The sequence below is a fragment of the Streptomyces diastatochromogenes genome (assembly GCF_002242805.1).
GTDB lineage: Bacteria > Actinomycetota > Actinomycetes > Streptomycetales > Streptomycetaceae > Streptomyces > Streptomyces diastatochromogenes.
In genome coordinates this window covers 1-57,671 of the sequence record NZ_MCGQ01000051.1, presented here as the reverse complement: position 1 = coordinate 57,671, position 57,671 = coordinate 1, and the positions used below count along the sequence as shown (strand labels likewise).

General features: G+C 72.8%; 45 protein-coding genes (1 of these 45 running past the window's edge). 29 read left to right on the top strand and 16 right to left on the bottom strand.

The window, feature by feature from the left end; all coding sequences use genetic code 11:
- Positions 1 to 433 carry the beginning of a glucose-1-phosphate thymidylyltransferase gene (locus BEK98_RS41585; protein WP_094222000.1) on the bottom strand. Its footprint begins 635 nt before the window's first position, so 433 of the gene's 1,068 nt are visible here — the first part of the coding sequence; the start codon lies at positions 431 to 433; the stop codon falls past the left edge of the window.
- A 141-nt stretch (positions 434 to 574) separates the two neighbouring features.
- Between BEK98_RS41585 and ctaD the strand changes: the two genes are divergently transcribed.
- Together ctaD and ctaF are read left to right on the top strand one after the other, a co-directional pair.
- Positions 575 to 2,239 carry an aa3-type cytochrome oxidase subunit I gene (gene ctaD / locus BEK98_RS41580; RefSeq protein ID WP_167444388.1) on the top strand — a complete coding sequence of 555 codons (1,665 nt, stop codon included), beginning with the start codon at positions 575 to 577 and terminating at the stop codon, positions 2,237 to 2,239.
- Positions 2,236 to 2,619 (top strand): aa3-type cytochrome oxidase subunit IV, encoded by a 384-nt coding sequence (ctaF, locus tag BEK98_RS41575; RefSeq protein WP_094221998.1) that lies wholly within the window; start codon positions 2,236 to 2,238, stop codon positions 2,617 to 2,619. Before ctaD ends, ctaF begins: the two co-directional genes overlap by 4 nt.
- On the opposite strand, the gene qcrB is transcribed toward ctaF, so the two are convergent.
- The 3 genes from qcrB to BEK98_RS41560 form a co-directional block, all read right to left on the bottom strand.
- Positions 2,555 to 4,048, bottom strand: coding sequence for a cytochrome bc1 complex cytochrome b subunit (qcrB, locus tag BEK98_RS41570; protein WP_094221997.1), 1,494 nt, complete (start codon positions 4,046 to 4,048; stop codon positions 2,555 to 2,557). The two genes, ctaF and qcrB, sit on opposite strands and share 65 nt — an antisense overlap.
- Positions 4,045 to 4,317, bottom strand: coding sequence for a hypothetical protein (locus BEK98_RS41565; RefSeq protein ID WP_094221996.1), 273 nt, complete (start codon positions 4,315 to 4,317; stop codon positions 4,045 to 4,047). The genes qcrB and BEK98_RS41565 overlap by 4 nt, the downstream gene beginning before the upstream one ends.
- An 80-nt stretch (positions 4,318 to 4,397) precedes the next feature.
- Entirely contained in the window at positions 4,398 to 6,845 is a 2,448-nt protein-coding gene (locus BEK98_RS41560; protein WP_244202206.1) for a SpoIIE family protein phosphatase, read from the bottom strand.
- Positions 6,846 to 7,049: 204 nt separating this feature from the next.
- On the opposite strand from BEK98_RS41560, the gene lanKC reads away from it, so the two are divergent.
- From lanKC to BEK98_RS51045, 4 genes are all read left to right on the top strand, one after another.
- A complete protein-coding gene (gene lanKC, locus BEK98_RS41555; protein ID WP_094221994.1) occupies positions 7,050 to 9,680 on the top strand; it encodes a class III lanthionine synthetase LanKC in 2,631 nt (876 codons plus the stop codon).
- A gap of 37 nt (positions 9,681 to 9,717) precedes the next feature.
- Positions 9,718 to 9,831: a SapB/AmfS family lanthipeptide gene (locus BEK98_RS41550; protein WP_094222020.1), complete on the top strand. Its 114-nt coding sequence runs from the start codon at positions 9,718 to 9,720 to the stop codon at positions 9,829 to 9,831.
- Positions 9,832 to 9,929: 98 nt separating this feature from the next.
- A complete protein-coding gene (locus tag BEK98_RS41545) occupies positions 9,930 to 11,618 on the top strand; it encodes an ABC transporter ATP-binding protein (RefSeq protein ID WP_094221993.1) in 1,689 nt (562 codons plus the stop codon).
- Positions 11,615 to 13,330, top strand: a complete 1,716-nt coding sequence (locus BEK98_RS51045) for an ATP-binding cassette domain-containing protein (RefSeq protein WP_167444386.1) — start codon at positions 11,615 to 11,617, stop codon at positions 13,328 to 13,330. Before BEK98_RS41545 ends, BEK98_RS51045 begins: the two co-directional genes overlap by 4 nt.
- Here the strand turns inward: BEK98_RS51045 and BEK98_RS49280 are convergent, their stop codons facing one another.
- Positions 13,331 to 13,939 carry a response regulator transcription factor gene (locus tag BEK98_RS49280; RefSeq protein ID WP_107428326.1) on the bottom strand — a complete coding sequence of 203 codons (609 nt, stop codon included), beginning with the start codon at positions 13,937 to 13,939 and terminating at the stop codon, positions 13,331 to 13,333.
- Positions 13,940 to 14,282: 343 nt separating this feature from the next.
- Between BEK98_RS49280 and BEK98_RS41535 the strand changes: the two genes are divergently transcribed.
- A complete protein-coding gene (locus tag BEK98_RS41535) occupies positions 14,283 to 16,433 on the top strand; it encodes a SpoIIE family protein phosphatase (RefSeq protein WP_208643379.1) in 2,151 nt (716 codons plus the stop codon).
- A gap of 409 nt (positions 16,434 to 16,842) precedes the next feature.
- On the opposite strand, the gene BEK98_RS41530 is transcribed toward BEK98_RS41535, so the two are convergent.
- On the bottom strand, positions 16,843 to 18,267 hold the full coding sequence (locus BEK98_RS41530) for a S1 family peptidase (protein ID WP_244202205.1): 1,425 nt from the start codon (positions 18,265 to 18,267) through the stop codon (positions 16,843 to 16,845).
- A 183-nt stretch (positions 18,268 to 18,450) separates the two neighbouring features.
- Between BEK98_RS41530 and BEK98_RS41525 the strand changes: the two genes are divergently transcribed.
- From BEK98_RS41525 to BEK98_RS41500, 6 genes are all read left to right on the top strand, one after another.
- On the top strand, positions 18,451 to 18,864 hold the full coding sequence (locus BEK98_RS41525; protein ID WP_094221991.1) for a PaaI family thioesterase: 414 nt from the start codon (positions 18,451 to 18,453) through the stop codon (positions 18,862 to 18,864).
- Positions 18,865 to 19,315: 451 nt separating this feature from the next.
- Positions 19,316 to 19,531, top strand: coding sequence for a type A2 lantipeptide (locus BEK98_RS41520; RefSeq protein ID WP_094221990.1), 216 nt, complete (start codon positions 19,316 to 19,318; stop codon positions 19,529 to 19,531).
- Positions 19,532 to 19,665: 134 nt separating this feature from the next.
- Entirely contained in the window at positions 19,666 to 20,472 is an 807-nt protein-coding gene (locus tag BEK98_RS41515) for an HlyD family efflux transporter periplasmic adaptor subunit (RefSeq protein WP_094221989.1), read from the top strand.
- The gene (locus BEK98_RS41510) at positions 20,469 to 22,691 is read left to right on the top strand and encodes an NHLP family bacteriocin export ABC transporter peptidase/permease/ATPase subunit (protein ID WP_094221988.1); all 2,223 of its coding nucleotides are present in this window, start codon (positions 20,469 to 20,471) and stop codon (positions 22,689 to 22,691) included. Before BEK98_RS41515 ends, BEK98_RS41510 begins: the two co-directional genes overlap by 4 nt.
- A 1-nt stretch (position 22,692) precedes the next feature.
- Positions 22,693 to 25,509 (top strand): NHLP bacteriocin export ABC transporter permease/ATPase subunit, encoded by a 2,817-nt coding sequence (locus BEK98_RS41505; RefSeq protein WP_094221987.1) that lies wholly within the window; start codon positions 22,693 to 22,695, stop codon positions 25,507 to 25,509.
- 82 nt (positions 25,510 to 25,591) lie between these two features.
- The gene (locus tag BEK98_RS41500) at positions 25,592 to 27,214 is read left to right on the top strand and encodes an FAD-dependent monooxygenase (RefSeq protein ID WP_094221986.1); all 1,623 of its coding nucleotides are present in this window, start codon (positions 25,592 to 25,594) and stop codon (positions 27,212 to 27,214) included.
- A 3-nt stretch (positions 27,215 to 27,217) separates the two neighbouring features.
- On the opposite strand, the gene BEK98_RS41495 is transcribed toward BEK98_RS41500, so the two are convergent.
- Both BEK98_RS41495 and BEK98_RS41490 read right to left on the bottom strand, forming a co-directional pair.
- Positions 27,218 to 27,745 carry an SRPBCC family protein gene (locus BEK98_RS41495; RefSeq protein ID WP_094221985.1) on the bottom strand — a complete coding sequence of 176 codons (528 nt, stop codon included), beginning with the start codon at positions 27,743 to 27,745 and terminating at the stop codon, positions 27,218 to 27,220.
- 27 nt (positions 27,746 to 27,772) lie between these two features.
- Complete coding sequence (locus BEK98_RS41490) at positions 27,773 to 28,102, bottom strand: ArsR/SmtB family transcription factor (protein ID WP_094221984.1); 330 nt, start codon at positions 28,100 to 28,102, stop codon at positions 27,773 to 27,775.
- A gap of 206 nt (positions 28,103 to 28,308) precedes the next feature.
- On the opposite strand from BEK98_RS41490, the gene BEK98_RS41485 reads away from it, so the two are divergent.
- Entirely contained in the window at positions 28,309 to 29,814 is a 1,506-nt protein-coding gene (locus BEK98_RS41485; protein ID WP_094221983.1) for an MFS transporter, read from the top strand.
- Between the two features lie 74 nt (positions 29,815 to 29,888).
- Complete coding sequence (locus tag BEK98_RS41480; protein ID WP_094221982.1) at positions 29,889 to 30,386, top strand: methyltransferase family protein; 498 nt, start codon at positions 29,889 to 29,891, stop codon at positions 30,384 to 30,386.
- Positions 30,387 to 30,691: 305 nt separating this feature from the next.
- On the opposite strand, the gene BEK98_RS41475 is transcribed toward BEK98_RS41480, so the two are convergent.
- Positions 30,692 to 31,126: a protease inhibitor gene (locus tag BEK98_RS41475; RefSeq protein WP_094221981.1), complete on the bottom strand. Its 435-nt coding sequence runs from the start codon at positions 31,124 to 31,126 to the stop codon at positions 30,692 to 30,694.
- 325 nt (positions 31,127 to 31,451) lie between these two features.
- On the opposite strand from BEK98_RS41475, the gene BEK98_RS41470 reads away from it, so the two are divergent.
- The 5 genes from BEK98_RS41470 to BEK98_RS41450 all read left to right on the top strand — a co-directional run bounded on the left by BEK98_RS41470 (position 31,452) and on the right by BEK98_RS41450 (position 36,455).
- On the top strand, positions 31,452 to 32,015 hold the full coding sequence (locus BEK98_RS41470) for a hypothetical protein (protein ID WP_094221980.1): 564 nt from the start codon (positions 31,452 to 31,454) through the stop codon (positions 32,013 to 32,015).
- Between the two features lie 156 nt (positions 32,016 to 32,171).
- On the top strand, positions 32,172 to 33,767 hold the full coding sequence (locus BEK98_RS41465) for a purine-cytosine permease family protein (protein ID WP_094221979.1): 1,596 nt from the start codon (positions 32,172 to 32,174) through the stop codon (positions 33,765 to 33,767).
- Positions 33,764 to 34,435, top strand: coding sequence for a cyclase family protein (locus BEK98_RS41460; protein WP_094221978.1), 672 nt, complete (start codon positions 33,764 to 33,766; stop codon positions 34,433 to 34,435). Before BEK98_RS41465 ends, BEK98_RS41460 begins: the two co-directional genes overlap by 4 nt.
- A gap of 74 nt (positions 34,436 to 34,509) precedes the next feature.
- Positions 34,510 to 35,205, top strand: a complete 696-nt coding sequence (locus tag BEK98_RS41455) for an alpha/beta fold hydrolase (RefSeq protein ID WP_094221977.1) — start codon at positions 34,510 to 34,512, stop codon at positions 35,203 to 35,205.
- An 80-nt stretch (positions 35,206 to 35,285) separates the two neighbouring features.
- On the top strand, positions 35,286 to 36,455 hold the full coding sequence (locus BEK98_RS41450) for a lactate 2-monooxygenase (RefSeq protein ID WP_094221976.1): 1,170 nt from the start codon (positions 35,286 to 35,288) through the stop codon (positions 36,453 to 36,455).
- A gap of 398 nt (positions 36,456 to 36,853) precedes the next feature.
- On the opposite strand, the gene BEK98_RS41445 is transcribed toward BEK98_RS41450, so the two are convergent.
- The 3 genes from BEK98_RS41445 to BEK98_RS41435 form a co-directional block, all read right to left on the bottom strand.
- Positions 36,854 to 38,542: an RICIN domain-containing protein gene (locus tag BEK98_RS41445; protein WP_094221975.1), complete on the bottom strand. Its 1,689-nt coding sequence runs from the start codon at positions 38,540 to 38,542 to the stop codon at positions 36,854 to 36,856.
- A gap of 481 nt (positions 38,543 to 39,023) precedes the next feature.
- Positions 39,024 to 39,401, bottom strand: coding sequence for a toxin Doc (locus tag BEK98_RS41440; protein WP_094222018.1), 378 nt, complete (start codon positions 39,399 to 39,401; stop codon positions 39,024 to 39,026).
- Between the two features lie 3 nt (positions 39,402 to 39,404).
- Positions 39,405 to 39,644: a hypothetical protein gene (locus BEK98_RS41435; RefSeq protein WP_094221974.1), complete on the bottom strand. Its 240-nt coding sequence runs from the start codon at positions 39,642 to 39,644 to the stop codon at positions 39,405 to 39,407.
- A gap of 161 nt (positions 39,645 to 39,805) precedes the next feature.
- Between BEK98_RS41435 and BEK98_RS41430 the strand changes: the two genes are divergently transcribed.
- From BEK98_RS41430 to BEK98_RS41420, 3 genes are all read left to right on the top strand, one after another.
- Entirely contained in the window at positions 39,806 to 40,315 is a 510-nt protein-coding gene (locus tag BEK98_RS41430; protein ID WP_094221973.1) for a methylated-DNA--[protein]-cysteine S-methyltransferase, read from the top strand.
- A 14-nt stretch (positions 40,316 to 40,329) separates the two neighbouring features.
- Positions 40,330 to 41,052: a 2OG-Fe(II) oxygenase gene (locus BEK98_RS41425; protein ID WP_094221972.1), complete on the top strand. Its 723-nt coding sequence runs from the start codon at positions 40,330 to 40,332 to the stop codon at positions 41,050 to 41,052.
- A 96-nt stretch (positions 41,053 to 41,148) separates the two neighbouring features.
- On the top strand, positions 41,149 to 42,786 hold the full coding sequence (locus BEK98_RS41420) for a multicopper oxidase family protein (RefSeq protein ID WP_094221971.1): 1,638 nt from the start codon (positions 41,149 to 41,151) through the stop codon (positions 42,784 to 42,786).
- 25 nt (positions 42,787 to 42,811) lie between these two features.
- Here BEK98_RS41420 and BEK98_RS41415 read toward each other — a convergent pair whose 3' ends face one another.
- On the bottom strand, positions 42,812 to 44,707 hold the full coding sequence (locus tag BEK98_RS41415) for a glycoside hydrolase family 9 protein (protein WP_107428325.1): 1,896 nt from the start codon (positions 44,705 to 44,707) through the stop codon (positions 42,812 to 42,814).
- Positions 44,708 to 44,790: 83 nt separating this feature from the next.
- Entirely contained in the window at positions 44,791 to 47,889 is a 3,099-nt protein-coding gene (locus BEK98_RS41410; protein ID WP_094221970.1) for a glycoside hydrolase family 2 TIM barrel-domain containing protein, read from the bottom strand.
- A 287-nt stretch (positions 47,890 to 48,176) separates the two neighbouring features.
- On the opposite strand from BEK98_RS41410, the gene BEK98_RS41405 reads away from it, so the two are divergent.
- Positions 48,177 to 50,558, top strand: coding sequence for a SpoIIE family protein phosphatase (locus tag BEK98_RS41405; protein WP_094221969.1), 2,382 nt, complete (start codon positions 48,177 to 48,179; stop codon positions 50,556 to 50,558).
- Between the two features lie 4 nt (positions 50,559 to 50,562).
- Here the strand turns inward: BEK98_RS41405 and BEK98_RS41400 are convergent, their stop codons facing one another.
- On the bottom strand, positions 50,563 to 51,099 hold the full coding sequence (locus BEK98_RS41400; RefSeq protein WP_244202204.1) for an RNA polymerase sigma factor: 537 nt from the start codon (positions 51,097 to 51,099) through the stop codon (positions 50,563 to 50,565).
- A gap of 59 nt (positions 51,100 to 51,158) precedes the next feature.
- On the opposite strand from BEK98_RS41400, the gene BEK98_RS41395 reads away from it, so the two are divergent.
- The 5 genes from BEK98_RS41395 (at position 51,159) to BEK98_RS41375 (ending at position 56,660) form a co-directional block, all read left to right on the top strand.
- Positions 51,159 to 52,547, top strand: coding sequence for a serine/threonine-protein kinase (locus BEK98_RS41395; protein WP_094221967.1), 1,389 nt, complete (start codon positions 51,159 to 51,161; stop codon positions 52,545 to 52,547).
- 158 nt (positions 52,548 to 52,705) lie between these two features.
- Entirely contained in the window at positions 52,706 to 53,386 is a 681-nt protein-coding gene (locus BEK98_RS41390; RefSeq protein ID WP_094221966.1) for a DUF4232 domain-containing protein, read from the top strand.
- A 191-nt stretch (positions 53,387 to 53,577) separates the two neighbouring features.
- A complete protein-coding gene (locus BEK98_RS41385) occupies positions 53,578 to 54,819 on the top strand; it encodes a polysaccharide deacetylase family protein (RefSeq protein ID WP_208643378.1) in 1,242 nt (413 codons plus the stop codon).
- 23 nt (positions 54,820 to 54,842) lie between these two features.
- The gene (locus BEK98_RS41380; protein ID WP_094221964.1) at positions 54,843 to 56,135 is read left to right on the top strand and encodes an SLC13 family permease; all 1,293 of its coding nucleotides are present in this window, start codon (positions 54,843 to 54,845) and stop codon (positions 56,133 to 56,135) included.
- Between the two features lie 30 nt (positions 56,136 to 56,165).
- Positions 56,166 to 56,660, top strand: a complete 495-nt coding sequence (locus tag BEK98_RS41375) for a universal stress protein (protein WP_094221963.1) — start codon at positions 56,166 to 56,168, stop codon at positions 56,658 to 56,660.
- A gap of 27 nt (positions 56,661 to 56,687) precedes the next feature.
- On the opposite strand, the gene BEK98_RS41370 is transcribed toward BEK98_RS41375, so the two are convergent.
- The coding region (locus tag BEK98_RS41370) for an RICIN domain-containing protein (protein ID WP_143684229.1) at positions 56,688 to 57,671 on the bottom strand (984 nt) is incomplete at its 5' end.

The following is a 57,671-nucleotide window of genomic DNA, read 5'->3' as shown; positions in this document are numbered from 1 at the left end:
CGGCGACGCCGAAGGAGCGCGGGTCGGGGACGTAGGTGAGGAGGATCTGGGCGTCGGGTCGGCCGGCCCGGAACGCGTCGACGAGGTCGCGGATGCCGCCGACGACGAAGTTGTCCCCGAGGTACATCACGAAGTCGTCGTCGCCGAGGAAGTCCCGGGCGATCAGCACCGCGTGGGCGAGTCCGAGGGGGCGCTCCTGGGGGATGTAGGTGACGTCGAGGCCGAACTTCGACCCGTCGCCGACCGCCTCCTCGATCTCCGCCGCGGTGTCCCCGACGATCATCCCGACCTCGGTGATCCCCGCTTCGGCGAGGGATTCGAGGCCGTAGAAGAGCACGGGCTTGTTGGCCACCGGCACCAGCTGTTTCGCCGAGGTGTGGGTGATCGGGCGCAGTCGGGTACCGGCTCCGCCGGAGAGCACCAGAGCCTTCATTGGCCATACCCTAACGGTGATCGTCCGCATCGGACCTTCGTTTGTCCTACTGGTTTGTCACGACGGTGTGGCTCTGGTGCCGTCGGCGATTCACGTGCTGTCCATGCGGTACCGTCACCGGCGATGACGGAACTACCCGACATGTCGGACACCAGAGGGATCGTCGCGCGGTACACGGCCCCCGCCCCGCGGCCCGGCCGGACCCTGCTGCGCTGGGCCGTCACGACCGATCACAAGGTGATCGGCCGGCTCTACATGGTCACGGCGTTCTGCTTCTTCCTCTTCGCCGGACTGCTGGCCCTCGCGATGCGCGCCGAACTGGCCCGGCCGGGACTGCAGTTCCTGAGCGAGGAGGGCTACAACGAGTTCTTCACCATCCACGGCACGATCATGATGCTGCTGTTCGCGACGCCGATGTTCGCCGGGTTCACGAACGCCGTGATGCCGCTGCAGATCGGCGCGCCGGACGTGGCGTTCCCGCGGCTGAACGCGCTGTCGTACTGGATGTACCTGTTCGGCGGGCTGATGGTGGTGTCCGGGTTCCTGGTGCCGGGCGGTGCCGCCGCGTTCGGCTGGTTCGCGTACGCGCCGCTGAACAGCGCCTACTTCGCCCCCGGCGCGGGCGGCGACCTGTGGGCGATGGGGCTGGTGGTGGCCGGTGTGTCGACGACGCTGGGCGCGGTCAACTTCATCGCGACGATCCTGTGCCTGCGCGCGCCGGGCATGACCATGTTCCGGATGCCGATGTTCACCTGGAACGTGCTGTTCACCTCGATCCTGATCCTGCCCGCGTTCCCGGTGCTGGCGGCGGACCTGCTGGCGCTGGAGTCGGACCGGAAGTTCGGCTCGCACGTCTTCGACGCGGCGAACGGGGGCGCGCTGCTGTGGCAGCACCTGTTCTGGTTCTTCGGGCATCCCGAGGTGTACATCGTGGCGCTGCCGTTCTTCGGGATCATCTCGGAGATCATCCCGGTCTTCTCCCGCAAGCCGCTGTTCGGCTATCTGCCGATGATCGGGGCGACGATCGCGATCACCATGCTGTCGGCGGTGGTGTGGGCGCACCACATGTTCGCGACCGGTGCGGTGCTGCTGCCGTTCTTCTCCATCATGTCGTTCCTGATCGCGGTGCCCACGGGCATCAAGTTCTTCGCCTGGATCGGGACGATGGTCCGCGGGTCGGTCTCGTTCGAGACGCCGATGCTGTGGTCGCTGGGGTTCCTGGTGTCCTTCCTGCTGGGCGGGTTGAGCGGGGTGCTGATCGCCTCGCCGCCGCTGGACTTCCATCTGACCGACTCGTACTTCATCGTCGCGCACCTGCACTACGTGCTGTTCGGGACGGTGGTGTTCGCGATGTTCGCCGGCTTCTACTTCTGGTGGCCGAAGTTCACCGGGAAGATGCTGGACGAGCGGCTCGGGAAACTGCACTTCTGGCTGCTGTTCCCGGCGTTCCAGCTGACCTTCTTCGTGCAGCACTGGCTCGGCGAGGAGGGGATGCCCCGCCGGTACGCGGACTATCTGCCCTCGGACGGCTTCACGCTGCTCAACACCATCTCGTCGGCGGGTGCGTTCCTGCTCGGCGTCTCCACGCTGCCGTTCCTCTACAACGTCTGGCGCACCTCCACGAAGGCCGAGAAGGTCACCGAGGACGACCCGTGGGGGTGGGGACGTGGCCTGGAGTGGGCGACGTCCTGCCCGCCGCCGCGCCACAACTTCCGGGCGCTGCCCCGGGTGCGGTCGGAGTCGCCGGCCTTCGACCTGCACCATCCGGAGGTCGTGCGGCAGGCGGAGGAGGAGGGCCTGCGATGAGGACCGAGGCGATGCTGTTCGGCGGGGTGGCGGTGTTCTTCGGCGGGTCCGCCGCCCTGTACGGGGTGTGGTCGCAGGACGACACGGGCACGACCGTGCTGGTCGTCGCGTGCGGGATGGCGGCACTGGTCGCCTTCTTCTGTCTGATCCAGTACCGGCGCCGGGGGAAGCGGGCGCAGGACCGTCCGGACGCGGAGGTGGCGGACGGGGCCGGGCCGGTGGCGTTCTTCCCGCACGAGAGCCTGTGGCCGATCGTCACCGCGCTCGGGTTCGCGGTGGCGGCGACCGGCGTGGTCTTCGGGCTGTGGCTGTTCCTCATCGGTCTGGGCGTGCTGGCCCGCGGGGTGTTCGGGATGGTGTTCCAGTACGTCCACCGGTGAGCGGCCTGCGCGGTGCGCCGGGCCGGAACCGCTCGACGGGCTCGTGGTCGCTGTCGTAGCCGCCGGTCACGCTCTGCCGGATCTCGCCCGTGGACACGCCCTCGGCGAGGCGCCGGCACTCGGCCTCCGTCAGCGCCCGGCACAGCCAGCGGGTCACCAGGAAGGCGAGGACCGGGGCCACCACGAGGGCGACGCGCAGCACCCAGGTCAGGGCGTTGACGGAGATGCGGAAGGTCAGGGCGATGATGTCGTTTCCGCCGGCCAGCAGCAGCACGGCGTAGAAGACGGTGCCCGCCACGCCGAGGCCGGTGCGCACGGGGCGCTCGCGCGGCCGGTCGCACAGGTGCTGCTCGTGCTGCCACTCCCCGGTCAGGCGCTGCTCCACGAACGGGTAGGCGTACAGCACGGTGAAGAGCAGCCCGGGCAGGACGACGGCCGGAAGCAGCACGTTCCACATGAGGGTGTGTCCGGCCAGGTTGGTCTCCCACGCCGGCACCAGCCGCAGGGCGCCCTCCAGGAAGCCGACGTACCAGTCGGGCTGGGAGCCGGTGGAGACCACGTCGGGGCGGTAGGGGCCGTAGTTCCAGATCGGGTTGACCTGGGCGAGGCCGGACAGCAGCACGAGCACGCCGGAGACGGTGAGGGCCAGCCCCGAGGTGAGGGCGGTGAAGTGCGGGAGGAGCGGCTTTCCGAGGGCGTTGCGGTTGGTGCGGCGGGGGCCGCGCCACTGGGTGTGCTTCAGATGGAACACCAGGGTCAGATGCACCGTCACCAGGGCGATGAGGGCGCCCGGGAGGAGCAGGATGTGCACCGGGTAGAGCCGGGTGATGATGTCGTGGCCCGGGAACTGGCCGCCGAAGACGAAGAAGGCCACGTACGTCCCCACCACCGGGAGGGACAGCATGATGCCCTGGGCGATGCGCAGGCCGGTGCCGGAGAGCAGGTCGTCGGGGAGCGAGTAGCCGGCGAAGCCCTCGGCGAGCGCGAGGACGAACAGGGTGAGCCCGATCGCCCAGTTCAGCTCGCGGGGCCGGCGGAAGGCGCCGGTGAAGAAGATCCGCAGCATGTGCAGGCCGATCGCGGCGACGAACACCAGCGCGGCCCAGTGGTGGGCCTGCCGGATCAGCAGTCCGCCGCGCACGTCGAAGCTGATGCGCAGGGTGGAGTCGAAGGCCGCCGACATGAGCACGCCGCGCAGCGGCGCGTAGGAGCCGGCGTAGACGACCTCGCGCATCTCCGGCTGGAAGAAGAACGTCAGCCACACCCCGGTCACGATCAGCACGAGGAGGCTGTAGAGGGCGAGTTCACCGAGCAGGAAGGACCAGTGCTCGGGGAAGGCCTTGCGCAGCAGCGCCCCGCCCTCCAGGACCGGCAGCCGGGCGTCGGCAGCGTCCGCGAGCCGCTCGGCGCGGCGGCCGGCTCGGCTCATGTGTCCTCCGCTGCCGCCGCCCGCTCCACCTCGGCCTCCACCTCGGCGCGCGGCCGGCCCGTCTCCCGCGCGTACTCGCTCACCGCGGTCTGCAGGTCCCGGGCCAGCTCCCGCCAGGCGCGCAGGGCCGTCTCGTAGGTGTCCGACTGGGCGCCCGTCATCCCCCGCTCGGCGGGCGGTCCGTAGGTGTCGCGCAGCTCGTCGACCATGCGGTGCGCCGCGTCGGCCGCGCGCTCCTTCTCCACCAGTTCCTCGAAGGTGTGTGCCACGACAGGAGACCCTAGGCACGGCGGGCCCGCGGGCCCCTCCGACCTGCCGGGAGCGGCCCCGACCGCTACCCGAGTGGCCGTCAGGCGTCGGGTACGACGTCGGCCCACACCTGTTTGCCGCCGCTGACCGGCACCGTCCCCCAGGCCTCCGACACCGCCTCCACCAGCAGGATGCCGCGGCCGCCGGTGGCCTCCCAGCCGATGTTGGTGGGCTTGACGGGGCTGCGCGGCGAGGCGTCGGCGACGGCGAGCCGCAGCCGGTGGTTGACCAGGCTGAGGTCGAGGCGGACCTGGCCGTCGGTGTGCACGAGGGCGTTGGTGACCAGCTCGGAGACGACGAGGAGGGCCGTGTCCATGGTGTCGGGCGAGACGCCCCAGGTGCGCAGGGTGCGCCGGGTGAAGCGGCGGGCGTGCCGGACGGCCTCGGGGACCCGCCACACGGTCCAGGTCTCGCGCAGCGGGCGTACGGCCATGCCGTCGTAGCGCATCAGCAGCAGGGCGACGTCGTCGCCGCGGTGGGCGCCGGTGAGCAGGGCGTCGGCGACGAGGCCCAGATGGCCGGGGTCGGCGGCGGCGAGTTCGCCGGTGAACCGGTCGAGGCCTTCGTCGATGTCGGACTCGGCGGACTCCACCAGGCCGTCGGTCGTGAGCGCGAGGACCGTGCCGGGCTGGAACCGGAGCGGTGCCATCGGGAAGTCGGCCTGGATGGACACACCGAGCGGCGGGCCGCCCTCGGCCTCGACGATCTCGGTGGAGCCGTCCGGGTGGCGCAGCACCGGCGGCAGATGACCGGCGCGCACGTACCAGGCGGTGCCCTGCTCCATGTCGACGTCGACGTAGCAGCAGGTGGCGAAGAGGTCGGTCTCCATGTCCAGCAGCAGCCGGTTGGCGTGCGCGACGACGACGTCCGGGGCGTGGCCCTCGACGGCGTAGGCCCGCAGGGCGGTGCGCATCTGGCCCATCAGGGTGGCGGCGCCCGCGTTGTGGCCCTGGACGTCGCCGATGACGAGGGCCACGTGGTTGTCGGCGAGCGGGATCACGTCGTACCAGTCGCCGCCGACCTCGAGCCCGGCGGTGGTGGGCAGGTACCGGGCGACGGCGACCGCGCCGGGCAGCCGGGGCAGGCGGCGCGGCAGCAGGGTGCGCTGGAGCATGCCGACGAGTTCGTGCTCGGCGTCGAAGGCGTGGGCGCGCAGCAGGGCCTGGCCGGTGAGGCCCGCGCTGGCGGTGAGCAGGGCGCGCTCGTCGGGGCCGAACTCGTGCGGGCGGTCCCAGCCGATCAGGCAGGCGCCCGCCATGCGGCCGGCCGCGGGCAGCGGCAGCACGGCGAGGCCGCCGGGGCCCACGTCGGCGAGGGCGGGCTCCAGCGGTGAGCCGGCGGGCCAGATCCGGGCGCGGCCCTTGCGCAGGGCGGCGGCCAGGGTCGGCATGGCGCGCACCGGTGCGTCGGGCCATTCGCTGCGCCACTCGCTGCGCCACAGCTCGGGCCAGGCCTCGGGTTCGGGCGGGTCGAGGACGGTGACGACGAGGCGGTCGTTCTCCAGCTCGGCGAGGGCGATGCGGTCGGCCTTGAGGGGTTTGCGCAGGGCGGCGACGACGGCCTGGCCGACGTCCTTGACGGTGCCGGCCATGGCGAGGGCGGCCGCCAGGCGCTGCACGCGGGCCACGTCGGTGACGTCGGAGCGCAGGGTGGAGGCGTCCGCGACGGTGCCGACGAGCCGGGACGGGCGCCCCTCGCCGCCGGGCAGCAGCCGGCCGCTCAGCCGGAGCCACCTGGGCGGGCCGGAGGGCTGCAGGATGCGGAACTCCAGCTCGCGGTCGCCGACGGACATGTGGTCGGCCTCGACCACCGACATCAGGGCGGGCAGGTCCTCGGGCACGGTGAGGGCGAGCAGGGTCTCCACCTTGCCGTCGAACGCGTCCCGGCCGATCCCGAACAGGCTGAGGATCTCGTCGCCGACCTCGACCCGGCCGGTGTCCATGGCCAGGCTGAACGCGTCGCCGGGCAGCTCGCCGGTGTCGGCGGCCGGGCCGGTCCGGAGGGGCACGGCGACCGCCCGGGCGATCAGCTCCAGGCAGGCCCGGTCGTCGGTGCCGAAGCCGCCCGGGTGCTCGCTGACGGCGAGCAGACAGCCGCTGCCGGCCGCACCGAGCGGCAGCGCGCCGACGGAGAACTCTGCCGACGGTGTGCGGCGGGCCTCGGGGCAGTCGGCCAGCTCGTCCGGGCCGAGCCACCCGGGCCGCCCGGTGCGGTGGACCTCGGCGACCGGGGAGCCGCCGGCGGCCGGATAGCCGTCGCGCAGGCCGTACAGCGTGCGGGGCAGGCCCGCCGACTCGGTCAGGTACAGCACGGAGGGGTCGTCGCCGGGCACGTAGACGCCCACGAACGCCGCCCCGGCGAACACGAGTGCCTGTTCGAGGACCCGGCGCAGTCGGTCGGGAGAGGCGGGTGCGGCGAAGAGTGTTTCCAGGGCGATCTCGGCACGCTCGGCTCTCGTTCTGCGCACCGCAGCACCCTCACTGGCCACTTCGCCATTACAGCGCGTATGGGCCGCCTGCGCAGCCCCTGTGAAGGCTCCGCGTGCCGTCCGTGCGGACGTCGCTCGAAAGCCGCCGAACACATCTTTACCCATGCGTTCCGCACGGTGATCTCGTGACAGTCGTGACTGTCCGCGACCGTCCGCCTGCTGCGAGTGTCTACCGGGTCGACCGGAGGAGGGGGCGGGAGCCGCATGGACAAGCGGTACGAGGTGTACGCGCTGACCGACGGGCACTTCTACGACACGCCCGACCGGCTGTCGGCGGACGGGAGCGAGCCCGCGCCGCTGTTCGCGACGGCGCGTCGCGCGGTCCCGGACGGCTGGCACGCGGCGCGCTCGGGCGACTGGCTGACGCTGACCCCGCTCGGCGAGGACGGCGCGCCGCTCCCGTCGCCGGCCCAGGGCTGGAAGATCCACTCCTCGGCGACGACGGCGAACGCGGAGCGGATCGCCCGGATCGTGTGGGACTACTGCGTGCCGCGCCGCATCCCGTTCAAGTTCGTGCCGTCCCCGCATCTGCTGCACCTGCGCAACGCCAAGTACGCGGGCCGCGACACCAGCGGCAAGTTCGTCACCGTGTACCCCGCGGGCGAGGAACAGCTGCACGAGGTGCTGCGTGAGCTGGGCGCGCTGCTGGAGGGCTGCGAGGGGCCGTACATCCTGACCGACCTGCGCTGGCACGACGGTCCGCTCTATGTCCGCTACGGCGCCTTCGCGCGCCGGTACGTCGTCGACGAGCGCGGTTCGCTGGTCCTCGCCGTGGCCGACGGCGAGGGGCGCCTGGTCCCGGACCGGCGGACACCGTCCTTCCAGGTGCCCGAGTGGGTGACGCTGCCGGCGTTCCTGCGGCCGCATCTGGAGGCCCGCAACACCACGACGGTGGGCGAGCTGCCGTACCGCATCGAGAAGGCGCTGCACTTCTCCAACGGCGGCGGGGTGTACGTCGGCACGGACACCCGGGACGGGCGCCGGGTGGTGCTGAAGGAAGGGCGTCCGCACGCGGGGCTCGCCGCCGACGGGGCGGACGCGGTGGCGCGGCTGGCGCGGGAGAAGGCCGCGCTGGAGCGGGTCGCCGGGACGGGCGTGGTGCCGGAGGTGCGGGACTGGTTCACGCTGGGCGACCACCGGTTCCTGGTGATGGACCACCTGGAGGGCCGCCCCCTCAACTCGTTCTTCGCCGAACGGCATCCGCTGCTCACCCCCGACCCGGATCCGGCGAAGGTCGCGTCGTACACGGCGTGGGCGCTGCGCATCCACCGGGCGGTGGAGCGGGCGGTGGCGGTGGTGCACGCGCGCGGGCTGGTCTTCCACGACCTGCACGTCTTCAACGTGATGGTCGCCCCGGACGAGGAGACGGTGTACCTCATCGACTTCGAGGCGGCCGCCCCGGCCGCGGAGAACGGCCGGCAGACGGTGGCCCACCCCGGCTTCTTCGCGCCGCCGGACCGCCGGGGCACGGACGTCGACCGGTACGCGCTGGCCTGTCTGCGCCTCGCCCTGTTCCTGCCCGTGACCACGCTGTTCGTGGTGGACCGGGGCAAGGCGGCCCATCTGGCGGACGTCATCGCGGAGCAGTTCCCGGACGTGCCGCGCGCCTTCCTGGACGAGGCGGTCGCGGAGATCACCCGGGAGACGGCGGGCCGGAGCACACCCGCGCCGCCGGTCGTGCCGGGCGACTGGCCCTACAGCCGGGACTCCATGGTCAAGGCGATCCTCGCCTCCGCGACCCCGGAGCGCGACGACCGGCTCTTCCCCGGCGACATCGCCCAGTTCTCCGACGGCGGCGGCCTCGGGCTCGCGCACGGCGCGGCCGGGGTGCTGTACGCGCTGGAGGTCTCCGGCGCCGGCCGGTACGACGAGGGGGAGCGCTGGCTGCTGGACCACACCGCCCCGCCGCCGCCCGGCACCCCGCTCGGCCTGTACGACGGTCTCGCGGGCGTGGCCCTGGTCCTGGACCGGCTCGGCCACCGGCAGCGGGCGCTGGACCTGATCGGCGGCGTCCTGCGGGAGAACTGGCGCCACCTCTCCTCCGACCTGCACGGCGGCCTCGCCGGACTCGGTCTGGTCCTCGGCCACCTGGCGGCCGCGACCGGCGAACCGGCGCTGCGCGACCGTGCCGCCGAGGCCGCCGAGATCCTCGTACGACGCCTCGCCGAACCGGTCCCGGACCCGCCCCGGCGCCGGGCCGGGCTGCTGCGGGGCGCGAGCGGGCCCGCGCTGTTCCTGCTGCGGCGGTACCAGGAGACCGGTGAACCACGGCTGCTGGCAGCGGCGACCGAGGCACTCCGGCGCGACCTGGCCTGCTGCGTCGTCCAGTCGGCGGGCGGCGCCCTGGAGGTGGACGAGGGCTGGCGCACCCTGCCGTACCTCGGCGACGGGAGCGTGGGGATCGGGCTGGTCCTGGACGACTACCTGGCGTCGGCGGGCGACGCCCTCGCCGAAGCACCGGACACCACAAGGGAGTTCGAGCAGGCCCGGGCCGGCATTCTCACCGCGGCAACCTCCCGTTTCTACGCACAGCCCGGTCTCTTCCAGGGCCGCGCCGGCATGGTCCTGCACCTCGCGCGGAGCACCGCGCCGGGCGCAGGCCGGGAGCGGCTGGCGCAGCAGATCGACGGGCTCGGCTGGTTCGCGATGGCCTACCAGGGCCAACTCGCCTTCCCCGGGCACCAGATGATGCGGCTCTCCATGGACCTCGCCACCGGAACGGCAGGCTGCCTGCTCGCCCTCGCGGCGGCCCAAGACGCCGGGCGCTCGGCGCACCTGCCGTTCCTTCCGCCGCCACCGGCGGCCCCCACCCGCGGCTCCGCCACGGAGTCGTGACACAACCCCGTCCCCAATGAAGGGAAAGGACACGAAGATGGCACTTCTCGACCTGCAGACCCTGGAGTCCGACGAGCTGTCCCACACCGGCGCGAGCACGGTGAGCCTGCTGTCCTGCGTGTCGGCGGCGAGCATCCTGCTCTGTCTCTGACCGGGCCGGTGAGTCCACGGCTCCGGGCAGCCCTCTCCCCCGTCTGGGAGGGGGCCGCCCGGAGCCTTCCCGTCCGCTCCGACGCGAGGCCGCAGCCGATGACGCCCTCCCCCGACGCTCCCGCTCGTCTGCCGCGTGCCGTGCTCCGGCACGGCGGCGCCCGCTGTGCCGCCCTGTGCGCCGTGAGCGCGGCCGCGACGGCCGCCGGACTGCTGCTGCCGGCCGCACTCGGCCGGACCCTCGACCTGCTGCTCGCCGACGCCCCGGCGGTCCGCTGGGTGGCCTGCTGCGCGGGCCTGGTGCTGCTGATCGCCGTGCTGGACGGATGCGCGGGCGTGCTCACCGGCACGGTCGACGCGCGGTCCACCGCGTGGCTGCGCCGCCGGGTCACCGGGCAGGTGCTGGCCCTGGGCCCGCGCGCGGGCGCCCGGTTCGGCGCCGGGGACCTGGTGGCGCGGCTGGTCGGCAACGCCGCGCAGGCCGGGACGGCGCCGGCCGCGCTGACCGCGCTCATCGCCGCGCTCGCCGGGCCGGTCGGGGGCGTGGTGGCGCTCGGCGTCATCGACCCGTGGCTGGCGGCCGTGTTCCTCGTCGGTGCGCCTGTACTGGCGCTGTTGCTGCGGGCGTTCGCCCGGGACACCTCGGCGTGCGTGGCCGACTACCAGCGGGTGCAGGGCCGGATGGCGGCCGCTCTCGCCGAGGCGGTCGGCGGCTTCCGCACCATCCGGGCCGCGGGCGCGGAGGACCGCGAGACGGCCCGGATCCTCGCACCGCTGCCCGAACTGTCCCGCGCCGGGCACCGGATGTGGCGGGTGCAGGGGCGGGCCGCCGCACAGGCGGTCACCGTGGCACCACTGCTGAACCTGGGCGTGGTCGCGGTCGCCGGGCTGCTGCTCGCCCACCACCGCCTGTCGGTCGGCGAGGTGCTGGCCGCCTCCCGGTACGCCGTCCTCGCGACGGGAGTCGGTGTGCTGGTCGGTCAACTGGCCGCGCTCTCCCGGGCCCGGGCGGCCACCGGACGCCTCGCCGAGGTGCTGGCCGAACCGGCGCCCCGGTACGGCACCCGAGGGCTGCCGCCCGGCTCCGGGCGACTGGAGCTGCGCGGCGTGACGGCGAGCCGGGGCGGCCGTACCGTCCTGGACGGCGTGGATCTGCTCATCCCGGGCGGCACGACCCTCGCCGTGGTCGGCCGCTCCGGCACGGGCAAGTCCCTGCTGGCCGAACTCGCCGGCCGACTCGCCGACCCGGACGCGGGCGAGGTCCTGCTCGACGGGATCCCGCTGCGTGACCTCACCCACGCCGACCTGCGCCACGCGGTCTCCTACGCCTTCGCACGCCCCGCCCTGCTCGGCACGACCATCGAGGACACCATCGCGTTCGGGCTCACCACGCCCTCCCCGGCCCGGATCCGGTCGGCCGCGCGCACGGCCCGGGCCGACGGCTTCGTCCGCCGCCTGCCCGACGGCTACGCCACCCGCTGCGCCGACGCGCCCCGCTCCGGCGGCGAGTCCCAGCGCCTCGGCCTCGCCCGCGCTTTCGCCCGCGGCGGCCGCCTGCTGATCCTCGACGACGCCCTCTCCAGCCTCGACACGGTCACCGAGCACCAGATCGCCCAGTCCCTGCTGGCGCCGGGCACGGGCCCCACCCGCCTGCTGATCGCCCATCGCACGGGTACGGCGGCCCGCGCCGACGCCGTCGCCTGGCTGGACGGGGGCCGGGTCCGGGCGGTGGGCCCCCATGCCGAGCTGTGGCGGGACGCGGAGTACCGGGCGGTGTTCGGGGCATGAGGGCGCGGACACGGGTCCTGGGATCGGTACGGGCGCGCTGGAGAGTCCTGGTCCGGCTCGGGCTCTGGTCCGTGCTGGAGGCCGGGCAGACCTTCCTGATCGGCTATGCGCTGGCCCGGGCGCTGGACGACGGGTTCCTCGCCGGGGACGCACGGGCCGGTCTGCTGTGGCTCGGCGCGGCCGGGCTCGCGGTGGGCGCCGGGGCGTACGGGACCGGGCGGGTGTACGGCGTGGTCGCCGCGCTGGTCGAGCCGGTCCGGGACCGCCTGGTGGCGAGCGTGGTCGGACGCGGGGTGCGGGAGGCGGACGCCGGGGCGCTGTCCCGGCTCACCCAGCAGGTGGAGATCGCGCGGGACACGCTCGCCGGACTGGTGCTGGTCTCCCGCTCCTTCCTGTTCACCGCCTCCGGCGCGCTGATCGGCCTGTTCTCGCTCGCCCCGCTGCTGCTGACGGTCGTCGTGCCCCCGCTGCTGGCCGGGTTGTGCCTGTTCGCGGCGACCCTGCGGCCGCTGGCCCGGCGTCAGGAGGCCTTCCTCGCCGCCGACGAAGCGCTGGCTGAGGACCTGGGCGCGGTCTGTCCGGGGCTGCGGGACGTGACGGCCGCCGGTGCCGAGGCACGGGTGGCGGCCGGCGTCGCGGAGTCGATCGACGCGGAACAGCGGGCCGCCCGCGCCCTGGCCCGCTGGAGCGTGGCCCGCGTGGCCGCCCTGGCGGTGGGCGGCGAGCTGCCGGTGGTCCTGCTGCTCGCCACCGCGCCCTGGCTGCTGGGCCACGGCGTGACGCCGGGTGCGCTGGTCGGTGCTCTCGCGTACGTCACCCAGTCCCTGCTCCCCGCCCTGCAGAACCTCGTCCACGGCCTGGGCACCAGCGGGTCCCGGCTCACGGTCGTCCTGCGCCGCCTGGCACCGCCGACGGCCTCCGGGGTGCGACGGCCCCAGAACCGGAACAACTCCCTGCGGGCCACGGGGACCCCGCCGCCCGGCGCCCCCGCCCTGGCCCTCACCTCCGTCACCTTCGCCTACGGCCTCGCGCGCGAACCCGTCCTCGACGGACTCGACCTCAGCGTCCCCGCGGGGGCACACCTCGCCGTCGTAGGACCGAGCGGGATCGGCAAGTCGACGCTCGCGGGTCTGGTCGCCGGGCTGCTGGAGGCGCGGGAGGGGGTGATCCGGGTGTACGGGCACGCCGTTCCGGGGCCGGAAGCCGCCGCTTCCCGGGTGCTGATTCCGCAGGAGGCGTACGTCCATGGCGGCACGCTCGCCGAGAACCTGGGCCTCTTCCGCCGGGACCCGGTGCCGGAGGCGGAGCTGCTGGCCGCCGCCGAGGCGGTCGGCCTGACCCCCCTGCTGCGGGCGCTCGGCGGCCCCGGGGGCAGGGTCGACCCGGGCGCGCTGTCGGCGGGCGAACGGCAGCTGATCGCGCTGACCCGGGCCTATCTGTCACCCGCACCGCTCGCCCTGCTCGACGAGGCGACCTGTCATCTGGACCCGGCGGCGGAGGCCCGTGCCGAGCGGGCGTTCGCGGCCCGGCCGGGCGGCACGCTGGTGGTCGTCGCCCACCGCATCAGCTCGGCCCGCCGCGCCGGCCGTGTCCTGGTGCTGGACGGCCCGCGCACCGCCTGCGGCACCCACGACGAGCTGCTGCGGACCTCGGCCCTGTACCGGGACCTGGTCGGCGGCTGGACGGCTGAGCCCACCGCACCGGTCCGCTGATCACACCCACCCCTCGCCCCGGGATATCCGGATCGCGTCGACGCGGTTGCGTGCCCCGGTCTTGCGGGTGATCGCCGCCATGTAGTTGCGTACCGTGCCGTGGGACAGGTGCAGGCTGCCGGCGATCTCCGCGATGGACGCCCCGCCGGCCGCCAGGGACAGCACGCTCAGCTCGCGTCTGGTCAGCGGCATCTGGGCCGCCTTGAGGAAGCCGAAGCCCAGCGACGCATCGACGAAACGTTCCCTCTCGGCGACGCTGCGGATCGCGCGCACCAGCCCCTCCGGTGAGCCCGCCTTGTCGACGAAGCCGAGCGCACCCGCCTCGGCCGCCCGCTTCAGCAGCCCCGGCCGATTCGCACTCGCAAGCACCACCAGCGCCGGAGGCCGGCCCCCGGTGCCGGGCGGGCAGAGGTCGCCGAGCGGCGGCACGCCATGGCCCTCGGCGCAGTCCAGGTCCACCGCGCACACGTCCGGGCGCACGGACCGCACCCGTGCGGACGCGCCACGCCAGGGTGTGTCCTCCACGTGCAGACCTGGTTCCCCCCGTAACCACTCCGCCAGGACCGATCGCACCAGACACGCGTCGTGCACCAGCAGTACCCGGATCACTGCCCGCCCCTCCAGTCGGCCGTACTTCGCCCCGTATCGCCGTGCTCACGTCTTCAGATGTTCAGCGCGTGCCCCATTCTTGGGCGCGTTCGCCGTTCGCGGGCGCGCAGAATCGGCCATCAAGGTGCGCGGGGGCGCACACACGGCGCCCGTACACCGCCGCGCGCTTCGGCTGCGGGGGCATGGTCCGGTCCGGACGGGGTATCCGGAGGCCCCCGGGGCAACCGGGTGCCTGCACAGGTCAGGGCTGCCGCCGAGGGCGCGCGAAGGGCGCTCGCCGTGCGCCGCACGCCCCCGCGAGGGAGCCTTGACCCCGAGACGCGACGCGCGGCCCGGCGAGGAGGTGGTCGGCGTGTCCGACGGGCCAGGGCCGGCACAGGCACCGGCGGCCGCCAGGGCCGAGGTCGGCCGACCGCTGCTGTCCATCGCGCTGGCCTCGATGATCGAGGACGTGCACGCGCACTCCGGCGCGGTGTACCTGCTCAGGCCCGATCAGCCGGTCCTGGAGATGGCGGTGATGGCGGGCATGCCCCGCGCGTTCGCGGCGCCCTGGGAGCGGGTCGGGCTGAGCGCGCCGATCCCGGTCGCGGACGCGGTGCGCGAGCGGCGTCTGGTGTGGGTGGGCGGCGAGGAGCAGATGGCGCGCTGCTATCCGCGGATCTCGGTGGTGCTGCCGTACCCGTTCGCGCTGGCCGCGCTGCCGGTGGCGACGGCGGGCACCGTGTACGGCGCCGTGTTCGTGACCTGGCCCGGTGCGCATCCGCCGGAGCTGGCCGACTGGGAGCGCGAGCATCTGACGGCGGCCTGCGAACGGCTGGCCCTGCGACTGGAACGGGCCGCCGCGCAGAACCTGCCGATCGGCCCCGAGGCCGACGTGCTGGCGACGCCGCTGTCGGGCGTGGCGGACACGCTGGGGGCGGTGGAGGCGGCGCGGATGGTGTCCCGGCTGCCGTACGGGCTGATGTCGCTGGATCTGCACGGCCGGATCGCCTTCGCCAACACGGCGGCCGGCGAGCTGCTCGGCCGGCCCGCCGGGGAACTGCTCGGCGTTCTGCCGTGGGTGTCCGTGCCGTGGCTGAACGACCCGATGTACGAGGACCGGTACCGGGCCGCGCTGATCAGCCAGCAGGTGACGTCGTTCGTGGCGCTGCGCCCGCCGGGCGAGTGGCTGTCGTTCCGGCTGTATCCGAGCACGACCGGGCTGAGCATGCGGATCAGCCGGGCGCGGGCGGTGGCGGAGATGGCGCGGGAGGCGCCGCAGACGGGGCCCGGTCCCTCGCGGCTGGTGACCATCTCGCAGGTGCTGAGCCTGGCCGGGGCGCTGACCGAGGCGGTGGGGGTGAAGGATGTCGTGCAGCTGGTGTGGGACGAGGTCGCCCCGTCGGTCGGCTGCCAGGCCATGGTGATCCTCGGCTCACAGGGCGGGCGACTGCACGTGCTGGGGCACCACGGGTATCCGGCCCCGTATGTCGTGGAGCGCTTCGACGGGCTGCCGTTGAGTGAACGCACCCCGGGCACCCACGTCCTGAACAGCGGGGTGCCGGCGTTCTTCGACTCGCGGGAGCAGCTGGAGCGGCTGTACCCGCACCGGCAGGAGACCCCGGACGGGTTCGCGGCCTGGGCGTATCTGCCGCTGATCGCGTCCGGGCGGCCGGTGGGCACCTGTGTGCTGGCGTACGCCGAACCGCGGGTCTTCCCCGCCGACGAGCGAGCGGTCCTGACCAGCCTCGGCGGCCTGATCGCGCAGGCCCTGGAGCGTGCCCAGCTGTACGACGCCAAGCACCGGCTGGCGCAGGGGCTGCAGGAGTCTCTGCTGCCGCACTCGCTGGCACCGCTGCCCGGTATCGAGGCGGCCGCCCGCTATCTGCCGGCCACTCAGGGCATGGAGATCGGCGGCGACTTCTACGACCTGGTGCCGACCCGGCCGCTGGCCGCGGCGGTGATCGGGGACGTGCAGGGGCACAACGTGAGGGCGGCCGCGCTGATGGGGCAGATCCGCACCGGGGTACGGGCGTACACCACGGTGGGTCAGGCGCCGCAGGAAGTGATGCGCAGCACCAACCGGCTGCTCATCGACCTCGGCGCCGACCTGTTCGCCAGCTGCGTGTACCTGCGGCTGGACCCGGTGCAGGGGCAGGCCGTCATGGCACGCGCCGGGCATCCGCCGCCCCTGCTCCGGCGCCCGGACGGCCGGGTGCGGGTGCTGGACCTCGCCGGTGGCCCGCTGCTCGGGATCGACGCGGAGGCCACGTACCCGACGACCGAGGTGTCCCTGGCCCCCGGCTCGGTCCTCGCCCTCTACACGGACGGTCTCGTGGAGTCCCCCGGCGTCGACATCGAGGACTCCCTGGTCGACCTCGGCGCACTGCTCGCCGAAGCCGGCGACCAGCCGCTGGAGAACCTGGCAGACGAACTGGTACGACACAGCGCGGCGGCACGGGAACGCGTGGACGACGTGGCGGTACTGCTGCTGCGGGCCCGCGGGGACGATTGACCGACCGGGCGCGACGACTGCCGCCGACGCCACGATTGTGGCCGGGCTCCACGACCGTGGCCGGGCTCCACAACTGTGGTCCGGCCCTCCCGCCGGAGGGCCGGACCGTCCCTGCCGGCCGGAACCGCGGTGGGCCGGTCAGGGAGTCTGGGAACGGCTCGGCCCGTCCCGCCGAGGGAATGGCCGGCGGTTCCCGGTGGGGGGACGGGCTGGCGGATCCCGGTAGGAGCACGGGCTGGCCGACCCCAGAGGGAGCACGGACCGGCCGACCCCGGTGGGGGGACAGCCCGCCGGTTCCCGGTGCGAGACGGCCCGCCCGATCCCTGTACAGGGAGAGCCCTGCCGATCCCGGTACCGAACAACCCGCCCGATCCCAGCGCGGGACCCCGAGGTCCCGCCAAACGAAGGGCTAGTGGCTCCCGGTCAGGGACGACGATCCGTCGCCCGTGCCCTCGCCGGACTGGTCTCCGGTGCCTGTGCCGTCGCCGGTGCCGGACTGGTCGCCCGCCGAGGCGGACGGGTCGGCGGAGCCGCCGATCTGGTCGCCGCCCGCCTGATCACCGGCACCCGCCTGGTCCCCGGCCGAGGCCGAGGGGTCGGCGGTGCCCGCCTGGTCGCCTGCACCCGCCTGGTCCCCGGCACCGGCCTGGTCCCCGGCGCCCGCCTGGTCGCCCGCGCCGCCGCCGTCGCCGAGGGTGGCGCCGGTGGCCTGGAGGGCCGCGGTGACCGGCTGGAAGAAGGTCTCGCCGCCGCTTGTGCAGTCGCCGCTGCCGCCGGAGGTGAGGCCGACCGCGCCGCCGTCCTGGGTGAACAGGGAGCCGCCGCTGTCGCCGGGCTCGGCGCAGACGTTGGTCTGGATGAGGCCGTTGACGGTGTCGACGCCGTTCGGGTCGGTCTCGCTCTGGAAGTTGACGGTGGCGTCGAGGCCGGTCACCTGGCCGTTGTGCAGCCCGGTGGTGGAACCCATCCGGAAGACGGTCTCGCCGACGGTGGCGTCCGCGGCCTGGGTGATCTGGACGGTCTGGCCGTTGCCGACGTTGACGTCGCTGGGCGCCTGGGTGGTGGCGTCGTCGTACTTCACGAGCGAGAAGTCGTTGCCCGGGAAGGTGGCCTGGTCCACGGTGGCGATGGGCTGGCCGTTCTGGGAGTCCGACCAGTCCTTGGCGGCGACGCCGCAGTGACCGGCCGTCAGGAAGGCCGGGCTGCCGTCGGAGGCCTTGACGTTGAAGCCGAGGGAGCAGCGCACGTTGCCGCCCTGCACCTGGGAGAAGATGGCGTCGCCGCCCGACACGAAGGTCTTGAAGGTGCCGGCGGACTTCTTCAGGCTCGCCATGCCGGAGCCGAGGCTCTGCACGGTCGACTGGAGCCGGTTCCACTTGGCGCCGGTGACGCTGGAGTCGGCGGTGACCACGACCTTGTCGGTGCGCGGGTCCACGGCCCAGGCGGTGCCCGGGATGGTCGCCTTGGTCTTCAGCGTCCGTGCGGCGGCCTTGAGTTCGGAGGTGCTGTTCTCCACCTGCCGGACGACCGCGCCGGCCTTCTGCGCCTGCTGGATGATGTTGTTGTCGCCGCTGACCACGTTGACGACCAACTGCTGCTTGCCGCTGTCGTAGTAGGACCCGGCCAGCGCGTCACCGAGCAGCTTCTGCAACTGCGCGGAGAGATCCGAGGCGGCCGAGGCCTTCAGGGTCTTCGCGGTGCCGGCGGCGCCCGCGGCATCGTTCTTGTCCTGTGACGCGTTGGCGTTGGGCAGCAGGAGAGCCGCCGCTCCGAGCGCCGCGACACCGCCCACCGCTATCGCTGCCTTGCGCTTGGGCATTCGCTTGTGACTCAAACTTCTCGACCTCCTGGGGACGGGGGTCTGCCGCTGTCGGGCAGTTGATCGGGGGCGCCTGGATGGCTGTAGGTACGGCCGGGTCATGCGGTGCGTTCAATTCCGTTCGCCAACTTCCGCCCCCTGGAGGCGAATCGGCCACGCTCCGCGTGTCGCCCCGCTCGGCCGGGAAGAATCCCCCATATGACGATGACCACCGCCGAAGCCGACAAGATCCTCTCCGCCAACTTCGCCCCCTGGGTGCTCGACCTGGGGCTGTGCGTCGAGGCCGTGGGCGAGGACCGCGCGATCCTGCGTCTGCCCTGGTCGGAGCGGCTGGCCCGGGAGGGCGGCGGGCTGTCGGGGCAGGCGCTGATGGCGGCCGCCGACACGGCGACGGTGATCGCGGTCTCGGCCGCGCGGGGCGGCTTCGTGCCGATGACGACCGTGCAGCAGTCGACGTCGTTCCAGCGGGCGGTGACGGGTTCGGATGTCCTGATCGAAGCGGTCCTGACCAAGCTGGGCCGCCGGATGGCGTTCGCCGACATCACGTTGAGCGACGCCGCATCGGGCGCGCTCGCGGCGCGTGCGAGCACGGTCTACGCACTGATGGGCTGACACGCTCAGCCACTGATCGGTAGCGGTCCGTTCCGATCACGTACCGGAATCCCTGCTTCAGGGAATCTGCACATCGAATACTCAACCAAGTCACCGGAGTCGGCGGATCTGCACAACCGCTTACCGCCGGTCACACCTTTGGTGCGGAGTGCCGGATTCGCCCGCGCGGCCGCAAGAGCCGGTTTGCGCCGATGCCGTGCGGCATGTGAAGGAGTCGCCGACAAGCCGTGCGCACACCTGCACGCTTGGGGCGCGGCGCGGGCCAAGTGCGCTGGTGAGAGCCCTGGTTGATTGGAAGCGCGGCCCGCGTGCGTGCTTTGATCCATCGCATCGCGGGGGTCCCCCGGGCTCCCGGAGACGGGCGTTCCGGCACCCGCGGTCGCGGCCGTCGTCTGTCCCCAGAGGGGGCCGCTCCCCCTTGTGAAATATCCATACGAAGGGAAGTTCCACCATGAACTCCACCCCCCAGGTTGAGACCGTCGAGATCTCGGACGCCGAGCTGGACAACGTCTCCGGCGGCCTTTCCGTGAACGCCCTGAACACCGTGACCGGCGCCGTCAACGGCGTTGCCCCGGTTTCCGGCGCGGTGGACACGGTCATCGGCACCGTCCAGGGTGTCACCGGCCTGAACGTGGCCCCGATCACCAACCTGGTCGCCGGTCTCTGACCGCACCGCGGTGTCACCGAAGTCCCGGAGCCGTCCCACGGCTCCGGGACTCTCGGGTGCCCGAAGGCGTCAAGGCGCCCCGGGGCGCCCGAAGCAGGTCGTAACGATGTCTCTCCACGGGTGAGGGAAGTTCCGTGCAGTTCCGCCAACAGGCCCTCGCCAAGCTCCAGTCACCGGAGGAGCTGGACCTTCCGGTGCGGCTGGCCCGCCCCCAGGGCTGGCTCGCGCTCGGCGTCACCGTCGTCGTCATGGCGGCGGCCTCCGTGTGGGCGGTGACCGGTTCGGTCACCTCCACGGTCACCGCGCAGGCCATCCTGACCCACGGTCAGGGCAGCTATCTGCTGCAGAGCCCCGTGGCCGGCCAGGTCACGGCCGTACTCGCCCAGCAGGGCGAACGGCTGCCCGCGAACGCCCCCGTCCTCAAGGTGCGCACGAGTCAGGGCGACTCGGTGGTCCGCACGGTCGCCGCGGGCCGCGTCACGGCGCTCGCCGCCACCATCGGCCAGATCATCCAGACCGGCACCAACGTGGCCGCCGTCGAGAAGGCCGCCCATGCCTCCGACCCGCTGTACGCCACCGTGTACGTCCCCGCCGAGAACGCCGCCGCCATCCCGGCACACGCCTCCGTGGACCTCACCGTGTCCTCGGTGCCGACCCAGCGGTACGGCGTGCTGCGCGGGCACGTGAAGTCCGTGGACCGGACCGCCCAGTCCGCCCAGTCGATCGCCGCGTTCCTCGGCGACAGCCAGCTCGGCGAGCAGTTCACGAAGAAGGGCCGCCCGGTGGCGGTGCTGGTCGCGCTCGACACGTCGTCCGGCACGAAGAGCGGCTACCAGTGGTCCTCCGCGGACGGGCCGCCGTACAAGCTCGACTCCATGACCCTCGCCTCCGGTTCGATCCGGCTGGCCGACCAGCGTCCCGTCGATTGGCTGCTGCCGTGAGCACCACCCAGGAAACCCGCGGCCGCAGACGGGCCGCCCCGGCCCGGCGCCCGGTCCCCAAGTCCCGCGGCGGCACGGTCCGTACGCCGACCGTGCTCCAGATGGAGGCCGTCGAGTGCGGTGCCGCCTCCCTCGCGATGGTGCTCGGCCACTACGGCCGGCACGTCCCGCTGGAGGAACTGCGCATCGCCTGCGGTGTCTCCCGCGACGGCTCGCGCGCCAGCAACCTCCTGAAGGCGGCCCGCAGCTACGGCTTGACCGCCAAGGGCATGCAGATGGACCTGGCCGCCCTCGCCGAGGTGACGGCACCGGCCGTCCTCTTCTGGGAGTTCAACCACTACGTCGTCTACGACGGCATGGGCCGCCGCTTCGGCCGGCGCGGGGTGTACATCAACGACCCCGCCAAGGGCCGCCGGTTCGTGCCCATGGAGGAGTTCGACGGCAGCTTCACCGGTGTCGTGCTGGTGATGGAGCCGGGCGACGGCTTCACCAAGGGCGGGCGCAGGCCGGGCGTGCTCGGCGCGATGCCGGCCCGGCTGCGCGGCACGGCCGGAACCCTGCCGGCCGCCGTACTCGCCAGCCTTCTGCTGGTCGCGGTCGGCGCGGCGATGCCCGCGCTCAGCCGTACCTACATCGACATGTTCCTCATCGGCGGCCAGACCTCGCTGCTGGGCGTGCTGTTCGCCTCGATGGCCACCTGTGTGCTGCTCACCCTGGTGCTGACCTGGCTCCAGCAGGCCAACCTGCTGCACGGCCGGATCATCTCCTCCACCCTCTCCAGCGCGCGCTTCCTGCGCCATCTGCTGCGGCTGCCGGTGACGTTCTTCGCGCAGCGCTCCCCGGCCGACCTGGTGCAGCGGCTGCAGTCCAACGACCAGGTCGCCGAGACCCTGGCCCGCGACCTGGCGGCGGCGGGCGTGGACGCGATCGTGGTCGTGCTGTACGCCGTGCTGCTCTACACCTACGACCCGCAGCTGACGTTCGTCGGCATCGGCGTGGCCCTGCTGAACGTGGTGGCGATGCGGCTGGTCATACGGCTGCGGGCGACACGGACGGCGAAGCTGCGCGCGGACACCGCACGGCTCACCAACACGTCGTACACCGGTCTTCAGCTGATCGAGACGATGAAGGCGACCGGCGGCGAGGACGGCTACTTCCGCAAGTGGGCCGGGCAGCACGCCACCACGCTGGAGGAGCAGCAGCGGCTCGGCGTGCCGAGCGCCTGGCTCGGGGTGGTCGCGCCGACGCTCGCCACGCTCAACAGCGCGCTGATCCTGTGGATCGGCGGGATGCGGGCGGTCGAGGGGCATATCTCGGTCGGTCTGCTGGTCGCCTTCCAGGCACTGGTCGCCCGCTTCACCGCGCCGCTCACCCGGCTCAACGGCGTGGCGGGCCGTATCCAGGACTTCGCGGCCGACGTGGCCCGGCTCAAGGACGTGGAGAACTTCCAGGCCGACCCGCTCTACGCCCGCCCCGGCGGCAGCGACTCGACACGCCGGCTGCAGGGGCACGTCGAACTGGAGAACGTGACCTTCGGCTACAGCCCGCTGGACAAGCCGCTGCTGACCGGGTTCGACCTGACCGTGGGCCCGGGGCAGCAGGTGGCGCTGGTGGGCGGCTCGGGCAGCGGCAAGTCGACGGTCTCCAGGCTGATCTCGGGCCTGTACACGCCCTGGGACGGCGTGATCCGCATCGACGGCCGCCGGCTGGAGGACATCCCGCGCGGCGCGCTCGCCTCCTCGGTCTCCTTCGTGGACCAGGACGTGTTCCTCTTCGAGGGCTCGGTCCGCGACAACGTGGCCCTGTGGGACCCGTCGATCCCGGACGAGGCCGTGGTGGAGGCGCTGCGGGACGCGGCCCTGTACGACGTGGTGATGCGCCGCCCCGGCGGCGTCCACAGCAAGGTGGAGCAGGACGGCCGGAACTTCTCCGGCGGGCAGCGCCAGCGCCTGGAGATCGCCCGGGCGCTGGTGCGGCGGCCCAGCATCCTCGTGCTGGACGAGGTGACCAGCGCGCTGGACGCGGAGACCGAGCTGGTCGTGATGGACAACCTGCGCCGGCGCGGCTGTGCCTGTGTGGTGATCGCCCACCGGCTGAGCACCGTCCGGGACAGCGACGAGATCGTGGTGCTGCAGCACGGCGCGGTCGTGGAGCGCGGGCGGCACGAGGAGCTGGTGGCGCACGGAGGCGCGTACGCCGCGCTGGTCAGGGAGCGGTGAGATGACGACCGTCGGCGAAGGCGACCTGGTGCTCGGTGCGCTGGGGTCCATGGGCACGCGCATCGACTGCGCGGGCTTCAACCGGCTGGACCTGGAAGGCCCGCAGGTGCTGTGGCTGGTCGCGGCCGGCGCCCTGGACCTGTTCGCGGTGGACGCCGCGCAGCAGGGGCACTGGCACCACCTCGGCCGCCTGGAGGCGGGCGCGCTGCTGCTCGGCCCGGTCGCCGGGCCCCAGCACACCCTGGTGGCGCGCCCGGCGCGGGACTGCGTGGTGCACCGGATCAACCTGCGCGAGCTGTACCAGCCGGCCAACACCCAGACCTGGTCGTACGACGAGTACGGCAACCCGCAGTACGTGCCCCCGGCGTCGAGCCCGCTGGAGTACGCGGTCGCGCTGGGCGTCGGCCGCGGCCTGTCCGTGCTCTTCCAGGCGCCGATGGCCGAGGAGCGGTCCGCCGCCCCGGCGGACGACGACGTGTTCTGGATGCAGGTGCCGCCGGGCAGCGTGCAGTACGGCGCCCTGTACGGCGCGGAGGCCACCGCCGACCTGCTGATGGACCCGGCACTGTGGCAGAGCATGGTCGACCAGCAGTACCGGCTGCTGACCGCGCTGGACCGGTGGATCGAGCAGCTGGAGCGGACCCACGAGACGCGGACGGCCGCCGGGATCAAGGCCGGTGAGGCGGTCCGCGCCCAGGCCGACCAGACCCTGCTGGCCTCCATCGGCAAGCGCTCGGCGCGTCGTACGACGGCCGCGGACGCCGACGCCAGCCACGCGGCCTGCAGGCTCGTCGCCGAGGCGGCCGGGATCACCCTGGCCGAGCCCGCGCAGAGCGGCACCGAGAGCGAACGCCTCGACCCGGTCGAGCGGGTGGCCCTGGCCTCCCGGGTGCGCACCCGTGCCGTACGTCTGGACGGGCGCTGGTGGCGGGAGAACGTGGGCCCGCTGGTCGGGCACCGGGCGCTGTCCGGGGCGCCGGTCGCGCTGCTGTGGCGGCGCGGCGGCTATGTGGCCGTGCACCCGGGCACCGGACGCGAGACGCCGATCGAGAAGGCGAACGCGGAGGAGTTCGAGCCGCGCGCGGTGATGTTCTACCGGCCGCTGCCCGAGCGGCGGCTCAGTCCGCTCGGGCTGCTGCGCTTCAGCCTGCGCGGCACCCGCGGCGACGTGCTGAACCTGATGCTGGCCGGGCTGGTGACGGTGGCGATCGGCGCGCTGGTGCCGATCGCCACGGGCAAGGTGCTCGGCGAGTACGTGCCCAAGGCCCAGACGGGTCTGATCGTCCAGGTCTGTCTGGCGGTGATGATCAGCGGGGTCGTGGCGGCCGCGTTCACGCTGCTGGAGAACCTGACCATCCTGCGTCTGGAGGGCCGTATCGAGTCGGCGCTCCAGCCGGCCGTCTGGGACCGGCTGCTCAGGCTCCCGACCCGGTTCTTCACACAGCGCTCCACCGGTGAACTCGCCAGCGCCGCCATGGGCATCAGCGCGATCCGGCGGCTGCTGGCGGGCGTCGGCCCGGTGGTCGCGCAGTCGGTGACGGTCGGTGCGATGAACCTGGGGCTGCTGTTCTGGTACAGCGTGCCGATGGCCATGGCGGCGATCGGCATGCTCGTCGTCATCGCGGCCGTGTTCCTGGGGCTCGGGCTGTGGCAGGTGCGCTGGCAGCGCCGGCTCGTGACGCTCGGCAACAAGCTGAACAACCAGGCGTTCCAGACGCTGCGCGGCCTGCCCAAGCTGCGGGTGGCGGCGGCGGAGAACTACGCGTACGCCGCCTGGGCCGGGGAGTTCGCGCGCAGCCGGGAACTCCAGCAGAAGGTCGGCCGGATCAAGAACCTGACCTCCGTGCTGGGCGCGGTGTATCTGCCGGTGTGCACGCTGCTGATGTTCATGCTGCTGGCCGGTCCGGCCAGGGGCGCGATGTCGGCGGCGGCGTTCCTCACCTTCAACACGGCGGTGACGATGGTGCTGACCTCGGTCACCCAGCTCACGGGTTCCTTCGTCTCGGCGGTGGCCGCGCTGCCGCTGTTCGAGGAGATCAGGCCGGTCCTGGACGCCACGCCCGAGGTGCGCACGGCGAGCACCCGGCCGGGTCCGCTGTCCGGCGCGGTGGAGGCCCGCCGCTTGTCCTTCCGGTATGCCGACGACGGCCCGCTCGTCCTGGACGACGTCTCCTTCGCCGTCCGCCCGGGCGAGTTCGTGGCGATCGTCGGCCCCAGCGGCTGCGGCAAGTCCACGCTGCTGCGCCTGCTCATCGGCTTCGACAAGCCGGTCTCGGGCAGCGTCCTGTACGACGGCCAGGACCTGGCGGCCCTCGACCAGTCGGCGGTGCGCCGGCAGTGCGGGGTCGTGCTCCAGCACGCGCAGCCGTTCACCGGCTCCATCCTCGACGTCATCTGCGGCACCGAGCCGTACACGCCGGAGGAGGCGATGGCGGCGGCCGAGATGGCGGGTCTGGCGGAGGACATCAAGCGCATGCCGATGGGCCTGCACACGATCGTCGCGGGCAACGGCGCGATCTCCGGCGGGCAGCGGCAGCGTCTGATGATCGCCCAGGCGCTGATCCGGCGCCCGCGCATCCTGTTCTTCGACGAGGCGACCAGTGCTCTCGACAACGACACCCAGCGCATCGTCATCGAGAGCACCCGCAAGCTCAACGCCAGCCGCATCGTCATCGCCCACCGCCTGTCCACGGTGCTGGACGCGGACCGGGTCGTCGTGATGGAGGACGGCAAGGTCATCCAGCAGGGCCCGCCCGCCCAGCTCCTCGCGGACACCACCGGGCGCCTGCACGAGCTGGTGCGCAGGCAGTTGGCGTAGGGCGTCCGGCGCCGCCGGCCGGGTCGCCGCGCTGGTTCCCCCGGGCGACCATGGATCCCGGGGGCGAGCACGGGAGACGCCCATGACGGACACCGAGGTGCTGATCGCCGGGGCGGGCCCGGTCGGCCTGACCGCCGCCCTCGAACTGAGCAGGCGGGGTGTCGCCTGCCGGCTCGTCGACAGGCTTCCCGAGCGGTTGCCGTACGCCAAGGCGGTGGGGATCCAGCCGCGGACGCTGGAGGTCTGGGACCGGACGGGCGTGGCCCGCGCGGCCCTGGACGCGGCCGTACCGCTGCGCGGACAGCTCACCTACGTGAACGGCGCCGAACAGGGGCGCATGGAGATGTCGCTGCCGCCCGAGGTGCCGTACGGGTTCGCGGCCCTGCCGCAGTACGAGACCGAGCGCATCCTCGAAGAGCATCTCGCCCGCTTCGGCGGACGCATCGAGCGCGGCACGGAGTTGCTGTCCTTCGTCCAGGACACCGACGGTGTCACCAGCCGGCTGCGCACCGCGGCTGGCGAGGAGCAGGAGGTCCGCTCGCTCTTCCTGGTCGGCTGCGACGGCGCGCACAGCGTCGTGCGCAAGACGCTGGGGCTCTCCTTCGAGGGCGGCGCGCTGCCGGAGGAGTACATGCTGGCGGACGTGGAGGTGGACTGGGACCTGGCACCGGGCTGGACGGTGCGCTCGATGCACCACACTCCCGACGGCGAGGTGGACGACCTGCTCGTGTGCATCCCGCTGCCCGGCCGGTGCCGCTACCGCATGTCCATGCTGGTCCCGCCGGAACTCTCGCCGCGGGACCGGCCCGAGGCGGCAGACGCGGTCGCCCACGGCCTGGAGACCGAGCGCGCCCCGCGCCTGGAGCACGTCCAGGCGGTCCTGGACCGGCTGTCCCCGCGGCCGACGACCGCGTCCGCGATGCGCTGGTCGTCGGTGTTCCGGATCAGCCACCGCATCGTGGACCGCTACGGCGAGGGCCGGGTCTTCGTGGCCGGCGACGCCGCGCACATCCATCCGCCGACCGGCGCCCAGGGCATGAACACCGGGATCCAGGACGCCTACAACCTGGGCTGGAAGCTGGCCCTCGCGACGCGGGGCATCGCCCGCCCAGGACTGCCGGCGAGCTACGACACCGAGCGCAGGCCGGTCGGGGAGGAAGTGGTGGGACGCACCCTGCGGCACGCGACGCAGGGCATCCAGGCCGACCCGGACGATCCCGTGACCGTGGGACTGCGGGAGGCACAGTTGCTCATCGCCTACCCGGACAGTCCGCTCGTCGAGCCGGGCCCGGCCGCCGGTCCCGGTCCTGCCGCGGGCGAGCGCGCGCCGGACTGCGGCGGCCTGCTGGACCCGCTCGCGACCTTCCCGCTGCGCCTGTACGACGTGCTGCGCGAGCGCGACCACGTCCTGCTGCTCCACGCGGCCTCCGCCGACGGCACCAAGGGTTTCGAGGAACTGGCCGACACCGCGCGCGGTGTCGCACACGGCCAACTGACCTGCTACTGCGTGCTGCCGGAAGGCGTGGACGCCGGCCCCCTGCCCCTGCCGGTGCTGCGCGACAGCCGTGGCGAGTTCCGCGAGCGGTACGCGACCGGCGGGAGCGACGCGTTCCTCGTACGCCCGGACGGCTATCTCGGCGCCCGGGTCTCCCCGGCCGACCCCGGGCCGCTCTCCGCAGCGCTCACCCGGGTGTTCGCCGCCTGAGAGTCAGTCCAGGCCCGGCACCGGCGCGCCCGAGGGCACTCCGGCCCCGATGTAGCCGTCGTAGAACTCCTTCCAGGGCGCACTCGCCCCGGCATGGGGCCCCTCGAAACGCTCGCCGCGGGCCTTGGCGTCCAGGGCGGCGAGACAGACCTCCCAGCCAGCGCCGTTGCGGGCGGCGGTGTTCTCGGCGACGAGGACGTTGGTGAGGGTGAACCGGGTGCGTCCTTCGCCGGCCTCCGCCAGGTCGAAGTGGAGTTCGTCGCCGCCCCACTCGAAGGAGAGGTGGCGGGGCGGGTCGACGGCGAGCACCTTGCCGGTGCTCTCCGGCATGTCGGGATCACCGCTGAACCGGATGGCGCCGCCGGGGCGCAGGTCCATCTCGGCGCGGGAGGGGAACCACGCGGCGAGTTCGACCGGGTCGGTCACGAAGTGCCAGACGCGGTCGACGGGGTGGTCGTAGGTGCGGCTGAAGCGGACGGCGGGGCGGCCGTCGTCGAGCGTCAGAAAGGTGCCGGTGAGGTCGACGGACATGGTGCTCGGTCCTTCGCGGTGGGGGTCTCAGGTGTCGTCCGGCGTCGCGTCCGTCTCGTCGAGGCGGCGGCCCAGCGCGTCGAGGCTGCTGTTCCACAGCCTGCGGTACGGCGCCAGCCAGGCGTCCAGGGCGGCGATCGGGGCCGGGTCGAGGGCGTAGACGCGGCGCTGCGCGTCCTGCCTGACCCGCACCAGACCGGCCTCCCGCAGCACCTTCAGATGCTTGGACGTGCTCGGCTGGCTCAGCCCGCATGCCTCCACGATCTCCCCGACGGGCCGGGGCCGCTCCAGGAGCAGAGCGACGATGGCCCGCCGGTGGGGGTCGGCGAGAGCGGTCCAGAGCGCGGTGTCGGACATGAGACCAATATGCCTCTGCGGTTATATTCCCGTCAAGGAATGCACGATCCCGGCCTTCGGAGAGGGCAAACGAAACGTTGCCGTTTCGCTGAAACTGTTCTAGCCTCGATGTGTACGAAACGGTTTCGTTTACGCGGCCTGTGCGTGCGCCCCCTCGAATGCCCTCTTGAACGACCTCTCGAACGACTTCCCTGGAGTGGTTCCCCATGCCCCAGAAGACCCTGACCGACGGCCCCCGCACCGGGGCCCTCGCGAAGGCCCACGCCGAGGCCTCGGGCAAGCGGTGGTGGATCCTCGCGATCATCGCCGTCGCCCAGCTGATGGTGGTCCTCGACGCCACGATCGTGAACATCGCCCTGCCGTCCGCCCAGGCCGACCTCGGCTTCTCCGACGGCAGCCGGCAGTGGATCGTGACCGCCTACGCGCTGGCCTTCGCCTCACTGCTGCTGCTCGGCGGCCGGATCGCCGACCTGTTCGGCCGCAAGCCCGCCTTCCTCGTCGGCGTCGTCGGCTTCGCCGCGGCCTCCGCGCTCGGCGGTGCCGCGAACGGCTTCACCATGCTGGTCGTGGCCCGCGCCCTGCAGGGCGCCTTCGGCGCGCTGCTCGCTCCGGCCGCGCTGTCGCTGCTCAACACCACGTTCACCGACGCCCGCGAACGGGCCCGCGCGTTCAGCGTGTACGGCGCCATCGCCGGTGCCGGCGGTGCGGTCGGCCTGCTGCTCGGCGGTGTGCTGACGGACGCGCTCGACTGGCGCTGGACCCTGTACGTGAACGTGGCCATCGCGGTCGTCGCCTTCGTAGGCGGCTGGGTGCTGCTCGGCAACCACCGCGACGCGGCGAACGCCAAGCTGGACGTGCCGGGCACGGTCCTGGTCGCCTCCGGTCTGTTCTCGCTGGTCTACGGCTTCTCCAACGCCGAGACCCACGACTGGGGTTCGCCGCTGACCTGGGGCTTCCTGATCGCGGGCGGACTCCTGCTGGCGGCCTTCGCCTGGTGGCAGACCCGGGCCGCGCACCCGCTGCTGCCCCTGCGCATCCTGCTCGACCGTGACCGGGGCGCCTCGTTCCTCGCGGTGCTGATCACCGGCGCCGGCATGTTCGGCGTGTTCCTCTTCCTGACCTACTACCTCCAGCTCAACCTCGCCTTCAGCCCCACCAAGACCGGCGTGGCGTTCCTGCCGATGGTCGGCGCGCTGATGGTGACCGCGCAGCTCGGCTCCACGGTCCTGATGCCCCGGATCGGCCCGAAGGCGGTCATCCCGCTGGGCTTCGCGATCGCCACGGCCGGCATGGCCTGGCTGACCGGCATAGGCGTCGGCTCCCACTACGTCAGCGCGGTGCTGCCGCAGCTGATCGTGATCGGCGTGGGCCTCGGCCTGGTCATGCCCACCGCCATGCAGCTGGCCACCGGCGGGGTCGCGGCCGAGGACGCGGGTGTCGCCTCGGCGACCGTCAACGCCATGCAGCAGGTGGGCGGTTCGATCGGTACGGCCCTGCTGAACACCCTGGCCGCGAGCGCCGCCACCGACTACCTGTCGGGCCACAACCCGGCGAGCAAGCTGGTGCAGGCGCAGGCGACGATCGAGAGCTACACCACCGCCTTCTGGTGGTCGGCGGGCTTCTTCGCCGCGGGCACGGTCATCGCGTTCCTGCTCTACCGCCGCGGAGTGCCGCAGCAGGACGCCGGGGCCGCACCGGTCGTCCACATGTAAGGCCGGGTTCCATGATCCGAGGGGCCGCCGTCAGCAGGGAGACGGCGGCCCCTCCGCGCTGTCATGGTGGAGGTGTGCGCAAGGCGTCGGCGGCGCTGGGCAGCGCCCTGTTCCTCGTCGTGATCTCCGGCAGCGCGGCCGTGCTGGTCCCGTGGTGGCTGACCGGCGGCTGGCAGGCCGGTGACTGGTGGCTGCCACTGCGGCTGCTCGGGCTCGTTCCCCTGGCGGCAGGGACCGCCGTCATCCTGGAGGCCTTCACGCGGTTCGCCCTGGAAGGGCTCGGCACCCCGTCGCCGCTCGCGCCGCCCACGCGGCTGGTGGTGAGCGGACCGTACCGGTACGTGCGCAATCCGATCTACCTCGCCGTCGTCGCCGTGCTCTGCGGCCAGGGCCTGCTGCTCGCCCGGCCGGTGCTGTTCGGGTACGCGGCCGGGGCCTGGGTGCTCACCTGGGCGTTCGTGCGCTGGGACGAGGAGCCGGGGCTGGTGCGCCGGTTCGGCGCCGAGTACGAGCGCTACCGGCGGGCGGTGCCGGGCTGGTGGCCGCGGCGCACGCCGTGGCGGGGTGCCTGAGAACGCGTCGCCGCCCGCCACGGCAACTGTCCGTGTACGGGCGGGCGTTGGCGTCGTCACCCCTCGTACGACACGAGTCACCAATACGTGGCGTCGACACCTGTTGAAACCAGTTGTTTTTCGCCGCTCCCCGGGACGACCCCCCACAGGCCGTACCCAGGGAGCGGCATGGTGCCCGGTAGCCGGCGGGAGGCCCCACTCCGCCCGTCGGCACCGGTACGAGATCGCGGGTTCCCCGCTCCAGGGGCCGCACTCCCCAGTTGCGAGCCTGATCCGGCGATACGGGGACCGCGCGATCCCGGTCCCTAGAACGCGAAGACGCTGCTGTTCAGCGCATCCTTCATGCACGTGTTGCCGAAGGTGCGCTCATACGCCACGCGTTTGCCCTGCCAGACGCCCTGGACCGTGACGACCACGGGGTCGTACAGCTTGGTGCACCAGACGTCGTCCCGGGTCTGCAGGGTCGTGAGGTCGCCGCCGATGCCACGCAGTTCGGCGCAGGCCAGGGCCGCGGCCGGGTGGGTGCCGGAGGCTGTCGGGGCGCAGTTCAGGGTGACGGCGCGCTCCGGAGTGGCCGTCGCCGCGTTGTCGCCGTGGCCGGTGGTGAGGACCAGCGCCGAGGGGGCGTAGAGCGACGACGGGCCGGCAGCCGGTGCAGCGCCGGCGGCCCCGGTCAGGGGTCCGCAGACGGCGGCGGCCGTGAGGCCGAGGGTCGCTGCCCAGCGCGCGGTGTTCCGCATTGTGTGCATCCTTCCGCTCGAATAGACGGGTCGCGCGCTCCGGGCCGGTGGGCTCCGGAGCGGCGAGCGACACTCTGCCGAGTCCGCCGTCGAAACACACATCGAACCCATGGCTTTCAGTAACCTTGCGTGTTGAATCAGTGGCGTGAAGTCACGGAAATCGAACACGTCGACCGCATGACTGAGCGGTTCTTGATCGTGGGCGGCGGTCGGATGGCCGAAAACCACCGCTTAGTTAATAGGCCTGAAACATTCCGACTCTGCCCTCGGCGAACCCCTTCGTGACGCCTTGTGTTCATGAACTGGTCGGAGTAATCGTCATTACATGATTACGACAGAGCAGAGAGAGAAGCTGCGCGGCTGGTTCGCCGGCCGGTTGCCCGACGGGCTCTTCGAGGAACTGGTCGAGGTGACCCCCGACCGCGAGGAGATCACCGTGATCGGGCGCATCCCGGAGCCCCGGCTCGTCGAGGGCGCCTCGGACGCCGAGCGGGAGACCGCCGTACGGGCACGCATCCAGGAGTTCCGGGAGCGGACCCGCGAGGCCAGGATCGAGGTGGCCCGGGAGGCCGAGCACCTGTTCCGCCGGAAGGTCTCCTGGGGCGTGGTGTGCGGTGCGGAGCGCGCCCTGTTCACGCATGTGGCCGCGCCGGTGATGACCCGGCTGCGGCAGCCCGAGCGTCAGGTCCTGGACACCCTGATCGCCGGGGGTGTGGCGCGCAGCCGCAGCGACGCCCTCGCCTGGTGCGTACGCCTGGTGCAGCGTCACACCGACGACTGGCTGACCGAGTTGCGCGAGTCCCTGGAGCACGTCCAGCGGGTCAGGGCGCAGGGACCGGACAGTGAGGAGGTGGCCGATTCCTCCACTGACGACGGCGAAGATGGATGAAACGTCCTCTGGCAGGGGTCTTGCCCGGCGCCGTACCGTCGGCAGACCCCTCCGGGACGGCCTCCGCCCGCGTCGCACACCCCTGCGGCTGCGACGGTCGTCCGCCACCGCCGCGCCACGAAGCGCTCCATCGCCGCATCCTCGCTGGAGCCCGCCTTGACCCCTCAGTCCCCCGACTCCCCCACCGCGCCGCCGCCGTCCCTCACCGAGGTCGAGCCCTACGGCGTCGAGCGCATCCCCGACGCGGACCGCACCGCGACCTCGCTCGACCTGTTCCGGGTCGCCTTCGGCGGCGCCAACACCTTCTCCACCTGCGTCCTCGGCGCGTTCCCGATCCTGTTCGGGCTCTCCTTCTGGCAGGGGCTCGCCGCCACCCTCCTGGGTGTCGTCGCGGGCGCGCTGATCCTGTGCCCGATGGCCGTGTTCGGCCCGGTCAACGGCACCAACAACGCCGTCGCGTCCTCCGCACACCTGGGCGTGCACGGCCGGGTGGTCGGCTCGTTCCTGTCGCTGCTCACCGCCGTCGCGTTCTTCTCCATCTCGGTGTGGAGCTCGGGCGACGCCCTGGTCGGCGGCGCGCACCGGCTGTTCGGCCTGGAGCGCGGCACGCTGTCGTACGTCGTCGCGTACGCGCTGTTCGCCGGGCTGGTCCTCGCGGTGTGCGTCTACGGCTTCCGGTTCATGCTCTTCGTGAACAAGATCGCCGTGACCTCGGCGACCGTGCTGTTCCTGCTCGGCGCGATCGCCTTCGCCGGTGACTTCGACGCGTCGTACGCCGGTGTCTTCACGGCCTCGGCGGACGCGGCGACCAAGTCGCTGTTCTGGCCGTCGTTCATAGGCGCGGCCCTGATCGTGCTGTCCAACCCGGTGTCGTTCGGGGCGTTCCTCGGCGACTGGTCGCGCTACATCCCGGCGGACACCCCGCGCCGCAAGGTGGTCGGGGCCGCGTTCCTCTCCCAGATCGCGACGCTGCTGCCGTTCGTCTTCGGCCTGGCGACCGCGAGCATCATCGCGACGAAGGCGCCGAAGTACGTCGACCCGGCCGCGCCCGACTTCGTGGGCGGACTGCTGGCGATCTCGCCGAGCTGGTTCTTCCTGCCGGTGTGTCTGCTGGCCCTGATCGGCGGCATGTCGACGGGCACCACCTCGCTGTACGGCACCGGCCTGGACTTCTCCTCGGTGTTCCCGAAGCTCTCCCGCGTCCAGGCGACGCTGCTGGTCGGCGTGCTGTCCATCGCGTTCATCTTCATCGGCCGGTTCGGCCTGGACCTCGTGCAGTCGATCTCGACGTTCGCCACGATGATCATCACGTGCACCACGCCGTGGATGGTCGTGATGATGCTCGGCTTCTACACCCGCCGCGGCTGGTACGACCCGGACGCCCTCCAGGTCTTCAACCGCCGTCAGCGCGGCGGCCGCTACTGGTTCGCGCACGGCTGGAACTGGCGTGGCATGACGGCCTGGTGGGTGGCCGCGGTGATCGGTGTCCTGTTCACCAACATCCCGGGCCAGTTCGTCGGACCGCTGGGCGACCTGGCGAACGGCGTCGACATCAGCCTGCCGCTGTCGCTCGCGGTCGCCGCCCTCCTGTTCCTGGCGCTGCTGCGGCTCTTCCCCGAGCCCCGGGCGGCGTACGGGCCCGAGGGTGCGCGCCTGGCCCGTACCGTCGAGGCCCCGGTGCCGCCGATCACCGGTCCGGGCGCCCCGGTGGACGAGGTGTCTCCCGCGCTCGCGGCCGAGGGCGGACGATGACCGGCTGGCTCGACCTGTCGGTGCCCGTGGTCACCGGGATGCCCGTGTATCCCGGTGACCCGGAGGTCACGGTCTGCCCCGCCCTGCGGGCCCCGGCCGACGGCGTCAACGTCCTGGCCCTGCATCTGGGTTCGCAGTCCGGCACCCACGTCGACGCGCCGTACCACGTCGACGACGCCTGGCCCCGCCTGGACGAACTGCCGCTGGACCGGTTCGCCGGCCCCGCGGTCGTGGCCGACGTACGGGGGCTGCCGCCCCGGTCGGCCATCACGCCCGCCCTGCTGGCCCCCGCGCTCGACGCCCTCGCGGCAGCACCGGGCGCGATGCTGCTGCTCGTGACCGGCTGGTCGGCGCACTGGGGCACGGAGGCGTACCTCGCCCACCCGTGGCTGACCCCGCAGGCGGCCCGGGATGTGGTGGAGGCAGGCGTGCGCACGGTGGCCGTCGACGCGCTCAGCGTCGACCCGACGCCCGAGCCCGGCGATCCGCATGCCGGTGCCGGCCTGCCCGCCCACCGCGTGCTGTGCGGCGCCGGCGGGGTGATCGCCGAGAACCTCACGGGGCTGGAGCGGCTGGTGGGCGCGGAGGCGGTGGAGGTCTTCCTCTTCCCGCTACTGCTGCCCGGGGCGGACGGCGCTCCGGTACGGGCGGTCGCCCGGGTCGGCTGAACGCCCGCCATCGGAATGGTCAACTCCGTTCATCTGCGGAGGAGTTGCCTGATCCATCGGGTACGTTGACGGCCATGACCGACTTCGTATTGGTGGCAGGCGCCTGGCTGGGGGCGTGGGCGTGGGACGAGGTGGCGGCCGACCTGCGCGCCGCCGGCCATGAGGTGCACGCCCTCACCCTGTCCGGGCTGGCCGAGAAGAAGGGACTGCCCACGGGGCAGCAGATCCACGTCCAGGACATCGTCGACGAGGTCGAGCGACTGGATCTGCGGGACGTCGTCCTGGTCGGGCACAGCTACTCGGGCGTGCCGGTCGGGCAGGCGGCCGAGCGGATCGGCGACCGGCTGCGCCGCGTGGTGTTCGTCGACTCCAACCTGCCGGCGGACGGGGTGTCGTTCCTGGACGGCTTCCCCAGCGACCACATCCGTGCCGCTCTCACGGAGCACGACGGCGTGTGGCCGCTCCTCGCCCCGGCGGCCTACGCGAACCAGGACCTCACGGACGAACAGATCGCCCGTCTCGTCGGCGAGGGCACCCCGCACCCGGCCGCCACACTGACCGAACCGGCCGTGCTCAAGCGCCCGCTCGCCGAGTTGCCCGCGACGTACGTCAAGTGCGTGCTGGACGGCCGCCCGCCGCTGCCCGCCGTGACCGAGGCGCTGACGGGCGGGCGCTGGGAGCTGGTGGAGCTGAACACCGGTCACTGGCCCATGTTCTCCACACCCCATGAGCTGGCCGGAATCCTGGGCGAGGCGGCCGGCCGCGCCTGAGGGCCGCCTGTCGACGTGTACCTACCCGCCAGTATCGTCGGGCCGCAGCGCGTACTCAGCGACGAGAGGCGGACGGCCGGATGGCGAAGCACTGGGCGGACTTCCAGTACGAGATCTATCTGAACGGGATGACTGGGGCCGTGCCCCGGCTCCCCACCGATCTGACCCGGCTGGAGGAGCTGGCCGAACACCGGCTCGGGCCCGGCCCGGTGGGCTATGTGGCGGGCAGCGCGGGCGACGGCAGCACCGCGCGCGCCAACCGGGCGGCCCTCGCCCGGCACCGGATCGTGCCGCGCATGCTCCGGGACGTACAGGAGCGCGACCTGTCGGTGCGGCTGCTGGGCCGCGCGCTGTCTGCGCCGCTGGCCCTGGCTCCGGTGGGCGTGCTGTCGATCATGCATCCGGACGCCGAGTCCGCGGCCGCCCGGGCCGCCGCGGCGCAGGGCGTGCCGTACATCCTGTCGTCGGCGTCGAGTACCTCGATGGAGCAGGTGGCGGAGGCGATGGGGGACGCCGAGCGGTGGTTCCAGCTGTACTGGGGCAAGGACCGTGAGGTGACCCGGAGTTTCCTCGCCCGGGCCAGGGCGAGCGGGTTCTCGGTGCTGGTCGTCACCCTGGACACCCCGCTGCTGGCGTGGCGGCCGCGCGATCTGGACCAGGCGTATCTGCCGTTCCTGCACGGGGTGGGCACCGCCAACTACTTCACCGACCCGGCCTTCCGGGCGGGCCTCGACAAGCCCGTGCACGAGGACCCGAACGCGGCGGTGCTGCACTTCCTCGGCCTGTTCGGGGACGCCGGCCACACCTGGCCGGACCTGGCGTTCCTGCGCGAGCACTGGGACGGGCCGATCGTCCTCAAGGGCGTCCTGCACCCGGACGACGCCCGGCTCGCCGCGGACGCCGGGATGGACGGGGTGGTGGTCTCCAACCACGGCGGCCGGCAGGTGGCCGGTTCCGTCGCGGCGGCCGATGCGCTGCCCCGGATCGCGGACGCGGTCGGCGACCGGCTGACAGTGCTGTTCGACAGCGGGGTGCGCACCGGCGACGACGTGTTCAAAGCCCTCGCCCTCGGCGCCCGGGCGGTGCTGCTGGGGCGGCCGTACGTGTACGGGCTCGGCCTGGACGGACAGTCGGGCGTGGAGCACGTCATCCGCTGTCTGCTCGCGGAGCTGGACCTCACGCTCGCCCTGTCCGGGCACTCCACTCCGGCGACGGTCACGGCGAGCGACCTGATCGAGGCGCCTGCCTGAAGTCGCTCGCGTCGGGCGGCACACCCGGTTGGCGCCGCCGGCGCATGGGGTACCGCCGGCCCGTGGGGTACCGCGGCCCCACGGGCCGGCGGGCCGGCGTCACACCGTCGGGCGTGTCGCGCCGTGAGCCCATGCGGCACCAGCGGCCGGTGTCACACCGCCGGCCCGAGTCACGCCGCAAGCCCGACCAGCACCGCGGGCCGGTGTCACACCGGGGCCCGAGTCACGCCGCCAACCCCAGTCGCGCCGCATGCCCGACCAGCACCACCGGACGGTGTCACACCGCCAGTCCGAGTCCCGCCGCCAACCCACGCGCCACCACCAGCCAGCGTCACACCGTGGCCCGGCGTTCGCTCGCGTCTCGCCACCGGCCCGCAGCGAGACGCGGCCAAGAAAAGCTACGTGCCCGTCCCCGGCAGCTCCGCCGGTCGCGCGGACGGGCCCTCGGTGCCGGCGATCGACAGGGAGCCGGGGCTCGCCGACGGTCCGTCGGTCAGCCAGCGCTGCCCGGCGGAGCGGTCCCGGACCTTGACCACGATGTCGGCGCCCGCGGTGTCGCCGGTTGTGGCGAGGGCGAGGGTCTCGTCCCAGCGGGGCAGCAACTCGCCCTGCACGGTGAGGTCGTAGCGCACGTCGTCCCCGCGCCGCGCGCCCACGTCGGCGCAGGTGCCGAGGATGACGACGCCCGCGTCGGCGTGCGAGTCCAGGCAGAGGCCGGAGTCGGCCGCGCTGCGCAGCAGCCCGTCGGTCTCGTACGTCCACTGCTGGGTGCGCGCGGTGGAGCAGACGGCGAGTACCGCGCTCGCGCCGGCCGCGGGCTTGCCCTTGACGTCCAGGCACAGGTCGGCCGCGGCGTTGTGCAGCCGGGTCGGCCGGCCTGCCGCGGGCAGACCCGCCGTGCCGGGGGTGCCGGCCGAGGCGGGCGCGGACTGGGCTTCGGTGCCGGGAGCCGCGCCCGTGGAGGCGACCGGGTCGGTGCCGTCGCCGGAGTCCGGCCACACGCTGAGCGCGAGGACGGTCGCGAGCAGCCCGGCCGAGGCGACCCCGACTCCGGTGAGCAGCGTCCTGGACGACCAGCCGTCGCCGGGCGCACGGCGCACGCGGGTCCTGGCGAGCGTCCCGGAGTCGCCGCCGTCGCCCCGGCGGCGGCCGCCGGGCACCGGGACCCGGCCGAGCAGTCCGGGCTTGCCGCCGCCGCGTCTGCGGCCGCCGGAGCGCCGGGAGGTGCCGCGGGTGCGCGCGGGGCCGGGCCGTCGGCGGCCGGGGCGCGACTCCAGGTACCGGCGGGCGCCCCAGCCGAGGACCGCCTCGGCGAGCAGCACACCGAGTCCGGCCTCGATCTGGCCCAGTTGCTCGGCGGCGTGCCGGCAGTAGGGGCAGACGGCGAGATGCTGCTGGACGTCCGGCAGGAGTGCGCCGCCCCGGCGGATCGGTACGTCGAGAAGCCGGTTGTAGTGACGGCAGTCGGTGCTCGGGGCGAGTTCCCGGTGGGCGCGGACACAGCCTTCCCGGAATGTCTCGCGGGCCTGTTCGAGAGCGGCCGCCGCACTGTCGATGTCCATGCCGAGCAGTCCCGCGGGAACGTTTATCGGCTCGGCCTCGACCTCGGTGTGCCACAGCAACGCCTGTTCGAGCCGGGGAAGACTCTGGAAAGAACGTTCGGACAGGGCGCGGTTTTCCGGTATCAACGACTTCGCCGTCCGCATACCGCGGCCCCCGGCGGGTTTCTGAAGGCCCGGCAGTACGGCGGATATCCGGTCCGTGGCGGACCAGTTGACGACGGTGTCCCGGACAGCCACCAGCAGGCGGGGCCGGATCGCCTCGGCGGGTTCGCCGAGCGCGAGCCGGCCGAGGACCTGGTGGAAGGCCGCGGCCGAGACCATGTGGGCGAGAGGCCCGGGTGCGGCCAGGCAGACGACCGCGTAGTCCTGGACCGGCTGCCAGTGCCGGGCCATCAGCAGGGCGGCGGACCGGGAGGCCTCCGCGTCGGAGCCGGCGCGCAGCGGCGCGGCGAGGGACTCGTCCGACTCCCCGGGATCGCCCCCCGGGGGCGGATAGGGCGGACGAGGAGGGTGGGGGGTGGGCACTGAACGGATTCCTTTGTGCGTATGGCGCGTTGGCCCCATCTCGGGGATGCGCGCACGGGGAGCGGGAATTCGCCGGTGCGGCACTACCGGCCCGGTTCCCCAACTGCCGAAAGGACCCCGACGATTACCCCCCGCACGGTCGTTTCAACCCTTGCACAACTTCCACACATGCAACAAGGCGCACGTACGACATCGGACAGTTTGAAGGAAAGTCAGAAATCGGCAGGGGTCCCAGGTCCGCCACGAAGGCTTTCGGTTTTCCGTGCGCCCCGTGTGAAGGGTGCGCCCACACCCATCGGCCACGCACGCTCCCGGGGTGCGCGGCCCGGTAGTGGACTGGGGTCCGGCCCTCTCCGAAGGCCCCGCGCAGGACGGCGGCTCTCCTGCGCGAAACCGGCCGCCGGCCCCGTTCCTCCCGCCCGCGGCCGGCGGCCCCGGCGGCTTCCCCCGCCGGCCGCGGCGGTGCCAGATTCTGCCCGGATCAGATCTGCCAGGAGCGGAGCCGGTCGGCCGCGCCGTACACGTCGGTCTTGCCGGAGATCAGGTCGCGGGCGAGGTCCACCAGGGCGCCGTAGGGCGGGTCGATGCCGACGCCGCTGACGAACATGTAGGCGACGGCGGTCGCGCAGGCGAAGCGGGCGTTGGCCGCGGGCAGCGGCTTGAGCACGGCGAGGGTGTGCAGCAGGGCGGCGGCCCGCCAGGCCGGGTCGGAGTCCACGCCGAGCCGGGGCGGGTCGACACGGTGCCGGGCGACGGCGGCGACGAGCGCGGAGAAGTCGTCGACCGTGGGCTGGTCGGGCAGGACCTCCTCGTGGCGCTGGAGCAGCCACGGGACGTCGATATGGATGATGTCCGACATCACTCAGGCGGCCTCGCCCTTGGCAGGGGCCTCGTCGTCGGGGAACGCGGCCGCGAACTCCTCGGCATGCGCGGTGAAGAAGCTCCGGAAAGCCTCCGCGCCCTCCTGCAGCGCCCGGTGCCGGGCGATGTCGGCGGCGGCCGCCTCGCGTACGAGGGCCTTCATCGACGTACCCCGTTCCTTGGCGATCTGCCGCAGGTCCTCAAGTTCGCGTTCGCTGAACTCCACGTTGAGAGCTGGCATGCCCACACGGTACCGCGCGGGTACTCACCCGTAAATATCAGCAGGTCAAGTGCCATTTCCCGCGGTACCTGCGGGGTGTAAGCGCCATGTCCGTTTTCCGCCGGTGAGACGGCGCGGGGCGCAGCAGACTCGACATCGGACACCGAGAGTCAGGAGATCCGATGAACACGCACACCGTCCGCACCACCTGCCCGAGCCCGCTCGGGGAACTGCTGCTGACCGGTGAGGAGTGCGGCGGCCGCTTCACTCTCACCTCGCTGTCCCTGCCGGGGCGACGCGGCACGCCCGCCGTCCGTGCCGAGGACCGCGACGACCGGGCGTTCGCCGAGGTGCGCCGGCAGCTGGACGCGTACTTCGACGGCCGCCTCACCCGCTTCTCCCTGCCGCTCGCCCCCGTCGGCACCCCGTTCCAGCTGCGGGTGTGGCAGGCGCTGGAGGACATCCCGTACGGCCGCACGACCAGCTACGGCGACCTGGCCGCGCGGCTCGGCGTGCCCCGGGCCGAGATCCGCGCGGTGGGTCAGGCCCTCGGCGCCAATCCCCTGCTGCTGGTGCGCCCCTGCCACCGGGTGATCGGCGCGGACGGCTCGATGCGCGGGTACGCGGCCGGCGTGGAACGCAAGGTATGGCTGCTGACGCACGAGGGCGCGCTGCAGCCGGCCCTGGTGTGAAGGAGGGAGGCGTCATGGGATTCACCCCGGCCGAGGCCCGCCGTCGCGTGGCCGGCACCGACTGGGCCGCGCTCGCGGCCGAGTTGGACGAGCACGGCGGCGCGCCCACGGGCCCGCTGCTGACCCCCGAGGAGTGCGCCGACCTGGCGGCCCTGTACGACAAGCCCGAGCTGTTCCGCACCACCGTCGATCTGGCCCGGCACCGGTTCGGCTCCGGCGAGTACCGCTACTTCACGCACGACCTGCCCGCCCCCGTGGCCGCGCTACGGGCCGCCCTCTACCCACGCCTGCTCCCCGTCGCCCGGGACTGGGCGGCCCGCCTGGACCGTCCCGCACCCTGGCCGGACTCCCTGGCCGAGTGGCTGGAGCGCTGCCATGCCGCCGGCCAGGACCGGTCGGCGCAGATCCTGCTGAGCTACGGTCCGGGCGACTGGAACGCCCTGCACCGGGACGTGTTCGGCGAGCTGGTCTTCCCGCTCCAGGTCGTCGTCGCGCTGGACGCGTACGGCACCGACTACACCGGCGGCGAGTTCCTGCTGGTCGAGCAGCGGCCGCGCGCCCAGTCCCGGGGCACCGCGACCGCCCTGCGGCAGGGGCACGGCCTGGTGTTCACGACCCGCGACCGACCCGTGCGCACCCGCCGCGGCTGGTCGGCCGGAGCGATGCGGCACGGGGTGAGCACCGTGCGGTCCGGCCATCGGCGCACCCTGGGGCTGGTGTTCCACGACGCCGCCTGAAACGGCCGGGTTCCGCCGCCCTCCGCGACCCGACATCACCAGACGCGCCGTTGGAGTTCCCTCACATATCAGCGCAAAACGTGTCTTATTTCATTCATGCACACACCTTCGCGGCGTACCCTGCTCCGAGCCCCGTTCGCTGCCGCCGGCGCGGGACTGCTGGCTGCCTGCACCGACTCCGGCTCCCACCCCCGCACCGGCTCCAGCTCCCGCCCACGGGGCGCGTCGGCCGGCCAAGGGGACTTCGTTCCCCCGGGGCCCAAGGGATATGTCGAGCCGTCGGGTCCGGAGGTCCGGGCCGCCGAACGCAAGCGGGGCTCCGGCCCGGTGCGCATGCTGAAGATGACCGCAGCCGAGACCACGCTGGACCTGGGCGGGCGGCACGTGCGGACCTGGGCCTACCACGACCAGCTGCCCGGACCGCTGGTGCGTATCACCGCCGGCGACGTCCTCAGTCTCACCCTCGCCAACCGGCTGCCGACCACCACCACGCTCCACTCCCACGGCGTGCGCATGCGCTGCGACATGGACGGAGTTCCGGACCTCACCCAGCGGGCCATCGCCACGGGGACGGACTTCACCTACCGGTTCACCGTCGCCCATCCGGGCACCTATTTCCTCCACTCCCACGTCGGACTCCAGCCCGACCGCGGTCTGTACGCCCCGCTCATCGTCGACGACCCCAAGGAGCCCCTCAAGTACGACAAGGAATGGATCCTCATGCTGGACGACTGGCTCGACGGCATGGACGGCTCCACCCCGGACGGGGTGCTCGCCCAGCTCACGCCGGCGGGCATGAAGATGGGCAGCATGGCCATGGGCCCCGGGCAGACCGGTCACGGTTCCGGCAAGCCGGCGAGCCCGCACGCCGCGCCCTCGCACAAGTCCGCCGGCCCCTCCCGCGTGTTGCACAACTCGCACAGCCAGATCCTCCGCGGCGAGGCCGGCAGCGTGAACTACCCCCTCTACCTCGCCAACGGCCGCATGCCCACCCAGCCCTCGACGTTCCGCTGCCGCCCCGGTGACCGCATCCGGCTGCGCATCATCAACGCCGGCTCCGAAACCGCCTTCCGGGTCGCGCTGGAGGGCCACCGGCTGACCGTCACGCACACCGACGGCTACCCGGTGGAGCACAGGGAGACCGACACCCTCCTCATCGGCATGGCCGAGCGCTACGACGTGCTCGTCACCGCCAAGGACGGCGTCTTCCCCCTCGTCGCGCTGGCCGAGGGCAAGAAGGGCCAGGCCCTCGCCGTCCTGCGCACCGACAACGGGAGAACCGTTCCCCCGGCCGACGTCCGCCCGGACGAGCTGGACGGGGAGATCATCCCGGCCCGCCGTCTCGTACCGGCCGACTCCGTGGCCCTCGAGGACCGCGAACCCGACCGTGAGATGCGCGTCAGGGTCACCGGCACCATGGAGAAGTACGACTGGGGCTTCGACCACCAGCAGTACGACGAGCGCCAGCGCCACCCGGTCCGCGCCGGTGAGCGGGTGCGGCTCACGCTCATCAACGCCACCGACATGTGGCACCCCCTGCACCTGCACGGCCACACGTTCGCCCTGACCGGCCTGGACGGCCTCGGCGCGCGCAAGGACACCTCCATCGTCCTCCCCCACCGCAAGCTGGTCGTCGACTTCGACGCCGACAATCCCGGCCTCTGGATGCTCCACTGCCACAACCAGTACCACTCGGAGAGCGGCATGATGACCATCCTCGGCTACCGCAAGTGACCGGGTGAAGCGGACGACACGCCCCCTAGCCCTGGTCCGCCGCGAACGAGGCCATCCAGGCCAGCGCCGCGTTCCAGTTGACGGCCGTTTCGTTGGTGGACCAGGACTGGATGTCGTCGATGTAGCAGAACTGGCCCGTGCAGCCCTTCAGTCTGCTCTGTGCGTACGGGTCCTGGATGCCCGAGTTGGCGCCTCCGGCGAGGGTGCCCGGCGGCGGGTCCGGCAGGTTCGGGTCGAGTTCGCGGGCGTACCAACGGCTGTGCTGGTGATGGGAGTTGACCTCGCCGTAGCCGGTGACGTACGAGGTGTTCAGCGCGTTGCGGCCGAGGATGTAGTCCATGCTCTCCAGCGCGCCGTCCCGGTACTTCGCCGCGCCCGTGAGGTCGTAGGCGGTGGCGATGACGTGCGCGTTGTTGAGGACCTGGGCGTTGGAGCCCCAGTCGTAGAGGTTGCCGTCGGGCGCGTAGGGCATGCCGTACGGCTGGGAAGCGGCTGTCGCCAGGTAGGTGCGGGCGGCCTTGATCACCGACCGGCGGACCCGGTCCCGGCCCGGCAGCCTGTTGGGCACGGTGGCGAGGTCGAGGCGGCCGGCCGCCGCCGTGCGGCCCCAGTCGAAGCCGAGCGGGCCGAAGATGTCGGCGGTGTGGACGGGTGACGTCAGTACGAAGTTCGCGAACTCCCGTTCTCCGGTGGTGAGATACAGCTCCGCCGCCGCCCAGTAGAACTCGTCGGAGGCGTTGTCGTCGGCGTAGGCGCCGCCGCCGGTGCCGTCGTTCGGGTCGGGGTAGATCTCGGGGTGCGCGAGCGCGGCCTGCCAGGCCTTGCGTGCGGCCGTGAGCGCCTGCGCGGCGAACGCCCGGTCATAGGGTCGGTACAGGCGGGCGGCCTGCGCGGCCGTCGCCGCCAGGTTGAGCGTGGCCTGGGTGGTCGGGGCGTGCAGCTCCCGCTTCTGCGGGTCGTCGCTGGGCAGCAGGGGCAGCCCGGTCCACTGGGCGTCGTGCACCTTGCTGTGGGCCATGCCGGCGAGCGGCTGCCCGTCCGGGACCTGCATCTTCAGCAGGAACTCCAGCTCCCAGCGGGCCTCGTCGAGGACGTCGGGCACGTTGTTGCCGCTCTCGGGGAGGTCCAGGCTCCCGTCACCGAGCCGCCCGGGCCGTCCGGTGCGGGCCGGCAGGGAGCGCTCGTAGGTGCTCAGCAGCTCCCAGGTGGAGATGCCGCCGTTGACGACGTACTTGCCGTGGTCGCCGGCGTCGTACCAGCCGCCGGTGACGTCCAGGGTGTAGTCGCACAGGCCCGGTTGGCAGGGCACGTTCGCGTCGCCCTGGTTGGGGGCCGCGTTCAGGTGGCCGGCCGGGCGGCCGTACCCGGGCCGCAGGTCGTCCCGGATCTCGATGCCGCTGCGCTGGGTGTAGTAGTACTTCAGCGAGTCGAGGCGCAGTTGCTCGTAGGCGCTCGTGCCGATGTCGAAGGGGCGGCTCGTGTCCCCGTCGGCGACCAACGTGAAGTCGGTGCCGCGGCCGCGGAAGGCACCGAAGTCGATCGAGTGGACGTTCTGCCCCGAGGAGACGTCCGTGCCGCGCGGTACGGTCCAGCCGTGGGCGACCGTTCTCCCGTCGGCGCTTCTCAGCTGCCAGGACAGCGGGGCGGTGGCGTCGGTGACGAGGGTGGCGTTCTTCGGTCCGGCGGGCAGGTAGGCGACCTGGTTGACGCGGACCCGGGGGCCGGTGTCGGGCTCGTACACCTCCCGGACGGTGCGCTGCCCGGCGTCGGCCGGGCCGGACGGCAGCGCGGTGAGGGTCAGCGTCAGCAGGGCGGTGAGGGACAGTAAGGCGGTGCTGCGTCGTTTCACGTCTGGGCTCCTCGGGAGGAGGTGCGGGTGGCGCCCCGGGTGGGAGCGCTCCCAGATGCGGACGCACACCATGCTTCTTCCAGACATGACACTCCGTCAACGGTCCGGACGGGGATGCCTGTGCAGGCCGTCCCCGCCCGGACCCTCGGCCGGCCTCAGACGTCGAGCCGGCCGATGCGCACCGCTCCCCTGGCCTCGCCCGGGTATGCGCTGGTCAGCGTGAGGCGCACCCGCGAGCCGCGTACCGCGTCGAAGGTGATCACCGTCGGGCTGTCCGAGACGGTGGCCCAGTCCACCTTCGCACCCGTCACCGGCACGTACGCACGGCCGTCCCACACCGCCGCCTCGGCCTTGGCGGGCAGGGCGTGCGTGCCGTCGACCGTGAAGGAGACCGCGATCCGGTCGACGGTCGTGGCCCGCCCGAAGTCGACCGACACCCAGTCCTCGGCGCGGGCCCCGTTGAAGGCGGGCAGCAGGGCCGTCGCGGACTTGGCGAAGGCGTTGGACCAGCCGGTGGCCGGGTCGCCGTCCAGCATCGCGGCGGGCAGGGTGTCCGGACGGCCGGAGTAACTGGCGTCCGCGACCGGGTAGTTGGGTGCTGCCGGATAGCTGGGCCCGAAGTCGGGCGCGGCGGTGGTGGCCGCGCTGCGCGCCGGTGTGGTGCGCACGCTCACCGTGCCCTTGCGCAGGCCGTCCACCCGTGCCGTGACCTTCAGGGCGCCCGGCTCACTGCCGGAGCGGACGATGGCGAGGGCCTTGCCGTGGAAGGCGGTGCGCGTGTCGGCCTGGTAGCGCTCGGCGCTCTCCTCGCGGCCGTTGTCGAGGCCGGCCAGCGAGCCGCCGGTCACGTCGAAGGCGATGAGGTGCTCGGCGTCGGGCACGACCACTCCGTGCGCGTCCACGATGTCGGCGGTCACGAAGACCAGCGAACGGCCGTCGGCGGAGAGGGACTTGCGGTCGGCGGTGAGGCGCACAGCGTGCGGGGCGCCGGCGGTGCGCAGCACGTCGGTGGCGACCACCTTGCCGTCCCGCCGGCCCACCGCCTTCAACTCGCCGGGCCGGTAACGCACTTTCCAGGTCAGGTGCAGCTTGCCCGCGCTGCCGTTGGGGCTGGTGTAACTGCCCGGGTAGGGGCCGTCGGTGAAGGTCTTGTCGTCGCCGGTGGCCTCGGTGGTCTCCAGGTAGCCGCGGCCGTCGGTGGTCTTCTTGACGTCGAACTCCCGTACCCCGAGGGACTCTCCGTCGAGGAACAGCTCGACCGACGGCACGTTGGCGTACGCCCAGACCTCGACCGTCTCGCCCTCCTCGTGGTTCCAGCTCATCGGCAGCAGATGGACCATCGGCTCGGTCGTCCACTGGCTCCTGAACAAGTGGTACATGTCCTTCGGGAAGCCGGCCGTGTCGACGGCGCCGAAGAAGGACGCCTTCACCGGGAAGACGTCGTACGGGGTCGGCTCGCCGATGTAGTCGATGCCCGACCACAGGAACTGCCCCGCGAACCACTTCCGGTCCCGGTCCTTCTTGTGCCCGTACTCGCCGCTCATCGTCCAGGAGGCGAGGTTGTTGTCGTAGGAGGAGACGTCCCGTCTGCCCGGCGTGTGGTTCTCGCCGGTGTTGAGGTGCTCCGGTTCCTGGTACGCACCCCGGGTCGAGGTCTCCGAGGAGGACTCGGACTCGAAGAGGAACAGGTGGGGGTACTTGGCGTGCAGGGCGTCGACCGATCTGGCCGTGTTGTAGTTCAGGCCCAGGCCGTCGAGCTTGGCGAGCATGCGGTCGGCCGCGGAGCCGGTGGCGGGCACGCCGTGGTACTTGTTGGAGCCGATGACGACCGGGCGGGTGTCGTCGGCGGCCTTGATCGCGCCGATGATCCGGTCGGCCATGGCAAGCCCGGCGGTCGAGGTGGAGTCGGGGATCTCGTTGCCGATGGACCACAGGACGACGGCGGGCGAGTTCCGGGCGGCCAGCACCATCTCGGTGGCGTCCTTCTCGCACCACTCGTCGAAGAACCGGCCGTAGTCGTACCGGGTCTTGCCGGTCTTCCAGCAGTCGAAGGCCTCCACCATCATCACGATGCCCAGCTCCTCGCAGACCTGGATCATCTGCGGCGAGGGCGGGTTGTGCGAGGTGCGGAAGGCGTTGACGCCCATCGACTTCATGATCGTCATCTGCCGGCGGACCGCGTCGAGGCTGATCGCCGCACCGAGGGCGCCCTGGTCGTGGTGGAGGTCGACGCCCTTGATCTTGGCGGGGGTGCCGTTGAGGGAGAAGCCCTCGTCGGGGTCGAAACGGTAGGTGCGGATGCCGAAGGGGGTGCGGTACGTGTCGGTGACGCGTCCGGCGGTGCGCAGTTCGGTGTGCAGGGTGTAGCGGTGGCCGGGGCTGGTGAAGTCCCACAGGAGGGGCTCGGGGACGGTCAGTTCGTGGGTCTCGGTGGCCTGCTCGGAGACGGCGACCGTGGTGGACGTACGGGCGACCGTGCGGCCGTCGGGACCGGTGATCCGGGAGCGGACCTCGACGTCGGTGCCGGTGCCGGACTCGTCGAGCACGGTGGTGGCGACCCGCACCACGGCCCGCTCGGCGCTGACCTCGGGCGTGGTCACGTACGTGCCCCAGCGGGCCACGTGCACGGGCTCGGTGATCACCAGGCGGGCCTCGCGGTAGATGCCGCTGCCCGAGTACCAGCGGCTGCTCGGCAGCTGGTTCCGGACCTTGACCGCGAGGACGTTCGGGGTGCTCCCGTCGGTGTGCACCAGGTCGGTGAGGTCGAGGGCGAAGCCCGTGTAGCCGTAGGGGTGGCGGCCGGCCTCGGTGCCGTTGCAGTAGACGTACGAGTCCATGTAGACGCCGTCGAACTCCACCGAGATCCGCTTGCCGGCGAGGGCGGGCGGCAGGGTGAAGGCCAGCCGGTACCAGCCGAGGCCGCCCGGGAAGAAGCCGGTGCCGCTGGTGGTGCCGTGGTCCGTCGTGGGGGTCTGCTCGATGCTCCAGTCGTGCGGTGCGGCCACCTCGCGCCAGGCCGAGTCGTCGTATCCCGGCTCGGCGGCCTGTGCGTAGGCGCCGGTCGGGTCGGTGATGCCCCCCGGGTTGACCAGCGCGAAGCGCCAGCCGTCGCGCAGCGGGACGGTGTGGCGTCCCGGCGCGGCACCGGACGCCCCGGCGGCCGGTGCGGCCGCGGCGTCCGGGCCGCCCAGGAGTGCTCCGGCCGCGGGCGCTGCCGTGGCTGCGACCAGAACCGATCTGCGAGTGACCGTCATGGCGGCTCTCCCTCATCAGGGCCCAGAAGTACTCACAACTGATCGTGAACAAACAGATTCTGACGGTCTGCCACACACGATCGTCAAGGGTGCGGGACCCGGCACCTGCCCTGCCCGGCACTTCGGCCGGAATTCCCCCTTGACCGCGTTCCGACCGCGTTCCGACCGTGTCCGACGGATCGGCCCGGTCGCCGGGGGTCGTGGTTCGCGGGAGTGCGCGACGCACTACGCTGGAACGCAAGTGGTGCCACCTGTTCACTGTGAGTGTGCGCTTGGGAGCGGCGACGATGAGCCGGGTCTATCCGTTCGACGATGCGGCGACGGCCCGGGCTGTCATCGACGACGACGGGACGCTGGTGGAGTGGAACGAGGGCGCGCGGCGTCTGCTCGGCCACCCGGCCGACGACGTCGTGGGCCGCCCCGCGGCCCGGCTGCTGGCCGGGGACGGCCCTCTGCCCGCGCCTTCCGGCGTCCGCTGGCAGGGGACGCTCGGATTGCGCCACCGGGACGGCCGTACGGTCTCCGTGTGGCTGCTCGCCCACCGCCGCCCCGCGCGCGACGGGCACGGCGACGGCTGGCTGGTGGTGAGCCCGCTGACCGGCGGGGAGCCTCCCGCGGCGAACGACCCGCTGGCCGTCGCGGGCCTGATCCAGTCACCGTGCGCCGTCGCCGTGTACGACGACGAGCTGCGGCTGCGGCAGATGAACGCGGCCATGACCGAGATCTCGGGCCTGCCCGAGGACCGGGTGCGCGGCCTCAGGCTCACGGAGATCAGCAGCGAACCGCAGGGCGAGGAGCTGGAGCAGGGCCTGCTCCAGGTGCTCACCACCGGGCGGCCGCTGGACGTCCAGACCTATGTGCGCACCGGCGGCGAGGAGCGCGCGCATGCCTGGCTGGCCCGGCTGGCGCCGGTCACCGACGCCGAGGGGCGGGTACGGGGCGTGTGCCTGGCCGCACACGACGTCACCGACATCCAGCGGGCCCGGCAGCGGCTGCAACTGGTGAACGAGGCCAGTGTGCGCATCGGCTCCACGCTCGACGTCACCCGTACGGCGCAGGAGCTGGCGGACGTGTGCGTGCCCGCGCTCGCCGACTTCGTCACCATCGACCTGCTGGACCCGCAGGAATACGGCGGCGAGCCCCCGGCCGGCATCACGGCCCCGGTGAACCTGCGCCGGGTCGCCCACCAGTCGATCCTCAGGGACATCCCGGAGGCGGTCGCCCGGCCCGGGCAGCTCGACGTGTACCCGGACTTCTCCCCGCAGGCCGACTCGCTGACCGCCGGCCACACCATCCGCAGAACGGTGGCCGCGGGCGACATGGACCAGTGGCTGACCTGGAGCAGGGTGCGCGGCGAGCGGGTGCGCGAGTTCGGCATCCACACCTCGATGTCCGTGCCCATCCAGGCGCGCGGGCTGACCCTCGGGGTCGCGGTCCTCACCCGGCACCGGCGCCCGGACCCGTTCACCGACGACGACATGCTGCTGGCCGAGGAGATCACCGCCCGGGCCGCCGTCTGCATCGACAACGCCCGGCGCTACTCCCGCGAGCGCGAGACCGCCCTCGCCCTGCAGCGCAGCCTGCTGCCCCGCACGCTCCCGCGCACGGCCGCCCTGGACGCCTCCTCCCGCTATCTGCCGGCGGCCCGGCACGGGGTGGGCGGCGACTGGTTCGACGTGATCCCGCTGTCCGGGATGCGGGTCGCGATGGTCGTCGGGGACGTCGTCGGGCACGGCATCCAGGCCTCGGCCACCATGGGCCGGCTGCGTACCGCCGTACGCACCCTGGCCGACATCGACCTGGCCCCGGACGAACTGCTCACCCACCTCGACGACCTGGTGGTCCGGCTGTCGGAGGAGTCCGGCGGCGAGGGCAGCCCCGGCGAGGTCGGCGCCACCTGTCTGTACGCCGTCTACGACCCGGTGTCGCGGCGCTGCACGCTGGCCCGGGCCGGGCATCCGCCGCCGGTGGTGCTGAAGCCGGGCGGCGAGCCCCACCAGCTGGACCTGCCCGCCGGTCCCCCGCTGGGCCTGGGCGGGCTGCCGTTCGAGTCGGCCGAGGTGGGGCTGCCCGAGGGCACCGTCCTCGCCCTGTACACGGACGGTCTGGTGGTGTCCCGGGAGCGCGCCGGGGACTCCGGCCGGCAGCAGCTGTTCCAGGCGCTGCGGGGCTACGCGGACTCCCTGGACGAGACCTGCGACCACATCCTGCAAGCCCTGCTGCCGCCGGGCGGCACCAACGACGACGTGGCGCTGCTGCTGGCCCGCACCCGGGGGCTGGCCCCCTCCCAGGTGGCGACCTGGGACATCCCCGCCGATCCGGCGCTGGTCGCACCGGTCCGCAAGCAGGTCGTGGACCAGCTGGAGCGCTGGTCGCTGAGCGAGATCGGGTTCACGACGGAGCTGGTGGTGAGCGAGCTGGTCACCAACGCCATCCGCTACGGCGCCCACCCGATACGGCTCAGGCTGATCCATGACGCCGCCACGCTGATCGTCGAGGTGTCCGACACCAGCCACACCGCCCCGCACCTCAGGCGCGCCAAGATCTTCGACGAGGGCGGCCGCGGGCTGCTGCTGGTCGCCCAGCTCACCCAGCGCTGGGGCAGCAGGCACACCGCGGAGGGCAAGACGATCTGGGCGGAGCTGTCGCTGCTCGAAGAGGACCAGTAGAGGTTCAGTAGCCCCGCAGCCAGGGCCGGACTTGTTTGCGGGCCTCGTGCAGCCGGGACTTGAGCGTGCCGAGGGGGATGCCGATGCGCTCGGCGACCTCGGCGTACTCCAGCTGGCAGATGTCCCGGTAGACCAGGGGCGCGACCAGGTGCGGATACTCGCGCTCCAGCCGGTCCAGGGCCTCCAGCAGATCGATCCGGGAGCCCGCGATGACACTGGTGGTGCGCGGGTCGATGTGCTCGGCGGGCTCGATGGCCGCAGGCTGCTCGGCCGCCCGCCGCTTCAGCTCGCGGTACTTCTGCCGGCAGCAGTTGGCGACGACCGTGTACAGCCAGGTGCTGAAGCGGCTGCGGCCCTCGAAGGCGGAGATGTGCCGGGCCACCTGGAGCAGCACGTCCTGGGCGGCCTCCTCGGCGTCCTCCCGGCACGGCAGGAAGCGCCCGCAGCGGCGCACCACCTCGGGCCGCAGCTCGGTCAGCAGCCGGTCCAGGGCCGCGCTGTCGCCCGCCGCGGCACGCCGGGCGAGGTCTTCGGCCGTCACCCCATCCTGCACGTCAGGGTCCCCCTCGGAGTCGATCTCAGGGCAGGCATGATAGTCGTATGCACTCCCTGGAGCGGATCGGCCGCTACCGCCTCGAACGACCCCTGGGCACCGGCGCCTTCGCCACGGTGTGGCTCGCTCACGACGACGAGCTGGCCGCCCTGGTCGCGGTGAAGGTCCTCGCCGAGAACTGGGCCCACCGGCTCGACATCCGGGAGCGCTTCCTGTCCGAGGCCCGGCTGCTGCGACGGGCCGGCTCCAGCCGGGTGGTGCAGGTCTACGACATCGGTGAACTGCCGGACGGCAGGCCGTACTTCGTGATGCAGTACGCCGACGGCGGCACCCTCGCCGATCTGCTGGCGGACGGCCCGCTGCCGGTTCCCCGGGCGCTGGTGCTGACCGCGCAAGCCGCGCGCAGCGCCGCAGCGCTGCACGAGGCGGGCATCGTGCACCGTGACATCAAGCCGACCAACGTGCTGCTGCACACCGCCCCGGACGGCGAGCGGCGGCTGCTGCTGGCCGACCTGGGCCTGGCCAAGAGCCTCGCGCAGGCCTCGGTGCTCACGCTCGCGGCGGGCTCGGCGGGCTATCAGCCGCCGGAACAGGCCGAGCCCGGGGAGGGCATCGACGCCCGCGCCGACGTCTACAGCCTGGGCGCGGTGGGCTACGAGCTGGTCACCGGGACCGTGCCGGGGCCGCCGGGGAAGGTCGTGCCGCCCCGGCGGCTGCGGCCGGACCTCGGCGAGGACGTCGAGCGCGCGCTGCTGCGCGCCATGGAGCCGGACCGGGAGCGGCGCTGGCCGGCAGCGCACGTGTTCGCGGACGAACTGGAGCGGCTGGCGGCGGCCTCCGGCGTCAAGCCGGGCCGGCGGCTCGACGGCGTCCGGGGCCGGCTCGGCACCGGGACGCTGGTGCTGGCCGCGGTACTCGCCGCCGGGGCCGCCGCCGTCACCGTCACGCTGGTGCTCCAGCGGCCCCATGCCGCCGAGGAGACCGCGGTCAAGGACTCCACCGGCCGGGTCACCGTGCAGGTGCCGGCCGGCTGGGCCCGGCAGGTGCGCGACTCCGGCTGGGACCCGCGGGCGCTCGGGCTGCCGTCGGGGCACGAGCCGGGTCTGGTGGTCGCCGACGACCTGGCGCACTGGTCCGACCTGAGGACGACGGTCGACGGCGTGTTCCTCGGGGTCAGCGAGCACGGCGACGTCACCGCCCGGGTGAACGCCCTCGTCCACTCCGGCTGCCACGACTCCGGCAGCCGCACCTTCACCAGTGCACGGTGGAAAGGCCTGATCCGGACCTGGAACGCCTGCCCGGACGGCGGCACCGTCACCGAGTCCGCGCTCGGCCCGGCGGACGGCTCCACCCGGCCGCAGGTGTATGTGCAGGTGCGCCAGCAGGGCGGCGGCGACGCGACCGACGCCATACTGCGCTCCCTGCGCGTCACCTGACCCGGCGTTCGGGGTCGGCAGCGGTCAAATCGGGGAAAAGAACCCCGCGAGGCCCGAACTTTTCCGGTGGCCCGGGCATCGGAGTGTGATGACGGCGCACCCGGCGCCGAAGGCACGCGTGAGCCGCGTGCCGTGACCATCCAGGAGTGTTGAGCGACATGGCGTACTCATCCCGGTCATCGCAGCGCGGGGTCCTGCTCGCGGGTGCGGTGGCCGCACTGGGCCTCCTGACCGCCTGCGGCAGCCACGACATCCACTCCACACCCCAGACGGTGCCGGGCACGGCCGGCCCGGCGACCGAGACCGCGGGCGACTCGCCCTCCTCCGGCACGTCCGCCACCGCCTCCGCACCCCACGGCGGAACGTCGTCCGCCGCCCCGGGCACGGCCACCTCCTCCGGCACCAAGACCGAGAGCGCCGGCACCCGCTGCCACACCTCCGAGCTGCGCGCCTCCGTCGGCCGTAACGACCCGGGGGCCGGCCAGGAGAACTTCCCCGTCGTGCTCACCAACAAGTCCGCCCGGACCTGCACCCTGCGCGGCTATCCGGGCGCGGCCTTCGTGAACGCCTCCGGTGCCCAGCTCGGCCCGGACCCCAAGCGGTCCGAGGGCTCGCCGGTGACGGTGACGCTGCGGCCCGGCGCGAGCGCCTGGGCGGGCCTGACCTTCTCCAACCCGGAGATCAGCGGCGCGAACACGGCCACGCCGGCCGCGCTGGTGGTCACCCCGCCGGACGAGCGTGACCCGCTGAAGGTGGCATGGACGGCCGGGGCGGTCCCGGTCTCCGGGAACTCCTCCTCCGTCTTCCTGACCGTCTTCAACTCCGGCACCGGCGCCTGACCGAAGCCACCTCCAAAACCCCGCTGTCCGCTCCCGGGCAGCGGGGTTCGTCATGAGCGCGCCACAAGTGTCACAGGACGGCAACACGTCCCGGACGCCGCGATCTTTCCGCGGGGACCCCTCATCGAACCCGTCGACCGCACAGCGAGAAGGCTCCGCAGGGAGCCGCGACGAGGAAACCGGGGAAGAACATGAGCGGCATTTCACGCAGGCGTGTGCTGACGGCGGGGGCGGCCGCGGGCGCCCTCGGGGCCCTGTCCGCCTGCTCCACCGCCGGCGGGCTGTCCGTCGGCGGGAAGGACCCGGAGTACGGCAAGGGCACCAAGCAGGCCCGGCCGGTCAAGCTCATCGGCGACGGGTCCACCGCCGACACCGGCGCACAGCCGCACCAGCCGAAGCCGGTCCGGCTGAAGCCGGGCCAGAAGCCCCCGCAGTTCGTGGTGTTCTCCTGGGACGGCGCGGGCGAGCTGAGCAACCAGCTGTTCTCCCGGTTCCGCAAGGTCGCCTCCGACCACGGCGCCAAGATGACCTTCTTCCTCAGCGGCATCTACACGCTGCCGGAGTCCAAGAAGGAGCTGTACCGCCCGCCGCAGCACGCGGTCGGCGCGTCCGACATCGGCTACCTCGCCGACCGGCACATCCACGCCACCATCCAGCAGGTACGGGCCGCCTGGCTGGAGGGCCACGAGATCGGCACCCACTTCAACGGGCACTTCTGCGGCGCGACCGGGGTGCGCAACTGGTCGCCCGCCGAGTGGCGCAGCGAGATCGACCAGGCCATCGACTTCGTCACCAAGTGGAAGACGAACACCGGCTTCTCCGACCTCGAACCGCTGCCGTTCGACTACCGCAAGGAGCTGATCGGCGGCCGCACCCCCTGTCTGGAGGGCCAGACCAACCTGCTCCCCACCGCGGCCGCGCTCGGCTGGAAGTACGACGCCAGCTCCCCGGGCGGGCTGCAGATCTGGCCGGGCAAGGTGCAGGGCGGCCGCATCTGGGACTTCCCGCTGCAGTCCATACCCTTCGCCGGCCATTCCTTCCAAGTGCTGTCGATGGACTACAACATGATGTTCAACCAGTCCAGCGGGAACCCCCTCGGCGACCGCACCCAGTTCGACGCCTGGCGCGCCCAGGCCAGAGACACCTACCTGGCCGGGTTCCAGCGGGCGTACGACACCAACCGCGCCCCCTTCTTCATCGGCAACCACTTCGAACGCTGGAACGGCGGTATCTACATGGACGCCGTCGAGGAGGCGATCGGCCGGATGGCGGAGCACGACGACGTACGGTTCGTGTCCTTCAAGCAGCTCGTGGCCTGGCTGGAGGCGCAGGACCCGGCGGTGCTGCGCAAGCTGCGCACGCTGGTGCCGGGTCAGGCCCCGGTCGGTGGCTGGGACGAGTTCCTGGGCGCGGCGGGCACCCACTCGTCATAGTCGATGCTCCGGCGTTTGTTTTCATGGGCGGGCACCATCCGATCGCTCCCCGAGGACCCGCCCTGAACACCCCACTCGCCGAAGCCCTGTCCGCCGTGCTGCTCGTCGCCGTGCTCGCCTGGGCGGTGGTACGGCCCTTCGGGTGGCCCGAGGCGGCGCTGGCCGTCCCGGCCGCCGCGATCGCGATCGCCACCGGGGCGATCTCGCTGGACCACGCCCGGGCCGAGGCCGAACGGCTCGGGCCGGTGGTGGGGTTCCTGGCGGCCGTGCTGGTGCTCGCCCATTTCTGCGATGTGGAGGGGCTGTTCCAGGCGTGCGGGGCCTGGATGGCGCGCTGGGCGGCGGGCCGCCCGGTGCGCCTGCTGACGGCGGTGTTCGCGCTGGCGTCGGCGATCACGGCGGTGCTCAGCCTGGACGCCACGATCGTGCTGCTCACCCCGGTCGTCTTCGCGACGGCCGCGCGCACGGGCGTACGGCCGAAGCCGCACGTGTACGCCTGCACGCATCTGTCGAACACGGCGTCGCTGCTGCTGCCCGTCTCCAACCTGACGAACCTGCTCGCCTTCGCGGCGAGCGGGCTGACCTTCACCCGGTTCGCGGCGCTGATGGCGCTGCCGTGGCTGGCGGCGATCGGCGCCGAGTACCTGGTGTTCCGTCGGTTCTTCGCCCGCGACCTCACCGCGGCGGCCCCGGCGGGCCGGGACACCGGTGAGACTCCGCGGCTGCCGCTGTTCGCGCTGGTGACCGTGGGCTGCACGCTGGCGGGGTTCGTGGTGGCGTCGGCGTTCGGGGTGGACCCCGCGTGGGTGGCGGCCGCGGGGGCGCTGGTGCTGGCCGGGCGGGCGCTGGTGCGGGGGAAGGCGACTCCTGTCACCGTCGTCCGTGCGGCGGCGCCGGCCTTCCTGGCGTTCGTGCTGGCGCTGGGCATCGTGGTGCGCGCGGTCGTCGACAACGGGCTCGCGGACGCGCTCGGACACGTCCTGCCCAGCGGCACGGGGCTGCCCGCGCTGCTCGGGACCGCCGCGCTGGCCGCCGTCCTCGCGAACCTCATCAACAACCTGCCCGCGGTCCTGGTGCTGCTGCCGCTCGCCGCTCCCGCCGGTTCCGGCGCCGTACTCGCGGTACTGCTCGGGGTGAACATCGGCCCGAACCTGACCTATGCCGGGTCGCTCGCCACCCTGCTGTGGCGGCGGATCGTGCACCAGCACGAGCACGGGGTGGATCTGCGGGAGTTCACGCGGCTCGGCCTGATCGCCGTGCCCTCCGCGCTGGCCGTGTCGGTGGTGGCACTGTGGGGGTCGCTGCAGATTCTCTGAGGGTTCCGAGAGCCGAGGGAGGCCGGCCGGATGCGTGTGATCGCCTGGCTCGTCGAGGGCACCTGGCCCGCCTGCGTGGACGCCGTACGCACCCACGCCCCGCACGCCTCCGAGGTGGTGCTGCTGCATGTGACCGGTCCGGACGTGCCCGGGGTGGCGCACGGCGCGTACGCCGGGCTCCTCGGCCGGGGCCATCCCGAACGTGACCCGGGCAGCCGCCTTGAGGCGCTCGGCGGCACTTCGGCGGCCGAACTCCTGGATGCGGCGGCCCAGCGGCTGGGGCGTCCGTGTACCCGCGAGGAGCGGACGGGGCGGGTCGAGCGGGAGGTGGTGGCCGCGGCCGACGGGGCCGATCTGCTGGTGTTGGCCCGGGACGGCGACCGTTCCCGGCTCGGGCCGCACAGCCTGGGCCCGGCCGTCCGCTTCGCCGTCGACCACGCGCCCTGCCCGGTCCTGCTGGTGTGGCCCGAACCGGCCCCGCCTCTCGGGACGATCCCTCCCCCGCCGCCGCACCCTCACCACTGAGCCGCACCGCTCCCGGCTGTCCGACGCTCAGCGGTGGCGGCCCCCCGTGCCGCCGCCGTAGCCACCGCCCCCGTAGCCGCCTCCGCCACCTCCCCAGGTGCAGTAGTCCGGGTATGCCGCGCAGAAGTCGGGGCTGGGGGAACGCGACGGCGTCGGGCTGGACTTGGATGCCGTCGGGGTGGGCGTCGGGGCCGGGGTCTTCGAGGCCTTGGGGGTGGCCTTCGCCGGCGAGGACGGCGCGGGGGTGTTGTCCGCGTCCCAGTTGACGACTTCCATCTGCAGGTCCGGCTTGGCGGTGTCGACGGTCCACCGCTGGGCCGAGTTCGCGGCGCGGTTCTTGAGGACGAGCGCGCCGGAGCCGTCGGTCGCGGCGGGGGTCAGCGCCAGGTCCTGGTCCGAGCGGGGTACCAGGGCGCCCTGGAGCGTGAAGTCGTAGCGGATGTCCTTGGCCGCCTTGCCGGTGGCCGAGCAGGGGGCCAGCCGGACCGAGTAGCCGAGGTGGGAGTCCAGGCACAGGGTGGGGGCGGAGGCGTTGCGCAGCAGTCCGTCGGTCTCGTACGACCACTGCTGGCTCGCCTCCGAGGAGCAGTCGGTGAGTTCGGTCTCCGCGCCCTTGACGGCCTTCTTGCCGACGACGCCCACGCACAGACCCGAGGCGAGGTTGTGCAGCCGGCCGCGCAGCGCGCCCTGGGTGGTGCCGCTCGCACCGGCCCAGGACGGACCCGGCGTCGCGGAGTCCTTGCCCGGCGATCGGGAGGGCGTGCCGCTGGAGGCCGGGGCCGGGTCGTCGCCCGAGCCGAGCACCGACCACAGGACCAGCGGGAGGACGACCAGACCGCTGACGGTGACGACGGCCACGGCGAGGTTGCGCCGACGGGCACGGCGGGCCGCCCGGTGCGCGGAACGGCGGGAGGGGACGGGCGTGGTGGCAGGGGCGGGGGCAGGGGTGGCGAGCGTGGGTGCCGCGAGGGTGAAGGACTCGCCGCCCGAGGGGGCAGCGGGGGCCGGGGG

Excerpts from the sequence above, each read along its gene's own strand:
- ctaD (WP_167444388.1), top strand. The coding sequence starts at position 575 with ATGTCGGACACCAGAGGGATCGTCGCGCGGTACACGGCCCCCGCCCCG.
- ctaF (WP_094221998.1), top strand. The coding sequence starts at position 2,236 with ATGAGGACCGAGGCGATGCTGTTCGGCGGGGTGGCGGTGTTCTTCGGC.
- qcrB (WP_094221997.1), bottom strand. The coding sequence starts at position 4,048 with ATGAGCCGAGCCGGCCGCCGCGCCGAGCGGCTCGCGGACGCTGCCGAC.
- lanKC (WP_094221994.1), top strand. The coding sequence starts at position 7,050 with ATGGACAAGCGGTACGAGGTGTACGCGCTGACCGACGGGCACTTCTAC.
- BEK98_RS41550 (WP_094222020.1), top strand. The coding sequence starts at position 9,718 with ATGGCACTTCTCGACCTGCAGACCCTGGAGTCCGACGAGCTGTCCCAC.
- BEK98_RS41545 (WP_094221993.1), top strand. The coding sequence starts at position 9,930 with ATGACGCCCTCCCCCGACGCTCCCGCTCGTCTGCCGCGTGCCGTGCTC.
- BEK98_RS51045 (WP_167444386.1), top strand. The coding sequence starts at position 11,615 with ATGAGGGCGCGGACACGGGTCCTGGGATCGGTACGGGCGCGCTGGAGA.
- BEK98_RS41525 (WP_094221991.1), top strand. The coding sequence starts at position 18,451 with ATGACGATGACCACCGCCGAAGCCGACAAGATCCTCTCCGCCAACTTC.
- BEK98_RS41520 (WP_094221990.1), top strand. The coding sequence starts at position 19,316 with ATGAACTCCACCCCCCAGGTTGAGACCGTCGAGATCTCGGACGCCGAG.
- BEK98_RS41505 (WP_094221987.1), top strand. The coding sequence starts at position 22,693 with ATGACGACCGTCGGCGAAGGCGACCTGGTGCTCGGTGCGCTGGGGTCC.
- BEK98_RS41500 (WP_094221986.1), top strand. The coding sequence starts at position 25,592 with ATGACGGACACCGAGGTGCTGATCGCCGGGGCGGGCCCGGTCGGCCTG.
- BEK98_RS41495 (WP_094221985.1), bottom strand. The coding sequence starts at position 27,745 with ATGTCCGTCGACCTCACCGGCACCTTTCTGACGCTCGACGACGGCCGC.
- BEK98_RS41490 (WP_094221984.1), bottom strand. The coding sequence starts at position 28,102 with ATGTCCGACACCGCGCTCTGGACCGCTCTCGCCGACCCCCACCGGCGG.
- BEK98_RS41485 (WP_094221983.1), top strand. The coding sequence starts at position 28,309 with ATGCCCCAGAAGACCCTGACCGACGGCCCCCGCACCGGGGCCCTCGCG.
- BEK98_RS41475 (WP_094221981.1), bottom strand. The coding sequence starts at position 31,126 with ATGCGGAACACCGCGCGCTGGGCAGCGACCCTCGGCCTCACGGCCGCC.
- BEK98_RS41470 (WP_094221980.1), top strand. The coding sequence starts at position 31,452 with ATGATTACGACAGAGCAGAGAGAGAAGCTGCGCGGCTGGTTCGCCGGC.
- BEK98_RS41460 (WP_094221978.1), top strand. The coding sequence starts at position 33,764 with ATGACCGGCTGGCTCGACCTGTCGGTGCCCGTGGTCACCGGGATGCCC.
- BEK98_RS41455 (WP_094221977.1), top strand. The coding sequence starts at position 34,510 with ATGACCGACTTCGTATTGGTGGCAGGCGCCTGGCTGGGGGCGTGGGCG.
- BEK98_RS41450 (WP_094221976.1), top strand. The coding sequence starts at position 35,286 with ATGGCGAAGCACTGGGCGGACTTCCAGTACGAGATCTATCTGAACGGG.
- BEK98_RS41440 (WP_094222018.1), bottom strand. The coding sequence starts at position 39,401 with ATGTCGGACATCATCCATATCGACGTCCCGTGGCTGCTCCAGCGCCAC.
- BEK98_RS41435 (WP_094221974.1), bottom strand. The coding sequence starts at position 39,644 with ATGCCAGCTCTCAACGTGGAGTTCAGCGAACGCGAACTTGAGGACCTG.
- BEK98_RS41430 (WP_094221973.1), top strand. The coding sequence starts at position 39,806 with ATGAACACGCACACCGTCCGCACCACCTGCCCGAGCCCGCTCGGGGAA.
- BEK98_RS41425 (WP_094221972.1), top strand. The coding sequence starts at position 40,330 with ATGGGATTCACCCCGGCCGAGGCCCGCCGTCGCGTGGCCGGCACCGAC.
- BEK98_RS41420 (WP_094221971.1), top strand. The coding sequence starts at position 41,149 with ATGCACACACCTTCGCGGCGTACCCTGCTCCGAGCCCCGTTCGCTGCC.
- BEK98_RS41415 (WP_107428325.1), bottom strand. The coding sequence starts at position 44,707 with ATGGTGTGCGTCCGCATCTGGGAGCGCTCCCACCCGGGGCGCCACCCG.
- BEK98_RS41410 (WP_094221970.1), bottom strand. The coding sequence starts at position 47,889 with ATGACGGTCACTCGCAGATCGGTTCTGGTCGCAGCCACGGCAGCGCCC.
- BEK98_RS41405 (WP_094221969.1), top strand. The coding sequence starts at position 48,177 with ATGAGCCGGGTCTATCCGTTCGACGATGCGGCGACGGCCCGGGCTGTC.
- BEK98_RS41395 (WP_094221967.1), top strand. The coding sequence starts at position 51,159 with ATGCACTCCCTGGAGCGGATCGGCCGCTACCGCCTCGAACGACCCCTG.
- BEK98_RS41390 (WP_094221966.1), top strand. The coding sequence starts at position 52,706 with ATGGCGTACTCATCCCGGTCATCGCAGCGCGGGGTCCTGCTCGCGGGT.
- BEK98_RS41385 (WP_208643378.1), top strand. The coding sequence starts at position 53,578 with ATGAGCGGCATTTCACGCAGGCGTGTGCTGACGGCGGGGGCGGCCGCG.
- BEK98_RS41380 (WP_094221964.1), top strand. The coding sequence starts at position 54,843 with ATGGGCGGGCACCATCCGATCGCTCCCCGAGGACCCGCCCTGAACACC.
- BEK98_RS41375 (WP_094221963.1), top strand. The coding sequence starts at position 56,166 with ATGCGTGTGATCGCCTGGCTCGTCGAGGGCACCTGGCCCGCCTGCGTG.